The organism is Paraburkholderia sp. BR10954, assembly GCF_040965775.1.
In the GTDB taxonomy this organism is placed as follows: domain Bacteria; phylum Pseudomonadota; class Gammaproteobacteria; order Burkholderiales; family Burkholderiaceae; genus Paraburkholderia; species Paraburkholderia youngii.
This window is the reverse complement of sequence record NZ_JBFRCK010000037.1, coordinates 1-55,924: the sequence shown is the minus strand read 5'-3', so window position 1 is coordinate 55,924 and position 55,924 is coordinate 1. Positions and strand designations below refer to the sequence as shown.

The 55,924-nt window shown below is 63.4% G+C and carries 54 protein-coding genes and 1 pseudogene (1 of these 55 cut by a window edge); 30 read left to right on the top strand and 25 right to left on the bottom strand.

Features of this window, described 5'->3' with window-relative positions:
• Positions 1-78: the beginning of a hypothetical protein gene (locus tag AB4Y34_RS34285; RefSeq protein WP_176106799.1), read on the bottom strand. It extends 210 nt beyond the left edge of the window; 78 of the gene's 288 nt are visible here — the first part of the coding sequence; its start codon is at positions 76-78; its stop codon lies off the left edge, out of view.
• A gap of 451 nt (positions 79-529) precedes the next feature.
• Between AB4Y34_RS34285 and AB4Y34_RS34280 the strand changes: the two genes are divergently transcribed.
• Together AB4Y34_RS34280 and AB4Y34_RS34275 are read left to right on the top strand one after the other, a co-directional pair.
• A complete protein-coding gene (locus AB4Y34_RS34280) occupies positions 530-1,051 on the top strand; it encodes a lecithin retinol acyltransferase family protein (RefSeq protein ID WP_176382873.1) in 522 nt (173 codons plus the stop codon).
• 40 nt (positions 1,052-1,091) lie between these two features.
• The gene (locus tag AB4Y34_RS34275; protein WP_176382871.1) at positions 1,092-1,343 is read left to right on the top strand and encodes a hypothetical protein; all 252 of its coding nucleotides are present in this window, start codon (positions 1,092-1,094) and stop codon (positions 1,341-1,343) included.
• 4 nt (positions 1,344-1,347) lie between these two features.
• Here the strand turns inward: AB4Y34_RS34275 and AB4Y34_RS34270 are convergent, their stop codons facing one another.
• Positions 1,348-2,226, bottom strand: a complete 879-nt coding sequence (locus tag AB4Y34_RS34270; protein WP_368718559.1) for a LysR family transcriptional regulator — start codon at positions 2,224-2,226, stop codon at positions 1,348-1,350.
• Positions 2,227-2,565: 339 nt separating this feature from the next.
• On the opposite strand from AB4Y34_RS34270, the gene AB4Y34_RS34265 reads away from it, so the two are divergent.
• Positions 2,566-3,057, top strand: a complete 492-nt coding sequence (locus AB4Y34_RS34265) for a DUF4126 domain-containing protein (protein WP_176382866.1) — start codon at positions 2,566-2,568, stop codon at positions 3,055-3,057.
• Between the two features lie 75 nt (positions 3,058-3,132).
• Here the strand turns inward: AB4Y34_RS34265 and tehA are convergent, their stop codons facing one another.
• The 3 genes from tehA to AB4Y34_RS34250 form a co-directional block, all read right to left on the bottom strand.
• Positions 3,133-4,158 carry a dicarboxylate transporter/tellurite-resistance protein TehA gene (gene tehA, locus AB4Y34_RS34260; protein ID WP_176382864.1) on the bottom strand — a complete coding sequence of 342 codons (1,026 nt, stop codon included), beginning with the start codon at positions 4,156-4,158 and terminating at the stop codon, positions 3,133-3,135.
• Positions 4,159-4,336: 178 nt separating this feature from the next.
• Positions 4,337-4,687 (bottom strand): response regulator, encoded by a 351-nt coding sequence (locus tag AB4Y34_RS34255; RefSeq protein WP_176106793.1) that lies wholly within the window; start codon positions 4,685-4,687, stop codon positions 4,337-4,339.
• A 5-nt stretch (positions 4,688-4,692) separates the two neighbouring features.
• Positions 4,693-6,213, bottom strand: a complete 1,521-nt coding sequence (locus AB4Y34_RS34250; protein ID WP_368718558.1) for an RAD55 family ATPase — start codon at positions 6,211-6,213, stop codon at positions 4,693-4,695.
• Positions 6,214-6,428: 215 nt separating this feature from the next.
• On the opposite strand from AB4Y34_RS34250, the gene AB4Y34_RS34245 reads away from it, so the two are divergent.
• On the top strand, positions 6,429-7,475 hold the full coding sequence (locus AB4Y34_RS34245; RefSeq protein WP_176382863.1) for a phytoene/squalene synthase family protein: 1,047 nt from the start codon (positions 6,429-6,431) through the stop codon (positions 7,473-7,475).
• 103 nt (positions 7,476-7,578) lie between these two features.
• Positions 7,579-7,827, top strand: coding sequence for a hypothetical protein (locus AB4Y34_RS34240; protein WP_176106790.1), 249 nt, complete (start codon positions 7,579-7,581; stop codon positions 7,825-7,827).
• Between the two features lie 195 nt (positions 7,828-8,022).
• Here AB4Y34_RS34240 and AB4Y34_RS34235 read toward each other — a convergent pair whose 3' ends face one another.
• The 8 genes from AB4Y34_RS34235 to AB4Y34_RS34200 form a co-directional block, all read right to left on the bottom strand.
• Positions 8,023-8,337 (bottom strand): DUF4148 domain-containing protein, encoded by a 315-nt coding sequence (locus AB4Y34_RS34235; protein WP_176366282.1) that lies wholly within the window; start codon positions 8,335-8,337, stop codon positions 8,023-8,025.
• A gap of 199 nt (positions 8,338-8,536) precedes the next feature.
• Positions 8,537-10,093 (bottom strand): alkaline phosphatase family protein, encoded by a 1,557-nt coding sequence (locus AB4Y34_RS34230; protein ID WP_368718557.1) that lies wholly within the window; start codon positions 10,091-10,093, stop codon positions 8,537-8,539.
• Between the two features lie 151 nt (positions 10,094-10,244).
• Complete coding sequence (locus tag AB4Y34_RS34225; RefSeq protein ID WP_368595861.1) at positions 10,245-10,937, bottom strand: hypothetical protein; 693 nt, start codon at positions 10,935-10,937, stop codon at positions 10,245-10,247.
• Positions 10,937-11,419, bottom strand: coding sequence for a glycoside hydrolase family 108 protein (locus AB4Y34_RS34220; RefSeq protein ID WP_013092495.1), 483 nt, complete (start codon positions 11,417-11,419; stop codon positions 10,937-10,939). The genes AB4Y34_RS34225 and AB4Y34_RS34220 overlap by 1 nt, the downstream gene beginning before the upstream one ends.
• A 53-nt stretch (positions 11,420-11,472) precedes the next feature.
• Positions 11,473-12,948 carry a tetratricopeptide repeat protein gene (locus tag AB4Y34_RS34215; RefSeq protein WP_368718556.1) on the bottom strand — a complete coding sequence of 492 codons (1,476 nt, stop codon included), beginning with the start codon at positions 12,946-12,948 and terminating at the stop codon, positions 11,473-11,475.
• A 285-nt stretch (positions 12,949-13,233) separates the two neighbouring features.
• The gene (locus tag AB4Y34_RS34210; protein WP_368718555.1) at positions 13,234-14,097 is read right to left on the bottom strand and encodes an ABC transporter permease; all 864 of its coding nucleotides are present in this window, start codon (positions 14,095-14,097) and stop codon (positions 13,234-13,236) included.
• Between the two features lie 16 nt (positions 14,098-14,113).
• Entirely contained in the window at positions 14,114-14,908 is a 795-nt protein-coding gene (locus AB4Y34_RS34205; RefSeq protein ID WP_176382860.1) for an ABC transporter ATP-binding protein, read from the bottom strand.
• 39 nt (positions 14,909-14,947) lie between these two features.
• Positions 14,948-15,967: an ABC transporter substrate-binding protein gene (locus AB4Y34_RS34200; RefSeq protein ID WP_368718554.1), complete on the bottom strand. Its 1,020-nt coding sequence runs from the start codon at positions 15,965-15,967 to the stop codon at positions 14,948-14,950.
• A gap of 217 nt (positions 15,968-16,184) precedes the next feature.
• Here AB4Y34_RS34200 and AB4Y34_RS34195 point away from each other — a divergent pair, with 217 nt between their 5' ends.
• The 5 genes from AB4Y34_RS34195 (at position 16,185) to AB4Y34_RS34175 (ending at position 21,577) form a co-directional block, all read left to right on the top strand.
• Positions 16,185-16,862 carry a response regulator gene (locus AB4Y34_RS34195; RefSeq protein ID WP_013092490.1) on the top strand — a complete coding sequence of 226 codons (678 nt, stop codon included), beginning with the start codon at positions 16,185-16,187 and terminating at the stop codon, positions 16,860-16,862.
• A 2-nt stretch (positions 16,863-16,864) separates the two neighbouring features.
• Positions 16,865-18,250: a sensor histidine kinase gene (locus AB4Y34_RS34190; RefSeq protein ID WP_176125845.1), complete on the top strand. Its 1,386-nt coding sequence runs from the start codon at positions 16,865-16,867 to the stop codon at positions 18,248-18,250.
• Positions 18,251-18,376: 126 nt separating this feature from the next.
• Complete coding sequence (locus tag AB4Y34_RS34185; protein ID WP_368718553.1) at positions 18,377-19,417, top strand: ABC transporter substrate-binding protein; 1,041 nt, start codon at positions 18,377-18,379, stop codon at positions 19,415-19,417.
• 50 nt (positions 19,418-19,467) lie between these two features.
• Entirely contained in the window at positions 19,468-20,850 is a 1,383-nt protein-coding gene (locus AB4Y34_RS34180) for a sensor histidine kinase (RefSeq protein ID WP_368718552.1), read from the top strand.
• Between the two features lie 31 nt (positions 20,851-20,881).
• Positions 20,882-21,577, top strand: a complete 696-nt coding sequence (locus tag AB4Y34_RS34175; RefSeq protein WP_176382854.1) for a response regulator transcription factor — start codon at positions 20,882-20,884, stop codon at positions 21,575-21,577.
• 80 nt (positions 21,578-21,657) lie between these two features.
• Here AB4Y34_RS34175 and AB4Y34_RS34170 read toward each other — a convergent pair whose 3' ends face one another.
• Entirely contained in the window at positions 21,658-22,497 is an 840-nt protein-coding gene (locus tag AB4Y34_RS34170; protein WP_368718551.1) for a DNA-binding transcriptional regulator, read from the bottom strand.
• A 220-nt stretch (positions 22,498-22,717) separates the two neighbouring features.
• On the opposite strand from AB4Y34_RS34170, the gene AB4Y34_RS34165 reads away from it, so the two are divergent.
• From AB4Y34_RS34165 to AB4Y34_RS34125, 9 genes and pseudogenes are all read left to right on the top strand, one after another.
• The gene (locus AB4Y34_RS34165; protein WP_368718550.1) at positions 22,718-24,580 is read left to right on the top strand and encodes a bifunctional 3-(3-hydroxy-phenyl)propionate/3-hydroxycinnamic acid hydroxylase; all 1,863 of its coding nucleotides are present in this window, start codon (positions 22,718-22,720) and stop codon (positions 24,578-24,580) included.
• A 1-nt stretch (position 24,581) separates the two neighbouring features.
• On the top strand, positions 24,582-25,532 hold the full coding sequence (locus AB4Y34_RS34160; protein ID WP_368718549.1) for a 3-carboxyethylcatechol 2,3-dioxygenase: 951 nt from the start codon (positions 24,582-24,584) through the stop codon (positions 25,530-25,532).
• Between the two features lie 18 nt (positions 25,533-25,550).
• The gene (locus AB4Y34_RS34155) at positions 25,551-26,360 is read left to right on the top strand and encodes a 2-keto-4-pentenoate hydratase (RefSeq protein WP_176382848.1); all 810 of its coding nucleotides are present in this window, start codon (positions 25,551-25,553) and stop codon (positions 26,358-26,360) included.
• Between the two features lie 35 nt (positions 26,361-26,395).
• A complete protein-coding gene (locus AB4Y34_RS34150; protein WP_368718548.1) occupies positions 26,396-27,346 on the top strand; it encodes an acetaldehyde dehydrogenase (acetylating) in 951 nt (316 codons plus the stop codon).
• Positions 27,347-27,368: 22 nt separating this feature from the next.
• The gene (dmpG, locus tag AB4Y34_RS34145; protein WP_368718547.1) at positions 27,369-28,394 is read left to right on the top strand and encodes a 4-hydroxy-2-oxovalerate aldolase; all 1,026 of its coding nucleotides are present in this window, start codon (positions 27,369-27,371) and stop codon (positions 28,392-28,394) included.
• Positions 28,395-28,495: 101 nt separating this feature from the next.
• Entirely contained in the window at positions 28,496-29,758 is a 1,263-nt protein-coding gene (gene mhpT / locus AB4Y34_RS34140; RefSeq protein WP_368718569.1) for a 3-(3-hydroxy-phenyl)propionate transporter MhpT, read from the top strand.
• Between the two features lie 81 nt (positions 29,759-29,839).
• Entirely contained in the window at positions 29,840-30,724 is an 885-nt protein-coding gene (locus AB4Y34_RS34135) for an alpha/beta fold hydrolase (protein WP_176385675.1), read from the top strand.
• A 114-nt stretch (positions 30,725-30,838) separates the two neighbouring features.
• Positions 30,839-30,970: pseudogene (locus tag AB4Y34_RS34130) on the top strand (type II toxin-antitoxin system ChpB family toxin); the annotation flags it as partial.
• A gap of 576 nt (positions 30,971-31,546) precedes the next feature.
• Positions 31,547-33,775, top strand: coding sequence for an NADP-dependent isocitrate dehydrogenase (locus tag AB4Y34_RS34125; protein ID WP_176366273.1), 2,229 nt, complete (start codon positions 31,547-31,549; stop codon positions 33,773-33,775).
• 188 nt (positions 33,776-33,963) lie between these two features.
• Here AB4Y34_RS34125 and AB4Y34_RS34120 read toward each other — a convergent pair whose 3' ends face one another.
• Together AB4Y34_RS34120 and AB4Y34_RS34115 are read right to left on the bottom strand one after the other, a co-directional pair.
• Entirely contained in the window at positions 33,964-34,191 is a 228-nt protein-coding gene (locus AB4Y34_RS34120; protein WP_013092475.1) for a hypothetical protein, read from the bottom strand.
• A gap of 359 nt (positions 34,192-34,550) precedes the next feature.
• Positions 34,551-35,447: a LysR family transcriptional regulator gene (locus AB4Y34_RS34115; RefSeq protein WP_368718546.1), complete on the bottom strand. Its 897-nt coding sequence runs from the start codon at positions 35,445-35,447 to the stop codon at positions 34,551-34,553.
• Positions 35,448-35,545: 98 nt separating this feature from the next.
• On the opposite strand from AB4Y34_RS34115, the gene AB4Y34_RS34110 reads away from it, so the two are divergent.
• From AB4Y34_RS34110 to AB4Y34_RS34100, 3 genes are read left to right on the top strand one after another with little or no spacing between them, the layout of a single operon-like run.
• Complete coding sequence (locus AB4Y34_RS34110) at positions 35,546-36,850, top strand: CitMHS family transporter (protein WP_176385681.1); 1,305 nt, start codon at positions 35,546-35,548, stop codon at positions 36,848-36,850.
• 25 nt (positions 36,851-36,875) lie between these two features.
• Positions 36,876-38,234, top strand: coding sequence for an acyclic terpene utilization AtuA family protein (locus AB4Y34_RS34105; protein WP_368718545.1), 1,359 nt, complete (start codon positions 36,876-36,878; stop codon positions 38,232-38,234).
• 1 nt (position 38,235) lies between these two features.
• On the top strand, positions 38,236-38,541 hold the full coding sequence (locus AB4Y34_RS34100; RefSeq protein ID WP_176106766.1) for a hypothetical protein: 306 nt from the start codon (positions 38,236-38,238) through the stop codon (positions 38,539-38,541).
• A 60-nt stretch (positions 38,542-38,601) separates the two neighbouring features.
• Here the strand turns inward: AB4Y34_RS34100 and AB4Y34_RS34095 are convergent, their stop codons facing one another.
• On the bottom strand, positions 38,602-39,312 hold the full coding sequence (locus AB4Y34_RS34095) for a FadR/GntR family transcriptional regulator (RefSeq protein ID WP_176126372.1): 711 nt from the start codon (positions 39,310-39,312) through the stop codon (positions 38,602-38,604).
• Positions 39,313-39,727: 415 nt separating this feature from the next.
• On the opposite strand from AB4Y34_RS34095, the gene AB4Y34_RS34090 reads away from it, so the two are divergent.
• The 4 genes from AB4Y34_RS34090 to AB4Y34_RS34075 all read left to right on the top strand — a co-directional run bounded on the left by AB4Y34_RS34090 (position 39,728) and on the right by AB4Y34_RS34075 (position 44,090).
• Positions 39,728-41,059 carry an MFS transporter gene (locus AB4Y34_RS34090; protein ID WP_368718544.1) on the top strand — a complete coding sequence of 444 codons (1,332 nt, stop codon included), beginning with the start codon at positions 39,728-39,730 and terminating at the stop codon, positions 41,057-41,059.
• Positions 41,060-41,189: 130 nt separating this feature from the next.
• Entirely contained in the window at positions 41,190-42,539 is a 1,350-nt protein-coding gene (gene gudD, locus AB4Y34_RS34085; RefSeq protein ID WP_176385687.1) for a glucarate dehydratase, read from the top strand.
• A gap of 397 nt (positions 42,540-42,936) precedes the next feature.
• Positions 42,937-43,449, top strand: coding sequence for a hypothetical protein (locus tag AB4Y34_RS34080; RefSeq protein WP_368718543.1), 513 nt, complete (start codon positions 42,937-42,939; stop codon positions 43,447-43,449).
• Positions 43,446-44,090, top strand: coding sequence for a peptidylprolyl isomerase (locus tag AB4Y34_RS34075; RefSeq protein WP_368718542.1), 645 nt, complete (start codon positions 43,446-43,448; stop codon positions 44,088-44,090). The genes AB4Y34_RS34080 and AB4Y34_RS34075 overlap by 4 nt, the downstream gene beginning before the upstream one ends.
• A gap of 142 nt (positions 44,091-44,232) precedes the next feature.
• Here AB4Y34_RS34075 and AB4Y34_RS34070 read toward each other — a convergent pair whose 3' ends face one another.
• Positions 44,233-45,741: an MFS transporter gene (locus tag AB4Y34_RS34070; RefSeq protein ID WP_368718568.1), complete on the bottom strand. Its 1,509-nt coding sequence runs from the start codon at positions 45,739-45,741 to the stop codon at positions 44,233-44,235.
• A 302-nt stretch (positions 45,742-46,043) separates the two neighbouring features.
• Between AB4Y34_RS34070 and AB4Y34_RS34065 the strand changes: the two genes are divergently transcribed.
• From AB4Y34_RS34065 to AB4Y34_RS34050, 4 genes are all read left to right on the top strand, one after another.
• Positions 46,044-47,222: a porin gene (locus AB4Y34_RS34065; RefSeq protein WP_368718541.1), complete on the top strand. Its 1,179-nt coding sequence runs from the start codon at positions 46,044-46,046 to the stop codon at positions 47,220-47,222.
• 540 nt (positions 47,223-47,762) lie between these two features.
• The gene (locus tag AB4Y34_RS34060) at positions 47,763-48,470 is read left to right on the top strand and encodes a dienelactone hydrolase family protein (protein WP_176384093.1); all 708 of its coding nucleotides are present in this window, start codon (positions 47,763-47,765) and stop codon (positions 48,468-48,470) included.
• 8 nt (positions 48,471-48,478) lie between these two features.
• Complete coding sequence (locus AB4Y34_RS34055; protein WP_368718540.1) at positions 48,479-48,631, top strand: hypothetical protein; 153 nt, start codon at positions 48,479-48,481, stop codon at positions 48,629-48,631.
• Between the two features lie 368 nt (positions 48,632-48,999).
• Complete coding sequence (locus AB4Y34_RS34050) at positions 49,000-49,701, top strand: GntR family transcriptional regulator (RefSeq protein ID WP_176125414.1); 702 nt, start codon at positions 49,000-49,002, stop codon at positions 49,699-49,701.
• 104 nt (positions 49,702-49,805) lie between these two features.
• On the opposite strand, the gene AB4Y34_RS34045 is transcribed toward AB4Y34_RS34050, so the two are convergent.
• The 7 genes from AB4Y34_RS34045 to AB4Y34_RS34015 all read right to left on the bottom strand — a co-directional run bounded on the left by AB4Y34_RS34045 (position 49,806) and on the right by AB4Y34_RS34015 (position 55,539).
• Positions 49,806-50,351 (bottom strand): flavin reductase family protein, encoded by a 546-nt coding sequence (locus AB4Y34_RS34045; RefSeq protein ID WP_368718539.1) that lies wholly within the window; start codon positions 50,349-50,351, stop codon positions 49,806-49,808.
• A gap of 99 nt (positions 50,352-50,450) precedes the next feature.
• Positions 50,451-51,122, bottom strand: a complete 672-nt coding sequence (locus AB4Y34_RS34040; protein WP_368718538.1) for a 4-carboxy-4-hydroxy-2-oxoadipate aldolase/oxaloacetate decarboxylase — start codon at positions 51,120-51,122, stop codon at positions 50,451-50,453.
• Positions 51,119-51,796, bottom strand: coding sequence for an RraA family protein (locus AB4Y34_RS34035; protein ID WP_176384087.1), 678 nt, complete (start codon positions 51,794-51,796; stop codon positions 51,119-51,121). The genes AB4Y34_RS34040 and AB4Y34_RS34035 overlap by 4 nt, the downstream gene beginning before the upstream one ends.
• Positions 51,797-51,798: 2 nt before the next feature.
• Positions 51,799-52,461, bottom strand: a complete 663-nt coding sequence (locus tag AB4Y34_RS34030; protein ID WP_176125417.1) for an RraA family protein — start codon at positions 52,459-52,461, stop codon at positions 51,799-51,801.
• A gap of 14 nt (positions 52,462-52,475) precedes the next feature.
• The gene (locus AB4Y34_RS34025; protein WP_176384083.1) at positions 52,476-53,480 is read right to left on the bottom strand and encodes a protocatechuate 3,4-dioxygenase; all 1,005 of its coding nucleotides are present in this window, start codon (positions 53,478-53,480) and stop codon (positions 52,476-52,478) included.
• A 27-nt stretch (positions 53,481-53,507) separates the two neighbouring features.
• Positions 53,508-54,521: an amidohydrolase family protein gene (locus tag AB4Y34_RS34020; protein WP_368718537.1), complete on the bottom strand. Its 1,014-nt coding sequence runs from the start codon at positions 54,519-54,521 to the stop codon at positions 53,508-53,510.
• A 58-nt stretch (positions 54,522-54,579) separates the two neighbouring features.
• Positions 54,580-55,539: a 2Fe-2S iron-sulfur cluster-binding protein gene (locus AB4Y34_RS34015; protein WP_368718567.1), complete on the bottom strand. Its 960-nt coding sequence runs from the start codon at positions 55,537-55,539 to the stop codon at positions 54,580-54,582.
• Between the last annotated feature and the right edge of the window lie 385 nt (positions 55,540-55,924).

Below are 55,924 nucleotides of genomic sequence, written 5' to 3'. Positions count from 1 at the left end.
GCCACCGCGAATCGCCGCCATCGCTTTGCGATCGAGCGCGAGGTTCAGCGAGAGGTCGTTCAATTTGATGCAGGACATATCGTTCTCCGGTTGGCCGCGTGTGCAATGTGCGCGGCTGAATGGACCCTGCACCCAATGGTGCAAAGGCCATGCCAATCGGGGGCGGATTAGGCGCGAAGCTCGCAACGCTTTGACTGGCGTGCGTTTCGCGGCTCTACCTCGAAACACGGCCGACGCAATCGGTCGGTTCGTGGCCAACAAGCCCGCCTTCGAACAGGTGTAGGACCCAACACATTCAGGCGGGTCCTCTTACGTTTTCCGTTCACCTGAAGCAGCGCGCGACACGGCTCGCAAATGAGCGTCGGGCGCCAACAGATCAGCGCGATTGCTGTTGGTCTAGTACTGACATCTGCCTCTTCAGAAAACCGCTCGATCGGCCGTCAAGCCCGTAAACACGGGCTTTCCGGCAACTGGCCCGGATGATGCAAAAGCTGTCGCAACACTGTTGGAAATGCGAACGAGGCCAGCCATGAACACCCAAACGCTCGATACCCGCGACGACGAACAGCAATCCGCAGCCGCTCGTGACACCACATCATCGACGATCGATCTGCCGATCGGCGCGCATCTGGTTACGCAACGCAATGGCTACGAACATCACGGCATCTATGTCGGCAACGGCCGCGTCGTGCACTACTCGGGCTTTGCGGGTTCCGCGCATCGCGGCCCGGTCGAGGAAGTCGAACTAGCGCGCTTCGCCGCTGGCCATTCGATGTCGGTTCGGGCGACGCCGAGCGCGATCTACGTCGGTGCCGAAGCAGTGAGCCGCGCGCGCTCCCGCCTCGGCGAAAACCGCTATCGCCTGCTGACCAACAACTGCGAACACTTCTGCGCGTGGTGCCTGCTCGGCGAAAGCCGCAGCGATCAGGTGGATTGCTGCCTGCGCCATCCGAGCACGGGCGTGCGCGCACTGCTGTGCCTCGTGAAGGCGTTTGTCGAGAGCGGGGCGAGGAACGATCACCGCGCGGCGCAACTCGCGCAATTCGCATGAACGCAGCGCGCCGGGAACGGGGCGATTCGAGGAGAACATCATGGTTGCCGCGGAAAAGAGCTTGCACTGGGCCGTCGACAAATGGCTCGCGCCCACGCCGTCGACGCCCGCGCGCGTCGTGCGGTTCTGCCATCGCGCGTCGCAACAGCAACGCTATGTATGCGTGCAGGCGTTGAAGCCGGAAGGATTGCTGTCGATCTTCTTCTTCCGCCACGGCGACGGTTCGTGGAACGTGTTCCCGCCGCAAGCCGAGCGGCCCGCGATGAACGGGTACGGCCGTACGGCCGCGTAGCAACTCAGGCGTGACCCGCGGTGGCCGCTTCCCTGGCGAGCCACTGACTGAACAGCAACATCGCCGGCGTCATGGGCTTGCCCTTCAGGCAGGTCAGCCAGTAGCTGCCCGCCTTCACCTCGACGTCGAACGGGCGCACCAGACGCCCGGTATTGATCTCCCGTTCGAACATCAACGCAGGCGCGAGCGCGATGCCCGCGCATTGTATCGCCGCCTCCACCATCAGCCGCGACGAATCGAACACCGGCCCGCGCACCGGCCGCGGCGCGATGCCCGCGGCCGCGAACCAGTTCATCCAGTCGTCCATCCGGTACGAGCGCAGCAGCGTTTCATTGGCGAGATCGTCGGGCCGCGTGAGGCGCGTGGCGATCTCGGGCGTGCAGAGCAGCGCGAGCGGCGCGTCGAGCAGCTTGGTGGCGAGCGAGCCGGGCCAGGTGCCGTCGCCGAAACGGATCGCGAAATCGAGGCCTTCGGTCGCGAGATCGACGAGGTTGTTATTGGTCAGGAGCCGCAGTTCGACGAACGGATGCGCGTCGCGAAACGACTTCAGGCGCGGCATCAGCCAGCCGACCGCGAACGTGCCGACCACACCCACCGTCAGCACCTCGTGGAAATGCCCGCCGTCGAACTGCTTGAGCACCGCCTCGATACGATCGAACGCGTCGGACAGCACCGGCCGCAGCGCGAGCCCTTCGTCGGTCATCGCGAGGCCGCGCGGCAAACGCTTGAATAGCGCGGTGCCGAGCCGCTCCTCCAGCGAGCGGACCTGCTGGCTGACCGCGGCCTGGGTCACGTTCAGCTCTTGCGCGGCGCGCGTGAAGCTCAGATGCCGCGCGGACGATTCGAACGCGCGCAGCGCGTTCAGCGGGAGATACGGTCTCATGGTGCAGATACAAGATTTTCTTGTGAGTGGGCTAACTTATCACCATCAGCCCGCTTCACCGACTCCCTGGCTGTTATTCGCCAGTCGAATTGTGCGACACTAGGGCCACATCGACGGGGGCAATCGCAGGCCCGGCGCCGCGCGAGGCGCGCGGCGGCGAGTCGGCAATCAAGGGCCGGCAATTGTGAGCAACGGTGAATGGCCGCCGCGGATTGCCTCGATGTAGGTAGTGAGAAGTTGACTGTCCAGATGGAATGCTCGACATGTCCTGCCGACGTTCGTCCAGGTAAGCCGTCGGCTCGTGCAACCTTGCATCAGTGCCCTCGATCGGAGTCCGCTATGTCCGTGTATGTTCTGGCCTTGCTCATCGGCGTCGTCGCCGGCCTTCGCGCGATGATCGCCCCCACCGCCGTCAGCTGGGCAACGCGCCTGGGATGGCTGCCGCTGCAAGGCACGTCGCTCGCGTTCCTCGGCGCCGCGGCCACGCCATATATCTTCACCGTGCTGGCGGTCATCGAACTGATCACGGATCAATTGCCCGAAACGCCGAGCCGCAAGGTGCCGCTGCAGTTCGGCGCGCGCGTCGTGCTCGGTGCGCTGAGCGGCGCTGCGATCAGCGGCGCGCATGGGGGCCTCGCGGGCGGCGCGATCGTCGGGGTGCTGGGCGCGGTGGTCGGTGCGGTAGGCGCGGTGATCGGCACGCTCGGCGGCGCGAAAGTGCGCAGTTCGCTCGCGAGCATGTTCGGACGCGATGCGCCTGCGGCGCTGATCGAGGACGTGGTGGCGATCGTCGCGGCCGCGTTGATCGTCGTGTCGATGCACGGCTTCTGATACGAACGCAAACACAAACGCGAACGCGGCGGCACGCTTTGCGCGTCGCCGCCGCGTTCGGTCGCTGCCTGCCGCTTATTGAACCCGGGCGCTTCGCGCGGCTGTCGCGACTTGCTTGACCGGCGCGGTCGCCGCCGTCGAACCCGCCGCCACCGGCGGAATCAGCTTGCCTTGCACGAGCAGCTGAAGCGTCTTCACCACCAGAATCGCGATGATCGCGTTCGCCACCACGAATAGAACCGGCGCCGCGAATTCGATTGGACCCGTTGCGCCGCGTTCGACGAGACGCAGCGCCATCGTCGGCAATGCCGCTACGCCGAAGCTAAACGCCCAGTAGCCGGGCACGAACGCCTGTTGGCGAATCCACGGCAGCAAACGCAGCAGCAACAGCGCTTGAAACAGGCCGTAGCCGAGCAGCGCGAAGGCGAACAGATCGGGCATGCCGCTCGTGAGGCTCAGATACGCGACACCCCCGACGACCGGCGGCGCGAGCTGCACGCCGAGGGTCGGGCGCAGCGCTTCGGGCAGCGGTTCATGCACGGCGGCGCGATGCAGGATCATCGATTCGAGCGCGAGCCACGCCAGCACGCCGCCGCCGAAAAACAGCTCGCCCAGTTGATGGAAGCCGAATGCGGCCGAGCTCGCCGCGGCGACGAAACCCGCTCCGACCGTCGGCAGATAGATCGCCGGCGTGGTCAGTTCGGGCTTGCGGCCGCCTTGCCACAGCCGGCCATGTAGATAGACCCCGAGCCCAAGCTGCGCGAGCGCCGCGATGCCGTATAGCGTCAGCGCGATGATGTGCGCGTACGGCTGCAGCAGTTGCGCGGCGAGCAGCGTCGAGATCGGCGCGAGCGCGACGAACGACGACTGCACCGGGTGGTCCAGTTCGGCGCGCGAGTCGGCGGTCTGCGCGAACCACTTGTGCGCGTACGCGAACAGAATCACGACCCAGACAGCGAGCGCCGCGACCGTCACTACGCTGCCCGCGACGGCCGGCAAATGCCACAGGCGGATTGCCACGCGCCACAGGTTGGCAAGCGCCAACGAGCCCACCGCGATACTGAAGAAGCCAGCGGGAACCGCACCACGATTGCTGTTCATGACGACCTCCGAAAGTTGCGTCGCGCTGCGGGTTGCTGTCGATGCGCGATCGATGGCGTACTGTAAAAGGCCGCGGAGAATCGCAGAACGCTGCAAACGCTCGACAAATGGCGCGAGCGTCTCAAGCTGTGCTTTTAGCGGGAAAAAGAGGCAGAGAAGGCCGGGAGGGAGCCCAGCGTCAACCGCCCATGCGCACCAGCATCGCCAGCAGCTGGTCGAACGACAGCGGCTTGCGCGCGTACGCGATGTGCGGATTGGGCTGCACCGGAATGTCCGATGCGGCACTGCACAGGATGATCGGAATATCGCGCAGCTCCGGGTCCTCGTACAGCGCCGCGCACAGCTGGAGGCCCGACATGACCGGCATCATGCAATCGGACACGATGATGCCGGGCCGGCTCGAGCGGACCAGTTCGAGCGCGACGGCGCCGTTCGACGCGGTCCGCACCGCATAGCCGTGTCGTTCCAGCAGCAGCCGCCACACCGTGAGGATGTCGAACTCGTCGTCCACCACCAGAATGGTTTTCATGGCGGCTAGGTTTTTCGCCGCGATTGCAGCGTGGCCGACAGGCCCGGCGTCGATTGGATGCCGGCGGCGCCGGGCGAGCCCTCGATCACGTCGAGTCCTTGCGACGAAATCGACAGTTCGCGCAGTGAGGTGTCGTGCGCGCTTTCGCGTTGCTTGACCACCGAAATCATGCGCCGCAGTCCTCCTTCGGTCTCGGCGTAGCGCAGCAGCACGAGGTTCTCGGTCAGCGCCGACACGCGCACGGCCTTCGCGTGGCTCGGCTCGCTGTACAGCGGCAGCTCTTCGGTGACGAGCGTCGTGACGGCCGCTTCGCGCAACTGATGCAGCAGTGCATTGAGGAACAGGCCGAAGCGCTCGGTGCGCAACGCCGAATCGCGAAAGCCCTCGACGCCGTCGATCACGATGCGCGTCGCGCCGATCTGCTTCACGGTGGCGAGCGCTTTCGCCGCGATTTCGTCGATGGCGAGTTCGATCGCCGGCTGCCAAAGCACGACCAGACGGCCGTCCTGCCACGCATCGGCAAGCGGGATCGACACCGCTTCGGCTTTGCCGATCAGGCGCTGCGGCCCCTCGTAGAAGCCGAGATACACGCATCGTTCGCTGCGTGCGAGGCCGGCCGCGAGGAACTGCAGGCACAGCAGCGTCTTGCCGACGCCGGACGGGCCGATCAGCGTGGTCGTCGAGCCTTGCGCGAAGCCGCCGCCGAGCAGATTGTCCAGATGCGGCAAGCCGAAGCCGAGCCGTGCTTTCAGATCGACGGGGCCCGGTTGCTGCGCGCACTGCGCTTCGAGGCGCGGGAACATCAGCAGCCCGCTGCCGGCGATGCGGAAGAAGTGCTTGCCCATCCGATGATCGCGCGCACGCATCTTGTGCACTTCGATTTCGCGCGCGCGGCGCATGCCGTCGTGATAGCGGTTCAGCTCGATCAGACCATCCACCAGCGTGTGCTCGGGATGCGGCTCGTTGCCCGACAGCGGCGCGAGCAGCAGCGTCGTGCAGTCCATCGCGGCGACCAGCGCGTTCAGCTCGTGGATGAACTTCGACAGCGACAGCTCGGTTTCGCTGAATTCGCGCGCGCTGCGAAAGCCGTCGACGATCATCAGGCTCGGCCGGTGGTCGTAGATGCTCGACGCGATCAGCTTCAGGAAACCGTCGAGGCCGTCCTGCATCAGCTCGTGATAGCCGGACACGAACAGCATCTGCTGCGCGACCGCGGTTTCGTCGAAGAAGCTCAGGCCTTTCAGGTGACCGAGCAGTTTGTCGTGCGATTCGGCGATCAGCGTCATGTACAGCACTTTCTCGCCTTGCCGTACCCGATGAAAGCCGATCTGGCTGGACAGGATCGTCTTGCCGGCGCCAGCCATGCCCTCCAAAAGATAGACGCCGCCGCTTACCAGACCGCCGCCGAGGATTTCGTCGAAACCGGGCACGCCCGTTTCGACATTGCGTCGGGCCGCGTCAGGCCGCGCCGCGTCAGGCCGGGCCGCGTCAGACAGGCGGGAGGTGTTCGATGCTTCGGTAGTCATGGTTGAAGTGTCTTTCAAAGTGCAAGCGACGGCCTGGTCGTGACCGTCCTCTAGTTAACCCCGTCGTGGCAGCAATCCCCGTTCCCGCTCGCGATTAGCGATATCGCACGGCGCGGCAGCCCGTTGCAGGCGACATGACGGAGAGCGCGTATACAATTCGGCAGCGCCTGATCCCCGCGGGCTTTCACCCGCCTATTTGCCAACCAGTCCAACTCATGCCGAATTCGACCCGGGCCTTTCTTCTCGGTCCGCTCCTGAAAGGCGTTTCACGCTCCTTCTATCTGACGCTGCGCGTGCTGCCCATCGGCATGCGCGATCCGATCGGCCTTGCATATTTGCTCGCGCGCGCCGCCGATACCATCGCCGACACCTCGCTGATCGCGCCGGGCCAACGCCTCCAATTGCTGCTTGCGTTGCGCAATCAGGTCAATGGCGTGGCCGCCGATAGTGCGCCGTTCCAGCGCATCGCCGCCGAAGTCGCGGGTCAGCAGACGCAGTCGGATGAAAAGCTGCTGCTCGAATCGTTGAACCCCGCGCTCGACGTGCTCGCGCAACTGAGCGAGTCCGACCGCCACGCGGTGCGCGCGATCGTCACGACGCTGACCGAAGGCATGGAATTCGATTTGCGCACGTTCCCCGACGAACGCTCCGGCCAGATCGCGGCGCTGCGCGAATACGGCGAACTCGATCGCTATACGTATCTGGTCGCGGGCTGCGTCGGCGAGTTCTGGACCACGATGACTTACGCGCACATGCCGGGCACGCTGAAGGAGCAGCCCGACACGATGAAGCAGCGCGGCGTGCGTTTCGGCAAGGCATTGCAGATGACCAACGTGCTGCGCGATTGCGGAAAAGACTTGCGCATCGGCCGCTGCTATCTGCCACAGAGCATGCTCGAGCGCCACGCTCTAAGCGCGCGCGATCTGCTGCAACCGGCCAATTCGATGCACGCGCGGCCGCTGCTCGTCCAACTACTGCGCAAGACGCTCGATCATTTCCGCGCGGCGCTCGACTATACGCTTGCGATTCCGGCGAGCGCGGTGCGCTTGCGGCTCGCCTGCCTGTGGCCGATCCTGATCGGCCTCGACACTTTGCTGCTGCTCGCGGATAACGATGCGTGGCTCGATCCGGCGAAAGTGTCGAAGGTGACGCGCGGTGACGTCTATCGGATCATCGCGTCGTCGCTGCTGCTGGTGCCATCGAATGCCTTGGTGCGCAATGCGATCGTTAGCCGCATCGCGCGGATCGAGGCTCGGCTGTAGGCATAAACGATTTATTCTGGATCATTGAAACGTCAACAATCGGGAAAGCCCTAGGCCACTGCATTCGCGCTTCGCGTTAGTCTTTTCGAAAAGGAGACGAACCATGCGACAAGCGTTCAATATTGCGTTGGTGCTTTTGCTTGGCTATTTGATGGCGGATCGGGCGTTGATGCGTGCGCAGGCGGGCGAGGTCGGCACGATTACGTGTCACCAGGGCGCGGCGCTCGTTAAATCGGACGCGTTGAAAAAGGGCTTTGGTGACGCTGGCGCGAGCGCGCAGAGCGAGAGCTTCCTGTCGAGTTGCCTCGTGACCGGGCGTGGCCAGGTCGGCGATCTGATCGCGCGCGAGTGAGCGCCGGCAGCTGAGGATTCGTCACGGCGCACGCATAGCGCCGCGAAAAAGCGCCCAGACCGTGAAGGCCCGGGCGAAGTCATCGGGAGCCCGATGACGGAGGTAACACATATGAACTGGCCCGCGCTCGGAGCTACCCGAGCAGCGGGCCAGTTCATTTGAATCGGGGTGCGCGTCGCAAGGACGCGCCATCGCTTACTGACCGAAGTAGACCGACTTCGGGCCACTCATCGGAGCCGCACGGCTCGTTTGGGTCGTACCGCTCACCACACCACCGAAGCCGGTAGCGGCTTGGCCGCCGCCGTTTTGCGCGTCGACGCGGGCTTGCGCAGCCTGGATGTCAGCCGGGTAGTGCGGGTCGGCGTGACCAGGTTGATAGCCGGCCTTTTCCAGTTGGACCAGCTCGGCGCGCACTTGAGCGCGGGTCACGGGCTGGTTGGCTTGTGCGAAAGCAGCGACCGGAGCGGCGACAGCGACGGCGATGACAACAGCTTGAATCAGCGATTTCATGATACTTACCTCCAGTTCAGGATTTTTGTCTTGCTGCGAACGTGCTTGTTCGTAGTCAGTGATTGCATTGTAATTTGGTGAACTTGGCGGAGTAAGTCGTGATGCGGCTAATGTTTGTTGCGAAAGTTGATATAAAAGCGCGGAACTTTTCAGGGTTAACGCGTAGATGTTCTCTGCGCGGCCGGCGCAATGCGGAGTGCTACTTCTCCGACACCGGACTGACGGCCGAGGGTGTTGCCGGTGCCGGTGCCGGCGCGTCGTTTCGCGCGATGCCCGGCGTCGCGGCATGCACCGATTGCCGCAAGCGCGTGAACGCCTGGCTCGTGCGCGCATCACGCTGGTCGCGTGCGTCGTAGAAGTCCTTGCTGAGCCACTGGCCGAGACTCGTCATCAGCGAGCCCAATGCGCTCTTGAAGCGCACCCACGCATTGCCGGTGCGCGCCAGTTGTGCGGCCCCCTCGACCGCCTCCGCGGCGAGCCGGTCCAGTTCCGCGTGCAGAAAGTCGGCGAAGTGATGCAGGCCTTGCTGATTGCCATTCGACGATTTGCGCTCCAGTTCGACGTGCTCGGCAATCAGCGATTGATTGGGCACGCGAATGAACGGCGGCGTATCCGCGCGCGCGACGCCGTCACGGCGAATCGCCACGCCGAGGTTCGCGGATGCCGCGGTGCGCTCGCCGAGCGGTGGCATTTGCCACTTGTCGCACAGGTATTTCAACAGGCTGCAATGATCGAATCGTTCGTTGCATACGCCGGCTTCGCACCACGGTGACACGAGGATCGCGGGAACGCGTACGCCGAGTCGTTTGAAATCGAAGCTCGTGGTGTGGCCGTCGGGTGCGACTGCGTCGGCCGGCGGCGATACGTGGTCGTAGAAGCCGCCGTGTTCATCGTAGAGGACCACCAATAACGTGCGCTCCCATAGCGCCTGATTCGAGCGCAGCGCATTGTAGGTGTCCGCGATCAGCTTCTCCGCCTTCATGATGTTGTGCGGCGGATGATCGTCGTTCTGCGCTTCGCCGAAGTACTTCGGCTCGATCAGCACGAATTGCGGGAATTGGCTGGCGGGTCCCGCTGCGTCCTCGAAGAACTTGTCGAAAGAGCGGTAATTCGCGAGGTTTTCCGCGCGTCGCTGGTTCTTCAACAGCAGTGACGCGGGGAAGTCATAGAAATAGACGCTCCATGTTTTGCGCGCGGCGTTCAAGCGATCGAAAATCGTGTCCTGATCCTGCTCGGTGTACCAGCGTGGATTGAGTCCGTCGAGCCCCGAAGGCATGTCAATCTCGCCTTTCGACGTACCCGTCAGCGCGAAAAAGCGGTTCGGCCACGTCGGCCCCGGCAATGAACAGAACCACCGGTCACACACGGTGAATTGCGAACCGAGCGTATGCAGCGCGGGCAGAAAGCCGAGCGGGTAATAGCCCATCACGTCTTGCCGCGCGACGAGGCTGCTCTTCGGGTAGTCGTTGACGAACGAACGCACGAAGCCGCTGTTGTCGGCGGCGATCTGATCCATCACGGCCTTGTGCTCGTGATTCGGATCGTGCTTCATCTGCCGCTCGCGCGTCGCACGCGGATAGAAGGTATTGCCTTGACCGTCGGCGTTCGATTTGCCGGCCGCGTTGCGCACCCCGTCCAGTTTGTCGTGCACGGCGTCGAGGCAGCCGAGCATCTGGTCGAACGAGTGATTCTCCATCAGCAGCAGCACGACGTGTTCGATCGGATCGTTCTGCGCGTTCGGCTTGACCTCACTCATCTTGATCGCTCCACTCGGGACGGGATGGATTTCGCGCTTGCCAACTTAGCGCAAAACGCGTGCTGGCGAAAGAGCTCTGCTTTGAAACGGACCTGCACGCGACGCTCGGCGTATCTCGTCGCGTGCATGATTCGCTCAACCTGGCATGGATTCAACTGCCGCCAGAGAAGATCGGACCTTGCCCGCCCGGCGCGAACGACGGGAAGGGGTCGCCGGACGGCGCGACCGCCGCCGGTGCATGCGCTCCCGGCTGCGACGCCGGTTCGCGCAACGTCAACGCGCTATCGGCCGTGATCGGTACACTCGGCTTCGCGAGCAGCTCGGTCTTGCGCATCGAGCCGACCGACGTGCCGAAGTAATAGCCGATGATGCTGATCCACGCGGTTCCCAACGCGCCGACGATCACGTTGACGAGATCCTTGTTGGTGCCCGGCAGAGGCTGAAACGCCATCAGCAGCAGAATGCCGAAGAAGCCGGTGGTGACGGCCATCGCGAGCACCTTCGGGACCCAGTCGCGATTGGCGACACCCATCGCGCGTGCATTCGCGGTATGGCTCGTGGCGATGCGGGCCATCTCGGCGTCGTGCGCGAGGCTCGACTGCGCGGCCGTCACCATCAACTGTTGCAGTTGCAGCGAGTTAGCGCTCTCGGCCTGGCGAAGTTTTTCGAGTGCGCCGGGGTCGTTCAACGCGGGTTCCACGAAGGCCGGGTCGCTCGGCGTGCCGAGCGCGTGCGAGATGATCGCGGCGGCGGCGGTCACGCCGAGGCCGACCGGACCACCCACGAGCCCGGCGAGAAGCGGGGCGGTGCTGCTGATGTTCGTCGCTACTTTAGACCAGTCCATCATGCTGCTCCCAGGAGAAGATTGGCTGCCATCCGTTCGGTCCAGCCGCGGCTGAAACTCGGCCACGAATGCAGATTGCGCAGGTACCGCAGACGATACGCGGCGAAGCGCATCACGAACTTCATCGGGTCGGCGTTCTTGACCGCATCGAGCGTGTCGGGGCCGAACTTGCCGTCTTCTTTCGCGCCGGACGCTTTCTGCATCCACAGCACGACGAGGCCGCCGTTGTAGTTCGCATCGAAAATCTGAAAGGCCACGCGCGGATCGAGTTCGTCGAGATGCAACGGGTCCCAGTACCTGCGCTTGGCGATCTGATGAGCGGTTTCGAGCGGCAGGTCTTTCATCGCGCCGTTATAGCCCTCGCTGCGCGCGACGCGCGCCGTCACACCCCACATCGTTTCGCCGCCCGGATCGGCCGGATTGAAGCTGTACCCGCCTTCGTTTCCGATCAAGGCTTTGAATGCATCTTCGAAGCTGTCCATCGAACTGTCTCCTGTTCGGCTGTGTTGCCAACTCAAATGGCGATGCGCGCGGCTCAGGCCGCTCGCATCGCCTGTCCTGCGGCGTCGCGTACCGTGTCGAGCGAGGCCCGCAGCGGGTACGACGTCATCGGATTCGAAACGGGCGTGACGCGCTGGTCAGGCCTCGATGTCCGGGTGTCGGCTTCGTCGGGCGATGCGTCCGTCGAGAGCGCCAGCTCGCGTTCGCGCGCCGACAGCGTGGCGGCGTCGAGCTGCAATGCCTGTGCGTACTTGCGCGCGGCCTCGCGCAGAGCGCCTTTGTGTTCCAGCGCGCGGCCCCATTCCGCATAGGACGGCGCGAGATCGGGCCGCAACGCGACGGCGCGCGAGAGCTTTTCGATTGCTTCGTCGTAGTGGCCGGTCTTGACGAGCGCCTCGGCCCAGTCGTGCAGCGTGTCGACGGATTCCGGGTTCATCTCGGCGGCCCGTCTGAATGCGTCGAGCGCTTCGCGGTCGTGCCGGTTCGTATGCAACAGCACATCGCCGAGCAGCCGCAGGTTTTCAGCGGTGCGCGACGTTTCGTTCGCGCCGGTCCGCAGTTCCTCGAGCGCATCGTCGATGCGGTTCTGCTGTTCGAGCGCGATGCCGAGACTCGCGCGCAGCACGGCCGAGTCTTTGTACTGGGTCAATGCTTCGCGGATCTGCTGCTCGGCTTCTTTCGAGCGCTGCTGACTGTCGAGCAACCACGCCTTGCCCGCGACCGCCCATTGGGCCTGTTCGGACGAGGGCAGCGCGAGGACTTCGTCGTAGATTCCGACGATCTCGCGATAGTCGCATTGCGCGAGCGAACATTTGGTCTTCTGCACCTGGGTGAACAGATGACTGGCGAGGATGTTGGGTTCGGCGAGGCGCATCGCCGTGGTTGCGATGTCGTGCACGAACTTTTCGAGGTCGCGCCCTTCGAACGGCACCGTGCTTTCGCGGCCGTTGAACGGGCCGTGTTCTATCTGCACATGTGCGACATACGAATCCGCGCTGTTGTTCGTCTTCGTGATGCCGACGTGCACGGCGACATCTTCGCGCTGGAGCAGGCCTTTGATGAAGCGCACCGTCGTCGCATACGACATCTCCTGACCCGGGATCTGGATGTCCTGCTGCGCGTCGTTGCTGGTCATCGTGTCGTGCGGAATCGATTCGGCGTCTCGCCCGATCTCCTTCATCGCCGACATGATCCGCTCGGCGACAAAGTTCGATGTGTAGCCGCGCTCGGTCAACGCTTGCGGCGTCTCCACCGGCGGCACCAGCAATTGACGCGTGAGCACGCCGCGCGCGACGAGGCAGATCGAACCGATCGTCAGCAAGATGACCAGCCACGGCAACACATATGGCCAGAGCCGCTTCGGCCCGCGGCCGATCACACTGGCGGTATGCAAGCCGAACAGCACGAATCCGCTGGAATGACGACGATGGCGGCGATTCGCGGCGTTGGCGCGTATGACCGTACCGCTGAACCCGTTCATCGACCGACGTTGACCCTGTGCACTCGACATGACCCACCTCGCTTCGATCGGCGACCGATGTTGGCGACCGCCCGACTTGCGCGGTGGGTACGCATCGAACGTGCCATGCCGCACGGGACGGGCTAGCAGGCCGCTGTTGGCTTGCGGTGAGGGGATTGAAAGCAGGAAGTGTTGCGGCCCGGCCAACGTATCGGGAAAAACAGTTCGCCGGCGGAAGACAGAATGCGGGCTGGCAAATAAAAATGCCGCTCAGTCCGGAAGACTGAGCGGCATCGGTGAAGCGAACTACTGTTTGAGGACTTGCGCTGCGGCGGCTTAAACCGAACTCGGCCGCCACTTCAACAATCGATGCTCCACCGCTGTCAACAGGTAGTCGGCGGCAAGCGCGACCACCGCCAGCACGATCATCGCCGCGAACACGCCGCTCGCATTGAACGCGCCCTGCGCGGTGGAGATCAGCAAACCGATACCCTGCTTCGAGCCGAGAAATTCGCCGACCACCGCGCCGACCAGCGCGAAGCCGAAGCTCACGTGCAGGCTCGCGAGAATCCAGCTCAGTGCCGACGGAATCACGACCGAGGTCGTCACCTGGCGGCGCGACGCGCCGAGGATCTGCGCATTCGCGATCATGTAGCGGTCCGCTTCGCGCACGCCCTGGAACGCGTTGGCGAACACCACGAAGAACACCATCACGACCGCGAGCGCGACTTTCGATGCCATGCCGAGCCCGAGCGCGATCACGAACACCGAGCCGAGCACGACACGCGGAATCGAGTTGGCGATCTTGATGTAGAGGCTGAACACGTCGGAGAGCAGCTTGTTGCGGCCGAGCACGATGCCGCAGACGATGCCCGCGACCGAACCGATGATGAAGCCGAGGCCTGTCTCTTCGAGCGTGACCCACACCTGCGTGAGCAGCGGACCTTGCGACGTGCCGTTCACGAACCAGTCGACGATCTGTTCGAAGATCGCGCTCGGCATCGAGAAGAAGAACGGGTCGATCCACTTCAGGCGCGCGGACAGTTCCCAGCCGCCGAGCACGACCACGAGCACCAGAATGCGCAGCGAAACCACCAGAACCTGGCGCTGGCGGATCTTCTTCTGCGCGATACGCTCGACGTGAGCGAGCGACGCGGCGTCGATGCCCGAGGGCATCATCTGTTGAGAGGGTGTAGACATGTTTGCCGTTCCTTGATTAACCGATCTGCACTTCTTCGCGCAGGTCATGCCAGATATCGCGCGAAATTTCGATGAAACGTGAGTCGTAGCGGATCTCCGACGTGACACGCGGTCGCGGCAGATCGATTTCGTAGACTTTCTTCAGCGTGGCGGGGCGCGCGGTCAGCACGAACACGCGGTCGGCGAGCGCAATCGCTTCCTCGAGGTCGTGCGTGACGAACACGACCGAGCCGACGCCGCCCCACAATTGCAGCAGCTCGTCCTGCATCAACGTGCGCGTCTGCATGTCGAGCGCCGAGAACGGCTCGTCCATCAGCAGGATTTCCGGCTTGTTGATGAAGGTCTGCGCAAGCGCGACGCGCTTGCGCATGCCGCCGGACAGTTGATGCGGATAGTGCTTGCCGAACTTGTCGAGGCCCACGCGGCGCAGCCATTCGTTTGCTTCGTCGTAGGCGGCCGATTTCGAACGGCCGCGATAGAGCGGACCCGCCGCGACATTGTCGAGCACCGAGCGCCACGGAAACACCGCATCGGCCTGGAACACGAAGCCGATGCGCGGATCGATGCCGTCCACTGGCGCGCCCATCACGCGCACTTCGCCGGTGGTCGGCTTCAGCAAGCCGGTGATCATGCTGAGCGTGGTGGACTTGCCGCAGCCGGTCGGGCCGACCACCGCGACGAATTCGCCGCGTGCCACCGACATGCTGAAGTCGCGCAGCGCGATCGTGGCCTTGCCGTCCGGGGAAATGAAACGGCACGACACGTTGCGCATTTCGATCGCTGGCGTCTCGCGTGACATAGTTTGATTCATCGGCGGGTGCCTCGCAGTTCTGTGAATATGAAAGAAGCGTTACTTAGACGCGGTCTTGACCGGCGCCGACAGGAAGTCGTTGGTGTAGGTCTTGGCGAGGTCGATATGCTTGCCCTTCACCGACGGATTGAATGCGGACAGCACCTTCAGCACCGTGTCCGGGCCGTCGGCGGGCATCTTGCCGTCCTTCGTGAACATCGGCAGCGACGCCTTCAGGGCGCCCACGTACAGGTCCTTGTTGTTGCCGTAGTAGTCCTTCGGCATCTGCGCGGCGATGTCCTCGGCGCTATGCGTCGCGATGAAGTTCAGCGTCTTCGCGAACGCGTGCGACAGCTTCGCCGCGTCGTCCTTGTGCGATTCGGCCCACGCGCGCTGCACGTAGAAGCTCGACGCGGGGTAGGTGCCGCCGAGCGCGGCGCGCGTGCCTTCCACGGTGCGCATATCGACCAGCACCTTCGCGTCGCCGGTCTTCAGCAGTTGCGAGACGGTCGGCTCCGTGGTCATGCCGGCGTCGATGCGGCTTTGCTTGATGGCGGCGATGAAGCTGTTGTCCGCGCCGACCGGCAACATCGTGTATTGCGTCGACGCCACACCGGCGCGCTGCGCGAGGTACTGCGTGAGGAAGCTCGTCGACGAACCGAGGCCGGTCACGCCGAGCGTCTTGCCTTTGACGTCGGCCATGCTCTTCAGCGAATCGGCCGCCTTCGTCGAGACCATTTCGACTTCGCCCGGGACCTGGCCGAAGACGACGAGCGCCTGCACTTCCTTGCCCTTGCTTTGCAGGTCGATCGTGTGATCGTAGAAGCCGACCACGCCTTGCACCGCGCCCGCGAGCAGTTCGTTCTCCGCATCGACACCGGCCGGCTGCGACAGGATTTCGACGTCGAGGCCTTCGTCCTTGAAGTAGCCGAGCTGCTCGGTGAGCTTGGCCGGCAGATAGATGATCTTGGTGGCGCCGCCGACCATGATCGTGATCTTGTCGGCGTGAGCGGCGGCCGAAGCGGCGGCAAGGGCGAAAGCAACTCCTGACACAACGGCAAGCTGGCGCAAGGTACGCATGAAGCAGTCTCCTTAGGTGGGTCGCCGCGATCGAGGCGCGGCGCTTTCTGGGTGAATGGCAGCGATTATAGAAACGCGAAACCTTCTGCCAGCTTTCGGGGTTTGGCGCAAAACATGGGTGTTAACCCGACGATGCGCCGACGACGCGCCACACTCCACGCGCGCAGCCCCCTTGTTTTAAGGCACAATCGACGACCTGACTTTTGCCGTACCTGCCATGAAGCTGCTGCTGATCGAAGACAACCCCACGCTTGCGCACTGGCTCGCGAAGATGCTGGAGCAAGAAGCCTTCGCGCTCGACGCCGTGCAGGACGGCGACGAAGCCGACCGCCTGCTGCGCACCAATCACTACGACGTGATCCTGCTCGACCTGAACCTGCCGAAGCTGTCGGGCAAGAACGTGCTGCGCCGGCTGCGTCAGCGCGGCGACGCGACGCCGGTGCTGATCCTGACCGCGAGCGGCTCGATCGACGAGAAGGTGGAACTGCTCGGCGCCGGCGCCGACGACTACCTGGTGAAGCCGTTCGAAGTGCGTGAGCTGATCGCGCGCATCAAGGTGGCGATCCGGCGGCAGTCGCCGTCCAAAGCGAGCGAGGTGGTGTGCGGCGACCTGTCGTTCGACATCGACACACGCCAGTTCACGCTGAAAGGCGCGCCGCTGAACGTGACGCCGCGCGAGCGTTCGGTGCTCGAAGCGCTGATCCTGCGCCTCGGCAAGACGGTGACGAAGCCCGCGCTGGTCGATGCGATCTTCACGCTCGCGGACGAGCCGAGCGAAGACGCGGTCGAGATCTACATTTCGCGTTTGCGCAAGAAGCTCGATGGCAGCTCGGCCGCGATCGTCACGCTGCGCGGGCTCGGCTATCTGCTGCGCAAGCGGGAAGACGACCAGTAACGATGTCCAATAGCCTGCGCATCCGTCTGCTGTGGTGGCTGCTCGTGCCGCTCGCGCTCTACGTGTTCGTGACCGGTAAGACCGAGTACGACAACGCGCGGCACACCGCGAATCTGGTGCAGGACAACCAGCTGGTCGCGTCGGCGCGGATGATCGCGGGCGAGGTCGAATGGAGCGACGGTTTTCTGCGGGTCGATGTGCCGCCCGCCGCCCTCGAGATTTTCGCGTCGCCATATCGCGACCAGGTGTTCTACAGCGTGCGTGTCGACGATGGGCGGCTGCTCGCGGGTACGCCTGATTTCCCGCCGCGTCCGCTGCGCGCGCCCGACGTGCCGGATTCGTACTACACCGAGTTGCACGGCCAGCAGGTGCGCGCGGTCGACATCGTGCGGTTCATGTACGACAACGGCGCGACGCGCCCCGTGCGCGTGACGGTCGGCAAGACCGTGCGCTCGCGCGACGCGATGACTCAACAACTGTGGCGGCCGCAACTCGTGCGCCAGCTCGAAATGATCGCGCTGGCGGTCGCACTCGTTTGCATCGGGCTCACGTTCGAGTTGCGCCCATTGATGAAGGTGAAAGACGAGGTAGCCGACCGCGATCCGATGCAGCTCGAGCCGATCCGCGTCGAGCGTCTGCATTCGGAACTGCGGCCTATCGTCGATGCGATCAATCAGTGCATCGCGCGGCTCGGCGTGCAGGTGGCGGCGCAGCGGCGCTTCATCGCGGATGCCGCGCATCAGTTGCGCACGCCGCTCACGCTGCTCGGCACGCAACTGCAGTTCGCGCGGCAGCAGGAAGGCCTGAATCCCGCGCTCGACGAAGCGCTTGCCGCGATGCATCGAAGCAATCGTTCGATGGTCGGTCTCACCAACAAGCTGCTGCTGCTCGCGCAGGCCGAGGCCGCCGACAACTCGCAACTCGCGATGGAACGCGTCGATCTGGTACCCCTCGCAATGGAAGTCGTCGAAGATCTCGGGCTGCTCGCGCAGGCGCGTGAAATCGATCTGGGCGCGGAATTGCACGGCGCGGCGCCGGTGCTCGGACATCGCGGCATGTTGCAGGCGCTGATCGCGAATCTCGCCGAGAACGCGATTCGCTATACGGGCAGTGGTGGCCACGTGACGGTCGCCGTGAGCGCGGATACCGAGGCCAATACGGTGACGGTCAGCGTGACCGACAACGGCCCCGGCATTCCGGCCGAGGCGCGCAGCCGCGTGTTCGAGCCGTTCTTTCGCGCGTCGACGGATACGGAAGGCACGGGCCTCGGTCTGGCGATCGTGCGCGAAATCGCGGACGCGCATCACGGCGAGATCGTGCTGAAGGCGGGCGAGGGCGGCAAGGGCGTGGATATCGCGGTGACGTTTCCGCGCGCGACGCCGAAGTGATCGGGACAAACCCGAGGTTCGCGCAACAAATACAGCACTGAAAGCATCGGGAAGGGTTCGGCCCTTCAGAATCACGGGCAGGCGACCCGCGCGGCGCCTGGAGCAAGATAACGGAGACACCCGCAAATGAAGCTTTCCCCGACGCGTCTTTCGCGCGCGGCCTATGCCGTCGTGGCGGCGTCGCTCGCATGGTGCGCGCTCGCGAGCGTGGCGACACCTGCGCAAGCGGCCGAGCCGGAGAAACTCGCGATCATGGTGGGCGGCACCAACAAGCTCATCTATCTGCCGGCGCGTCTTGCCGAACAGCTCGGCTATTTCAAGGCGGAAGGGCTCGACGTCGAACTGCTGTCGCAGCCGACTGGAATAGAGGGCGAGAATGAAATGCTCGCCGGCGCGGTGCAGGGCGTGGTCGGCTTTTACGATCACACGATCGATCTGCAGACACGCGGCAAGGAAGTGAAGACGATCGTCGTGTTCAGCCAGGTGCCGGGCGAAGTGCAACTGGTCGCGGCGAAGTCGGCCGCTTCGATCCGCAGTATGGCGGACGTGCGCGGCAAGACGCTCGGCGTCACCGGGCTCGGTTCCTCGACGAGTTTTCTGACGCAATACCTCGCACAGCGCGCGGGCGTGCCGTCCACGCAATACACGCTGCTGCCGGTCGGCGCGGACAGCAGTTTCATCGCGGCGATGCGGGAAGGACGCATTCACGCGGGTATGACGACCGAGCCGACCGTCACTCAGCTATTGAAGGCGGGCGACGCCAAAGTACTCGTCGATATGCGCAACGTCGACGGCACGCGCGCCGCGCTCGGCGGCATGTATCCGGCGTCGAGCCTCTACGTGCAAAGCACGTGGCTCGACGCGCATCACGACGAAGCCGCGAAACTCGCGCGCGCATTCGTCAGGACACTGCGCTATATGCATACCCACAGCGCGGAACAGATCGCCGCGCGGATGCCAAAAGAAGACATCGGCAACGACAAGGCACTGTATATCAGCGCGTTGCAGGCTTCGCTGCCGATGTACACCGTCGACGGCAAGATGCCCGCCGACGGTCCGCAGACGGTGCTGAAGGTACTGTCGAGTTTCAATCCGGCGGTGAAGGGGCGGTATATCGATCTGTCGCGCACCTTCACCAACCAGTTCGTCTCTGACGTGAAGCCTTGAAAGCGGGCTGACCGCGTGGGTCGCATCGAGCACAAGAGGATCGGCACATCGTGTTTTCAGGCAGTTTGCGCGGACGCTTGTTGTGGTGGCTGCTGTTGCCGCTGGCGGCATTCGTCTCCATTTCAGTCGTCATTTCATACCGGTTCGCGCAGAACACCGCGGACCTGGTGCAAGACAATGCGCTGCTGTCGTCGATGCGGATCATCGGCGAGGATATCGACTGGGACAACGGTTCGGTGTCGATCCAGATTCCGCCGGCCGCGCTGGAACTCTTCGAATCGCCGGAACAGGACTCGGTTTTCTATCGCGTCGAGGCGAGCGGCCATCGTCTGCTCGCGGGCATCCCCGAGTTGCCGCTGCCGCCGCATGTGAGCGACAAGCCCGCGCTTTATTCCACCCGTTTCGCCGACGGCCGCGCGGCGCGCGCGGTCGCCTACGCGCGGCAGCTTTACGACTCGGGACACACCGAGGAAGTGATCGTCGCCGTCGCGAAGACGGAGGGCTCGCGCGACGCGATGGTGTGGCGTCTGCTGCGGCCGCAATTGTCCGGCGAAGTTCTGACGCTGGTGCTGGCGATGGTGTTCGTCTACCTCGGCCTGACCTTCGAACTGCTGCCGCTGATGAAGGTGAAGGACGACGTTGCCGATCGCAATGCGTCGCAGCTCGAACCGATTCGCGTCGCGCGTCTGCACGTCGAGCTGAGGCCGATCGTCGAGGCGATCAACCAGTGCATCGCGCGAATGGGCCAGCAGGCCGCGACGCAGCGTCAATTCATCTCCGATGCAGCGCATCAGTTGCGCACGCCGCTCGCGCTGCTGGCCGCGCAGATCCAGTTCGCGCGGCAACGCGATAGCCGCGACGCTCCGCTCGACGAAGCGCTCGCGGGCATGCACAAGAGCAGCCGCAAGCTGACCACGCTGACCAACAAGCTGTTGCTGCTCGCGCAGGCCGAGTCGGCTGCGCCGCTGAACGTGCCGGAGCGGATCGATCTGAGCGCGTTGATCGCGGGCGTGCTCGAGGAACTGATCGCGTTTGCGCAGTCGCGAGAGATCGATCTGGGCGCGGAGCTGGAAGACGGCCTGTACGTGACCGGTGACGAAGCATTGACCGCGGCCCTCGTGACCAATCTGGTCGACAACGCGCTGCGCTATACGCAGGCGGGCGGGCGCGTCACGGTGCAGACGCAGCGACGCGACGGCATGGCGATCGTGCGCGTAATCGACAACGGACCCGGCATCAAGGCCGATGCGCGCGAGCGCGTGTTCGAGCGCTTCTATCGTGCGTCGAGCCATACGGAAGGGACGGGTCTCGGCTTGCCGATCGTGCGCGAGATTGCGCATCGCCAGGGCGGCAGCGTGACGCTCGAATCGAACGCAGGCGGCGCGGGCCTCGTTGCGACGGTCGAGATGCGCTTATGGCTCGGCGCAACCTGACGTCGCGCGACTCACCAATGAGAGGACAACGATGAAACTGCTGCTCGTGGAAGACGACGCGGACCTCGCGCGCTGGGTGATGAACCTGATGCAAGTCGAGCAATTCGCGATCGACTGGGCGCAAAACGGCGAATGCGCGGAGACGCTGCTCGGTCTGCAATGCTATGACGCGGTGCTGCTCGATCTGCGCCTACCTGGCATGAGCGGCAAGGAGGTGCTCGCGAGGTTGCGCCGCAAGCGCGACAACGTGCCGGTGCTGATGCTGACCGCGAATGGCTCGACCGACGACAAGGTGGCCTGCTTTTCGGCCGGTGCGGACGACTATGTGGTCAAGCCCTTCGATGCGCGCGAACTGGTGGCGCGCATCAAGGCGCTGATTCGCCGTCAGGCCGCGGGAGACAGAGGGCAGTCGACCGAATGCGGCAATCTGCGTTATCTGTTCGATTCCCGCGAATTCGTGCTGCGGGACCAACGCCTGTCGTTGCGCCGCCGCGAACACGCGATCCTCGAAGCGTTGATACTGAAGCAGGGCAAGACCGTCTCCAAAGCCACGCTGATGGACAAGATCTTCACGCTCGACGAAGAGCCGAGCGCCGACGCGATCGATATCTATATTCACCGGCTGCGCAAGCACCTCGCGGCATCGACCGCGAAGATCATGACCTTGCGCGGACTCGGCTATATCTTGCGCGAAGAAGAACCGCACGAGGCATTTGCGTCTGCCTGAGATGACCGCACGATAGGAGCGCGTTTGCACGCGGTTCCGAGGTGCCAGCTGACGATTTTGATAAGGTTTCGCGAGCGGCCTCACGAGTTGCGCTCGCGCCCCGTACGCGTGTTACCCGCTCCGCTCTTCGCGCTGCTCTGCGCCGCGAGTTCCTCGACCATCTCACGCGCAGCCGTCTGCAACTCGGGCACATAGCGCCGCTTCGCTTCCGCAAGCGACACCGCGCGCGACAGAAACACCACGTTCAAGCTCGCGAGCACTCGTTCCTCGAACACGATCGCGACGGCGACCGCGCCGATCTTCCCCTGGTCCGCCCAGTCGCCGTGATTCGAACCGAACCCATCCGCGCGCACGCGTCTCACGAGACTGTGGATCAACGCGTCGTTCGACGCGAGCGCCTTCTGCTCCTCGCCGCCCGCGCCCGCGCGCAGCAGATCGAGAATGTCCTCGCGCTCTTCATCGGGGCACATCGCGAAGTACGCGCGGCCCGCCGCGGTCAGCAGCATCGGCAAACGGCGGCCGACCATCGCGCGATGAAACGACAGCGTACTGAAGCGGTGCGTGGTCTCGCGGATGATCATCGCGTCGCCGTCGGGCGTGGTCAGATCGGACGGCCACGCAACACGTTGCAGCAGACGCCCCATGACCGGCGGCGCGATGGTCGCGATGCGTTCGTCGTCCGTGAAGCCTTCGCTCAGCGCGCGCACTTTCAGCGTGAGCCGGAAGCTGTCGTCCGACGCGCTGCGCCGCACGAAGCCTTCTTCCATCAACGTCTCCAGAAGCCGCCGCGCGGTGGTGCGATGCAGGCCGGTCAGCTCGCTGATCTGCTGGCTCGTCGCGCGGCCGCTGTCCATCGAGTTGAGTGCTTGCAGCACCTGCAAGCCGCGCGACAGACCTCGCACATTCGTGTATTTGGTCACTTAAAAACCTCAATTAAATCAGCTATGTGCATTCTATGCACATTTTCCAGATTTTGTTGAGCGGGCAGGTGGCCGGTCCTAGACTGCCAACAAATCAACGATTTCATGGAGACGCGAGCGGTTGCCCGCAGGCGATTTTCGCCGTGGCCAGCGCTGGTTCCCGCCGCCGCGCTCCGTGAATAGCTCGACCCGGTCACTCCGGTCGACATACGGAGACAACATGCCCCAACCGCTCGACCCGGTGGCCGCGCAAGGCCACAGCGGAGCCGTCACCACCGACGTCGCGATCATCGGCGCCGGCCCGGTCGGTTTGATGATCGCCAACTATCTCGGCCTGCAGGGCGTACGCGTCGTGCTGATCGAAAAGCTCGAGAAGATCATCGACTATCCGCGCGCAATTGGCCTCGACGACGAAGCACTGCGCGTGTTCCAGTCCGTCGGCCTCGCCGATGCGTTGCTGCCGCACACGACTCCCGATCACTGGATGCGCTTCGTCACCCGCAACGGTCACTGCTTCGCATCGATCGAACCGCGCACCGACGAATTCGGCTGGTCGCGCCGCAACGCGTTCATTCAGCCGCTGGCCGATCGCGTGCTGTACGACGGCCTGCAACGCTTCCCGCACGTCGAGGTGCTGTTCGGCCACACCGTCAACTCGTTCACGCAGGACGGCGGCGGCGTCACGATCGAAGCGGAACACGCGCAGAGCGGCCGCCGCACGATCCGCGCGTCGTACATGGTCGGCGCGGACGGCGGCAACAGCTTCGTGCGCCGCACGCTCGACGTGCCGTTTGAGGGCCGCACGAAACCGAATCAGTGGATCGTCGTCGATGTGCGCAACGACCCGATCGGCTCGCCGCACGTGTACATGCACTGCGATCCACGACGCCCGTATGTGTCGGCCGCGCTGCCGCACGGCATTCGCCGCTTCGAATTCATGGTGATGCCCGGTGAGACCGAGGAAGAGCTGTCGAAGCCGGAGAACATGGCCGCGCTGATCCGCAAGGTCGTCGCCGAGCCGGACAAGGTCGACTACATCCGCAAGCGCGTCTATACGCACAACGCGCGCCTTGCGAGCAGCTTTCGCGTGAACCGCGTGCTGCTCGCCGGCGACGCCGCGCACATCATGCCGGTATGGCAGGGCCAGGGCTACAACAGCGGCATTCGCGACGCTAGCAACCTCGGCTGGAAACTCGCGATGGTGGTCAAGGGAGTCGCCGGCGATGCGCTGCTCGATACCTATACCGCCGAGCGCCGTTCGCATGCGCGCTCGATGATCCACCTCTCCGAAGTGGCGGGCGACATTTTCGCGCCGACGAGCCGCTTCGGCATCAAGTTCCGCGACGCGTTCGTGCGTACGTTCAACTGGTTTCCGGCGGTCAAGCGCTACTTCGTCGAAATGCGTTTCAAGCCGATGCCGCGCTATGAAAGCGGCGTCGTGTTGCTCGCGCACACGCCGCGCAAGCGTGGCTGGCTCGCGCGCGTGCTCGAACGCTCGGGCCATTCCGCGCCGGGCCGCCTGCTCGGTCTGATGAGCGAGAAGCGCGAGTCGCGGCTCGGCCGTCTCGTGTATGGACGCGACCCGCATTGTCATTCGCCGGTCGGCCGCATGTTCATTCAGCCGCGCGTGCGTACGGCGAGCGGCGAGATCGTGCGACTCGACGATGTGCTCGGCAACCGCTTCGCGATCGTCGGCTGGGGCGCGGAACCGACCTTCGGTTTGTCGGAGGAAGCGCGCGCGATCTGGCAGCGGCTCGGCGGCTGCTTCGTGGTCGCGAAGCCGGATACGCAACTGTCTTTTCATGGCGACGTGCCCGAAGACGTGATCGCGATCGGCGATGTGAACACGCGGCTGAAGGACTGGTTCACGCGAGTGCCGGAGTCGGTCGTGCTGTTGCGTCCGGATCGGTTCGTCGCGGGCATGGGCTCGCCGCAGCAGGTGTCGCAACTGGTCGTCGAACTCGCGCGGAAGCTGCAACTCGACGCGGCAACGCGTGCGGATGTGGCGAATGCCGGCAACGGAGCGGCGTTCGCGCGCGACGCCGTTGCCACTCTCGCAACCGCTGCAACCGCCGGAGCCTGATATGCCGATGCTGCTCGAATGCCTATCGCACACGCCGTTGCACGGCTATTACGATCCCGCGCCCGAAGTCGTCGCCGAAGTCGAGCGTGTGCATGCGGCGGCGCGTGCGCGCGTCGTCGAGTTCGATCCCCAACTGGTCGTCGTGTTCGCGCCCGATCATTACAACGGTTTCTTCTATGACGTGATGCCGCCGTTCTGCATCGGCGCATCGGCGAGCGCGATCGGCGACTTCAAGAGCCTCGCGGGTCCGCTGAACGTGCCCGCCGATACGGCGCTCGAACTGGTCGAAGCGGTGCTCGCGAGCGACGTCGACGTCGCGGTCTCCTACCGCATGCAGGTCGATCACGGTTGCGCGCAAGCGCTGGAGATTCTCACCGGCGGACTCGATCGATATCCGGTCGTGCCGGTGTTCATCAATTCGGTGGCCGCGCCGATGGCTTCATGCCGCCGCGCGCGTCTGCTCGGCGATGCGTTGGGCCGCGCGCTCGCACGCTCGAATCAGCGCGTGCTCGTGATCGGCTCGGGCGGCATCTCGCATGAGCCGCCGGTGCCGGAACTCGCGGGCGCGAGCGAGGAAGTCGCCGAGCGTCTGATCGCGGGCCGCAATCCGTCGGCCGAGTCGCGCGCGGCGCGGCAGGCACGCACGATTGCGGCGGCGCGCGCGTTCACGGCGGGCGACAGCCATCTGCATCCGCTCAATCCCGAATGGGATCGGGCGTTCCTGAAGCTGCTCGAAGACGGCGAGCTCACCGCGCTCGACGGCCTGACCAACAACGCAATCACGCGCGATGGCGGCAAGTCCGCGCACGAAATCCGCACGTGGATCGCCGCGTTCGGCGCGCTGAACGCGAGCGGCCCGTATCGCGCGTCGCTCGATTACTACCGTCCGATCCCCGAATGGATCGCGGGCTTCGGCGCGATGCACGCGCGACCCGTGACTGCCCACGTTTAACCGAATCTGGAATCCGCTATGAACACTCAAAGCAACATCGACGCGTTGGCCCTGCGCCTGCGCGAATCGGAACGTACGCGCGTGACCATCGCGCCGCTGCGCGACGACGCGCGTTTCGTCGAACTGCCGAACCCGGCCGACGCCGAGCAGCTCGCGTACGCGGTGCAGCAGGCCAACGTGGCCGCGCGCGTCGCGGCGGGCGAGCGCATCGTCGGCCGGAAGATCGGACTCACGTCGCCGGCGGTGCAGCGTCAACTCGGTGTCGATCAACCTGACTTCGGCGCGCTGTTCGCATCGATGGCGTATGGCGACAGCCAGCCGATTCCGCTCGGCGAGCTGATCCAGCCGAAGGTCGAGGCGGAGATCGCGCTCGTGCTCGAACACGATCTGCTGCACGAGCGCCACACGTATGCCGATCTGATGCGCGCAACCGCGTATGCGGTCGCGGCGATCGAAGTGGTGGACAGTCGCATCGAGGGCTGGAACATCCGCTTCGTCGATACGGTCGCGGACAACGCGTCGAGCGCGCGCTTCGTGCTCGGCAGCCGCCCGGTGCTGCTGCGCGATGTCGATCTCGCGGCCTGCGCGATGACGCTGTCGAACGATGCCGAAGTCCTGTCGCGCGGCAATGGCGCCGCGTGTCTCGGCAATCCGCTGAATGCCGCTGCCTGGCTCGCGGATCGGATGGTCCGGCTCGGCACGCCGCTGCGTGCCGGCGACGTGCTGATGACCGGCGCTTTGGGCCCGATGGTCGCGGTCGGGCAGCCGGGCACCTTCAGCGCGCAGATCGACGGTCTCGGCAGCGTCCGCGCGACCTTTTCCGCATAAAGCAAGCACTCGCAAGCACTCGATTGGGAACTCATATGGCAAGCGAAAAGCTCAAGGCCGCGATCATCGGCTCGGGCAATATCGGCACGGATCTGATGATCAAGATCCTGCGTCACGGCAAGCATCTCGAAGTCGCGGCGATGGTCGGCATCGATCCGAACTCGGACGGCCTCGCGCGCGCCGCGCGGCTTGGCGTCGCGACCACGCATGAAGGCGTCGAAGGTCTGACGCGTCTGCCCGTGTTCAATGACATCGACTTCGTGTTCGACGCGACCTCGGCCGGCGCACACGTGAAGAACGACGCGCTATTGCGAAAGCTGAAACCTTCGATTCGCGTGATCGATCTGACGCCGGCCGCGATCGGGCCGTACTGCGTGCCGGTCGTCAATCTCGACGCGCATATCGGCGCGCCCAACGTGAACATGGTGACCTGCGGCGGACAAGCGACCATTCCGATGGTCGCGGCCGTGTCGCGCGTCGCTAAGGTGCATTACGCGGAGATCGTCGCGTCGATCAGCAGCAAGTCGGCCGGTCCCGGCACGCGCGCGAATATCGATGAATTCACCGAGACCACGTCGAAGGCGATCGAAGCGGTCGGCGGCGCGGCGAAAGGCAAGGCGATCATCGTGCTCAATCCGGCCGAGCCGCCGGTGATGATGCGCGATACCGTCTATACGCTGTCGGACCTCGCAGATCGCGCGAAGGTCGAGGCTTCGATCGAGCAGATGGCCGCCGCGGTGCAGGCGTACGTGCCCGGCTATCGCCTGAAGCAGAAGGTGCAGTTCGACGAAATTCCCGCTAACGCGCCACTCAACATTCCGGGCCTCGGCCGCTTCAGCGGCCTGAAGACGTCGGTCTTCATCGAGGTCGAAGGCGCCGCGCACTACCTTCCCGCCTATGCCGGCAATCTCGACATCATGACTTCGGCCGCGCTCGCGACCGCCGAGCGCATGGCGCAGGCGCTCGTGCAGGCATCAGAGGCATAAGAGGCTTAAGGAGACTTCCCGCATGGACAAGAAACTGTATATCTCCGACGTGACGCTGCGCGACGGCAGCCACGCCATCCGTCACCAGTACTCGATCCAGAACGTGCAGGACATCGCGCGCGCATTGGACCGCGCGAAAGTGGACAGCATCGAAGTCGCGCACGGCGACGGCCTGCAAGGTTCGAGCTTCAACTACGGCTTCGGCGCGCATAGCGACCTCGAATGGATCGAAGCGGTCGCGGATGTCGTCGAGCACGCGCAGATCGCGACGCTGCTGCTGCCCGGCATCGGCACGATTCACGACCTGAAGGCTGCGTACAACGCGGGCGCGCGCGTGGTGCGCGTGGCGACCCACTGCACGGAAGCGGACATTTCGAAGCAGCACATCGAATACGCGCGCGAACTCGGCATGGACACCGTCGGCTTCCTGATGATGAGCCACATGACTACGCCGGAGAACCTCGCCATCGAAGCGAAGAAGATGGAGAGCTACGGCGCGACCTGCATTTACGTGGTCGATTCGGGCGGCGCGCTGACGATGAACGATGTGCGCGACCGCTTCCGCGCGGTGAAGGCCGTGCTGAAACCCGAAACGCAGACGGGCATGCACGCGCACCACAACCTGTCGCTCGGCGTGGCGAATTCGATCGTCGCGGTCGAAGAAGGCTGCGATCGCATCGATGCATCGCTCGCGGGCATGGGCGCGGGCGCGGGCAACGCGCCGCTCGAAGTGTTCATCGCGGCAGCGGAGCGCATGGGCTGGAATCACGGCACCGACCTCTACACGCTGATGGACGCCGCCGACGACATCGTGCGTCCGCTGCAGGACCGGCCGGTGCGCGTGGACCGCGAAACGCTCGCGCTCGGCTATGCGGGCGTGTATTCGAGCTTCCTGCGTCATTCGGAAGTGGCCGCGAAGAAATACGGCCTGAAGACCGTCGACATTCTGGTCGAGCTGGGCAAGCGCCGCATGGTCGGCGGCCAGGAAGACATGATCGTCGATGTCGCACTGGATCTGAAGCGCGGATCCTACGCAGTGGCCTCATGACCCAGACGCTGCGCGGCGGCGCCGCATGCCGCGCGCGCAGCGTTCATTTCATCCAGCAAGGTCGCCGCAAGAGCGACGCTGATTCAACATTGGAGACATTCATGCGGCAGTCAATACAAGCAACCCAAACAACGCAGTCGACGAAACCTCTTGCCAGCGGCGCGCTGACGATCGGGCTCTGCCTGATCGTCGCGCTGCTCGAAGGCGTCGACCTGCAATCGACCGGCCTCGCTGCACCGCGCATGGCGCGCGAATTTCATCTCGCGGTCGCGCAGCTGGGCTGGGCGTTCAGCATCGGCGCATTCGGGCTGCTGCCCGGAGCCGCGATCGGCGGACGTCTCGCCGACCGGCTCGGGCGCAAGCGCGTGCTGATGTGGTCGGTCGCGCTGTTCGGCCTCTTCTCGCTCGCGACCGCGCAGGTATGGGATCTGAACAGCCTGCTCGCCGCGCGCTTTCTGACCGGCCTCGGTCTTGGTGCGGCGATGCCGAATCTGATCGCGCTGTGCTCGGAAGCGGCGCCGCCGCATCAGCGCAACACCGCGGTCGGCGCGATGTATTGCGGCATGCCGTTCGGCGCGGCGCTTGCGGCGGTGGTGGGCATCGTCAGCCCGGGCGATGAGAGCTGGCGGCATATCTTCTACGTCGGCGGGTTCGGGCCATTGCTGGTGCTGCCGCTGCTTGCGCTGTTCATGCGCGAGTCGGCGCAGTTCGTCGCGGCGCGTGCAACCACGGGCGCGCGGCACGATGCAGCCGCGAGCGTGACGCGCGCGCTGTGGCAGGAAGGGCGCGCGGGCACGACGATCGCGTTGTGGATCAGCTACCTCGGCACGCTGATCGTGCTGTATTTCCTGATCAACTGGCTGCCGTCGCTGGTTTTGACGCGCGGTCTGACGCGCGTGCAGTCGGGTGTCGTGCAGATGATGTTCAACATCGGCGGCGGCATCGGCGCGATCGTGATCGCCGGCATGATGGACCGGATGGGCCGGCGCCGCACGGTCGCGGGCATGTATGTCGGCATCGTCGTTGCGCTTGGCGCGTTGCTGAGCGCGCATGGCGGCGCGTCGATGGCGTGGGGCGGTCTGCTCGCGGGGCTGTTCCTGGTCGGCGGCCAGTCGGTGCTGTATGCGCTGGCGAGCAGCCTGTACCCGACCGAAGTGCGTGGCACCGGCGTCGGCGCGGCCGTGGCGGTGGGCCGTCTCGGCTCGATCCTCGGACCGTTGATCGCGGGGCAACTTCTCGCAATCGGTCAGGGCGCGAGCGTGCTGCTCGGCGCGAGCATTCCGCTGATCGCGGTTGCCGCGATCGGCGCGTGGCTCGTCGTGAATCGCTCGACACTTCGATACACCGCGGTGGCCGCGCAGTAGTTTTGCGGCCTGAAATATGGAGCGGGTTCGCCGTCGGCGGCGGCCCGCAGTCACTCAACTCGTGAAACACAGGAATTCGACATGAGCAATACCAACACGCAAGCAGTGGCGATCAGTGAAGAAGCGACCAGCAAATTCGTCCGGATCACTGAAGATGGCCGCGAGGTGCAGCTGCACTACAACGACGTGGGGCAGGGCGCGGACACGGTCGTGATGCTGCACGGCTCGGGACCGGGTGCGACCGGCTGGGCCAACTTCAATCGCAACGTCGAGCCGCTCGTCGCGGCGGGCTATCGCGTGATCCTGATGGACTGCCTCGGGTGGGGCAAGAGCGACCCGATCGTCTGCAAGGGTTCGCGCGCGGAACTCAACGCGCGGTGCCTGAAGGCGTTGCTCGATGCGCTCGATATCGAGCGCGCGCATATCATCGGCAACTCGATGGGTGGGCATAGCGCGGTCGCGTTCGCGCTCGCTGAACCGCAGCGCGTCGGCAAGCTCGTGCTGATGGGCGGCGGCACCGGCGGCCCGAGCCCGTTCGTGCCGATGCCGACCGAAGGCATCAAGCTGCTGCAGGGGCTGTACCGCAACCCGACCATCGAAAACCTGCAGCGCATGATGAGCGTCTTCGTGTTCGACACGAAGGCGTTGACCGAGGACCTGATGCAGGCGCGTCTCGCGAATATGCTGGCACGGCGCGACCATCTCGAGAACTTCGTCGCGAGCCTCGCCGCGAATCCGAAACAGTTCAACGACTATGGGCCGCGCCTCGGCGAAGTGGCCGCGCCGACGCTCGTGATCTGGGGCCGCGACGATCGCTTCGTGCCGATGGACGTCGGGCTGCGGCTCGTCGCCGGGATGCCGAACGCCGATCTGCATGTGTTCGGCCGCTGCGGGCATTGGGCGCAGTGGGAGCATGCGGACAAGTTCAACCGGATGGTGGTTGAGTTCCTCGGACGCGAGGGGTAAGGCGGGTTGTTATTGCGAGCGACTGGCGCGCCGTTGCGGCGGCGGGCTGGTTGCTTCTTTTTGCCCATTTCCCGGCGATCTTACGGCTCCGCGTGTAGAGTCAATGTAGATACCCTCTCGGGTTCAGGAACGGAAACTCAGGGGGGCGCGCTGATGAACATGGTGCGCACTCTGGGCCTGGAGGCACGCGCCGCACGCAAAGTCGAGCGCGCTCCGGCCGAGGTGGTCGAGGACGATTCGACCTGAACCCGCGCGCGGCGAGTGACGCAACCACTCCGCTGCCAGCATCCGACTCGTACTGTTTCGCGTGCGAGCATCCCCGTCCGCGCCTCCCCCGCTTCCCCCGCTTCCCCCATCTAACCGTCGACTCCCGCACCACCGGATGCGGATCTGTCCACTCTGCTGTGGAGGCTCGCGCGCCGTCGGTCGACGAAGCCGGGAGGGGACGTCGTGGCGCGCGTAGCGCAGGCCTGGTTGGCTGGCGGCGGCTGAAGCGCGCGGGACTTGCGGCTCCTCAATGCGATCCATTCGCATTTAGCCAAAAATAATATGCCGCAAGTCATCTATAAGATATCTGTCTTAAGACCGGGGCAATCGGCCGCAAACCCTTGCCAGCCGGGGCTCGACCCTTTTCGGTAGGGTCTCGCGACCTGTTTGTTTACCCACATTTAGTGGAAAACGCGCATATACTCTCGGTCGTATCGCAAAACGAAGGTCGCGGGGTTGCGTCGTGCCGAACCGGCGCCGTCGCCATCGCGCCGCGATTTGGGCTGGCCTCGACTGCCAACGCTCTGTCTATCACTTCCTAGCAAAGCATTAATCATGTCCACACCGCCGAAGATCATCTACACCCTGACCGACGAAGCGCCCGCACTGGCGACGTACTCGCTGCTGCCGATCGTCAAGGCGTTCACGCGCTCGTCCGACGTGCTCGTCGAAACGCGTGACATCTCGCTCGCCGGCCGGATCATTGCCGCATTTCCCGACTACCTGAGCGCGGAACAGAAGGCTTCCGACGATCTGGCGGAGCTCGGTGGACTCACCACGCGCCCGGAAGCGAACATCATCAAGCTGCCGAACATCAGCGCGTCGGTGCCGCAGCTGAAGGCCGCGATCGCCGAGCTGCGCGACCAGGGCTACAAGCTGCCGTCGTACCCGGACGTCGCGACGACCGACGCCGAGAAGGACGTCAAGGCCCGTTACGACAAGATCAAGGGCAGCGCGGTGAACCCGGTGCTGCGCGAAGGCAACTCGGACCGCCGCGCGCCGCTGTCGGTCAAGAACTATGCGCGCAAGCATCCGCACAAGATGGGCGCGTGGAGCGCGGACTCGAAGTCGCACGTCTCGCACATGAGCGGTGGCGATTTCTACGGCAGCGAGAAGTCGGCGCTGATCGCGCAAGCCGGTAGCGTCAAGATCGAGCTGGCCGCCGCGGACGGCACGACCACGGTCCTGAAGGCGAAAACGCCGGTGCTGGCAGGCGAAATCATCGACGCGTCGGTGCTGAGCAAGAACGCGCTGCGCAGCTTCATCGAAGCGCAGATCGCCGACGCGAAGGCGAACGGCGTGCTGTTCTCGGTGCACCTGAAGGCCACGATGATGAAGGTCTCGGACCCGATCATCTTCGGCCACGTCGTGTCGGTGTTCTACAAGGACGTGCTCGCGAAGCACGCGGAAGCGCTCGCTAAGGTCGGCTTCAACCCGAACAACGGTATCGGCGACCTGTACGCACGTCTGAAGGATCTGCCGGCTGAAACGGCAGCGGCGATCGAAGCCGACATCAAGGCGCAGTACGAACAGCGTCCGCCGCTCGCGATGGTCAACTCGGATAAGGGCATCACGAGCCTGCACGTGCCGAGCGACGTGATCGTCGACGCCTCGATGCCGGCGATGATCCGCGAGTCGGGCAAGATGTGGGGCGCCGACGGCGCGCTGCACGACGCGAAGGCGGTGATTCCGGACCGTTGCTACGCCGGTGTGTACCAGGCTGTGATCGAAGACTGCAAGAAGCACGGCGCGTTCGATCCGGTCACGATGGGCACGGTGCCGAACGTCGGCCTGATGGCGCAAGCCGCAGAGGAATACGGTTCACACGACAAGACGTTCCAGATCCCGGCGAACGGCGTGGTCCGCGTGACCGACGAAGCCGGCGCGGTGCTGCTGGAGCAGCCGGTCGAGGAAGGCGACATCTTCCGTATGTGCCAGACCAAGGACGCGCCGATCCGCGACTGGGTCAAGCTCGCGGTGAACCGCGCCCGCGCAACCAACACGCCGGCCGTGTTCTGGCTCGACCCGGTGCGCGCGCACGATGCGCAGATCATCAAGAAGGTCGAACAGTACCTGAAGGATCACGACACCAACGGTCTCGACATCCGCGTGATGACGCCGGTCGACGCGACGAAGTTCTCGGTCGAGCGCATCCGCGCCGGCAAGGACACGATCTCGGTCACCGGCAACGTGCTGCGCGACTACCTGACCGACCTGTTCCCGATCATGGAACTGGGCACCAGCGCGAAGATGCTGTCGATCGTTCCGCTGATGGCCGGTGGCGGCATGTTCGAAACCGGCGCGGGCGGTTCGGCGCCGAAGCACGTGCAGCAGCTGGTCGAAGAAGGCTTCCTGCGCTGGGATTCGCTCGGTGAATTCCTGGCGCTGGCCGCATCGCTCGAACATCTGAGCACCGCGTATCACAACCCGAAGGCGCAGGTTCTCGCGAAGACGCTCGATCAGGCGACCGGCAAGTTCCTCGACAACGACAAGTCGCCGGCGCGCAAGGTCGGCGGCATCGACAATCGCGGCAGCCACTTCTACCTCGCGATGTACTGGGCCGAAGCACTGGCCGCGCAAACCGACGACGCGGCGCTGCAAGCGCAATTCGCGGGCGTCGCGAAGGCGATGGCCGACAACGAGGCGAAGATCGTCGCGGAACTCGGCGCGGCGCAGGGCAAGCCGGTCGATATCGGCGGCTACTACCGTCCGAACGTCGAGCTGACCAGCAAGGCGATGCGCCCGAGCGCGACGCTGAACGCGATCGTCGATTCGGTGGCTTGACGCCGTACGGGCCGCTGATGCGGTAAGCGTCGCGGCCGCAGCTACGCGGGCCCGAAAAGCCACGCGGTAAGCGCGCAGCGCAACCGCGCACAAAGCCGCAAACAGGACCGCAAATACGACAATGGCGCCTTCGGGCGCCATTGTCGTTTCTGCTTTCACTGCTACGTCGCCGTCGGTCATATCCGTCCTTATACGTGAACGATTTCCCAATCGGCGAGCTTCTCCGGAATTTCGAGTGTCGACGTGTCGAGCTCGGACAGATGCTCGCAGCTCAGGCCGCGCGCGAGGTCGTCGGCGGCCTGTTGCGGGCTCGAGAATTCTCCGAGCGTTTCGTTGCCGTAGGTGGCTTCCCAGCCGTCCTGACCCGGCAGAATGTAGAACGCTCCCTGCGTCGAACCAAAGCGAAAGCCTTTCATTTTTTGTCTCCCAGTTGCCAATAAAAAAGCCGCGATTCGTGACGGCTTCTGCGCAATCTCTGGGATTTGGGTGGCCATTTCGCGAGGCCCCTCGAATCCGACTGCGTGAAGCGCGTGCTCTTGTGAAAGAGTCTACGTCAGGGAGTCGGCTGGCAAGCGGGCGTCAAACCGTTCTTTATCTTAAAAATACTGCTGCAAAAACAATGGGTTGATCGTTTCATTTTGCGATGTGCAACGCCGCCGGACATCGTGAAATTCCCGGTTTGTGCCGCGCACCATGATTTTTTACGACGCGCGCCATCGTTTCGTATCGTGAAAATTAGGGCTCCGCGCGACGTACAAAACGATGCCATGCGGCCCTACGACGCGTCGATCCGTTCGATCAGCATCGCCACGAAGGTCTCGCTCACCGGCGGCAAGGTTCGGCCACGCTTTCTGATCAGCGCGATGCGGCGCGTGAACGCGGCTTCGTCGATCGGCCGCGCGACCAGTTCGGGCTCCGCGCGTACCTCGCGTGCCGACACCGGCAGGATCGTGATGCCGAGCCCGGCGCGCGCCATCGCGACCGCGCTCATCATGTAGGTCGGCTCGCAGGCGATGCGCGGCTCACATTGCGCGTCGGCGAACGCGCTGTCGACGACCGCACGCACGCTCGTGCCCTGCGCGGTCAGCACGAGCGGCTCGTTGGCGAGATCGGCGAGCGTGACGGGCCGGCGCCGCCGCGCGAGTGCGTGCTGCTTCGGCAACACGGCGACGAGCCGGTCGATGCCCTCATGCAGCACCTCGAGCCCGCTGTCGTTCAGCTCGCCGCCGGTCAGCCCGATATCGACTTCCTCGTTGCGCACCAGCGTGTTGACCATGCTCGCGACGACGTCGCGCACCTCGAAGCCGACGTGCGGCACGGCTTTTCTCAGCGCCTGCACCAGCTCGGGCAGCACGCTCGCCGCGAAGGTCGGCAGACAAGCGATGCGCACCGTGCCGCTCGCGCCTTCGCCGAGCGAGCGTGCATCGCGCAGCACGTGCTCCATGTCGTGCAGCGATTTCTGCAGCACGGGCAGCAGCTCGCGGCCGGTCGGCGTCAGCGCGACATTGCGGCTGTTGCGATCGAACAAGCGCAGGCCGACCGTTTCCTCGAGCCGGCGAATCTGCACCGTCAACGCCGGTTGCGACAGATGCAGCCGCGCGGCCGCGCGCGTGAAGCTGCCCGTTTGCGCGACCGCGATAAACGCCCGGATGTCCCGCAGATTCAGATCCATGATGACTTGTGATTGCTGCGATCAATTCATTTCAATTGTTTTATTGCTGCCGCGAACTTACGCTCGATCACACTAAAAAACAACCTGGAGACAAGCTCATGCTGCCATTGCTGGGGCTGGCTACCATCGTCGTGCTGCTCGGCGCGATCCTGTCCAAACGCATGTCGCCGCTCGTCGCGCTGATCGTCGTGCCGCTCGCGGCATCGCTGCTCGGCGGCTTCGGCCTGCAGACCAGCAAGTTCGTCGTCGATGGTCTGAAAAGCCTCGCGCCGGTCGTCTGCATGTTCGTATTCGCGATCCTGTACTTCGGCACGATCACCGACGCCGGCATGCTCGACCCGATCATCGAGCGTATCCTGCGCGCGGTCGGCACGCGGCCCACGCGCATCGTGATGGGCACCACGCTGCTCGCGCTGCTGATCCACCTCGACGGCTCCGGCGCCGTCTGCTTCCTCGTCACGATTCCCGCGATGCTGCCGCTTTACGATCGCCTGAAGATGGACCGGCGCGTGCTCGCCGCGGCGGTGTCGATGGCGGCCGGCATCAACTTCCTGCCGTGGACAGGGCCGATGATTCGGGCGTCTGCGTCGCTGCATCTGCCGATCTCGGCGCTATTCAATCCGCTGATTCCGGTGCAGGCGATCGGCCTCGTATTCGTGTTCTCGATGGCGTACTGGCTCGGGCGGCGCGAGGAAAAGCGCCTCGGCCTCACTGCCGCGAGCGGGTCCGTGCCGATGCCCCAACGCGAACTGACGCCAGAACAACAGGCGCTGCGCCGCCCGCAAAACTTCTGGTTCAACATCGTGTTGACGCTCGTCGTGCTGGGCACGATGGTCGTGATGGGCGAGAAGATTCCGCCGGCCGTTATGTTCATGGTGGGCCTGTGCATCGCGTTGATGGTCAACTATCCGAACGTCGACATGCAGCGCAAACGGATCGACGCGCATGCGCGCGCCGCGCTGATGATGGCCGGCATCTTGCTCGCGGCCGGCGTGTTCACCGGCGTGATGCAGGGCAGCGGCATGCTGAAGGCGATGGCGCAGGCGGCGGTCGGCTTCGTGCCGCCGGCGATGGCGAGCCATATTCCGATCGTGCTCGGCCTGCTGTCGATGCCACTCAGCATGCTGTTCGATCCCGATTCCTTTTATTTCGGCGTACTGCCGGTGATCGCGGAAGTGGCGGGCCAGCTCGGCGTGCCCGCAGTGCACGTCGGGCAGGCCGCGTTGCTCGGACAAATGACCACCGGTTTTCCGGTCAGCCCGCTCACGCCCGCGACGTTCCTCGTGGTCGGCCTGTGCGGTATCGAGCTGGCCGATCATCAAAGATTCACGTTTCCCCTGCTGTTCGGCGCGTCGGTCGTGATGACGATCGCGTGCGTCGCGCTCGGGATCTTTCCACTGTGAGCTTCATTGAACGGACGGGAGCACCATGACAGCCACTGAATCTGAACGCATCGTGCGCATCGGCGCTGGCGCGGGCTATTCGGGCGACCGCATCGAACCCGCGCTCGAACTCGCGGAACACGGCCACCTCGACTATCTCGTGTTCGAATGCCTCGCCGAACGCACGATCGCGATCGCGCAGCAGGCGCGCAGCAAGGACGCGGAGCTCGGCTACGACCCGCTGCTCGAAGCGCGCATGCGCGCGGTGCTGCCCGTCGCGGCGCGCAACGGCGTGCGTATCGTGTCGAACATGGGCGCGGCCAATCCTCGCGCGGCGGCGCGCAGGACCGCACAGATCGCGCGCGAGCTCGGTCTCGGCGCGCTGAAGATTGCCGCCGTCACCGGCGACGACGTGCTCGACGTCGTGCGTGCGGGCGACTTCCATTTCGTCGAATCGGGCGACGCGTTGGCCGCGTACGAGGACCGGTTGATATCGGCGAATGCGTATCTCGGCGCGAGCGGCATCGTCGACGCGCTGGCGGCCGGCGCGCAGATCGTGCTGACCGGGCGCGTCGCCGATCCGTCGCTGTTCGTCGCGCCGCTGGTCCACGAATTCGGCTGGCGCATGGACGACTGGCCGATGCTCGGCCAGGCGACGGTAATCGGCCATCTGCTCGAATGCGCAGGGCAGATCACCGGCGGCTATTTCGCAGACCCCGGCTTCAAGGACGTGCCGAATCTCGCGCGGCTCGGCTTTCCGATCGCCGAAGTCGCGCGGGACGGTTCGGTGGTGATCACGAAGCTCGCGCAAAGTGGCGGGCTCGTGACCGAGGCGACGTGCAAGGAGCAGTTGCTGTACGAGATTCACGATCCGCGTCGTTATCCGCAGCCCGACGTGGTGGCCGATTTCTCGCAGGTGCGCGTCGAGCAGCAAGCCCCGGACCGTGTGCGCGTCACCGGCGGTGGCGGCACGGAGCGCACCGCGACGCTGAAAGTGTCGGTTGCGTATTTCGACGGCTATATCGGCGAAGGGCAGATTTCGTACGGCGGACCGGGCGCGCTTGCGCGGGCACGGCTCGCTCTCGATATCGTGCGCGAACGGCTCGCGCTGACCGGTGTAGAGACGCGTGAACTGCGCTTCGATCTGATCGGCGTGAACGCACTGCACGGCGACACGGTGGCGGCTGGTCATGGCGAGCCGTACGAAGCGCGCGCGCGGGTGGCGGGGCGCACGGCATCGCTCGCGGAGGCGGTGCGCATCGGCAACGAGGTCGAGACGCTGTACACGAACGGACCGGCGGGCGGTGGCGGAGTGACGAAGGGGGCGCGCGAGGTGGTCGCCGTGCAATCGGTGCTGCTGCCGCGCGAGCATGCGACGCCGGCTTTCTCGCTAGTGGAGGCTTGAGATGAAACTACGTGAACTGGCTCATTCGCGCACCGGCGACAAGGGCAATACGCTCAACATCTCGGTGATCTGCTACGACGCGCGGCATTACGAGCGGTTGCGCGATGTGTTGACGCCCGAGCGCGTCAACGCTCATCTGCGTGAGGTGGTGCGCGGTGACGTGGTGCGTCATGAGTTGCCGGGCCTTGCGGCGTTCAACTTCGTGCTCGGCGATGCGCTCGGCGGCGGCGTTACGCGTTCGCTCGCGCTCGATGCGCATGGCAAATCGCTGAGCTCGGCGTTGATGGATCTGGACGTGGGGGAATGAGCGGATGCTGCTGGCGGCGTGTCGTATTGCGGGGCGATCGGTCATCAGCCCCGCATGCGATCACACGCCAGCCTTCGTCAAGTCATGCGCGCGGCGCAGACGCTCGCGGCTGTTGCTCAGATGCATGCGCATCGCGGCGCGCGCGTCGTCGGCGTCCTGACGCTCGATCGCGCGATAGATCATCAAGTGCTCGCCGAGCACGCTACGCAGCACCTCGATATGGTCGAGCTCCGCGATCTCGGCCGAACCGAGCCGCGTGCGCGGGCTGACCGAGCGCCCGAGCTGGCTCAGCACGTCGAAGAAGTAGCGGTTGCCGCTCGCGCGTGCGATCTGCAGATGGAACTCGATGTCGTGTGCGAGCGTGTCGGTGCTACCGCGCTCGAGTTCCGACTCGAAGCGATCGAGTGCGATGCGAATCTGCTTCAGGTTCTGCTCGGTACGCCGCGACGCCGCGAGCGCGGCCGCGGCCGCTTCGACGTCGATCCGGAACTCGATGATCGCCATCACGTCGAGCATGCTGGTGAGATCGGCGGCGGGAAGCTGCATCGGCTTTTCCGCGGCGGGCGTGAGCACGAACGTGCCGATGCCGTGGCGCGTCTCGACGATCCTCGCTGCCTGCAGACGCGAAATCGCCTCGCGGACCACGGAGCGGCTCACGGACAACTGCTTCATCATCGCGACTTCGGTGGGGATGCGATCGCCCGGCCTCAGCGCCCCGCGGCGAATTTCATCGGAAAGGGTGGCCACCACCTTTTCAGTTAGGCTGCTCATTTTTGTGGCTGGTTGACTGATCCAACAAAGTATCGCACAGGACTGTACTCGATTCTGCCGGGTTCGGCGGCATCGGCGCGGGCTATTTTTTCCGTGCGGACGCGCGATGGAGGGAAGATCAGGCGGACATCGGCGCAAACGCATGGGGTGCTGCTAGCGAGCCGCCAATTAATGACATCGGACGTCTTATCTAGTGGGACCTAAGAAGTGGGCTATAGCCTCTGAAAACTTGAATCCGCTATTATTTCAGGGGAGTTGATCGATACACGCAGGGTAAACACCCAACTAGATTTGAGAAAAATAACGCGGTAGACTGTCGTCAGACAACATATCAGACCTACTGGCGCGTCTCGCACTCACCTGTTGCGTCGCGCTGCATTCCACCAGGCCACATGGCCGACAGGGGAGACAAATCTTGACATCAGTTCTGACTGCCGCGCTCGACCCGCTGGAATCAGCGGTCGCGAAGGTGAAGCGCAACGTGTTGCCGCTTTTCCTGATCATGTTCATCGCGAACTATATCGACCGCGTGAACATCGGCTTCGTCAACGCGCACATCAAGACCGATCTCGGCATCGGCGCGGCAGCCTACGGTCTCGGCAGCGGGCTGTTCTTCATCGGCTACGCGCTGTTCGAAGTGCCGTCGAACGTGCTGATGCAGAAGTTCGGCGCGCGCGCGTGGCTCACGCGGATCATGGGCACGTGGGGGCTGGTGGCGGCCGCGATGGCGTTCGTGTGGAACGATACGTCGTTTTACGTGCTGCGGTTCCTGCTCGGCGTCGCCGAGGCGGGCTTCTTTCCCGGCGTCGTCTTCTACTTTACGCAGTGGCTGCCGCAAAAAGAACGCGGCAAGGCGATGGCGATCTTTCTGTCCGGCTCGGCGCTCGCGTCGGTGCTTTCCGGCCCGATCACCGGCTCGCTGCTGTCGATTCGCGGCCTCGGCCTGCAAGGCTGGCAGTGGATGTTCCTGATCGAAGGCGGGTTCTCGATCGTGCTGTGCATCGTCAGCTGGTTGCTGCTGAAGTCGCACATCCGCGACGCGCACTGGCTCACCGGCGAAGAACAGCGCGTGCTCGAACACTCGATCGCGGCCGAACAGGCCGAGCGCGAAGCGCAGGGCGGCGCGCATCTGCCGACGATGAAGCTGCTGAAGGACCCGCAGATCGCGCTGTTCTGCTTCCTGTACTTCGCGATCCAGCTGACGATCTACGCGGCCACTTTCTGGCTGCCCACGATCATCCGCAAGATGGGCGGCCTGTCCGATTTCGAGGTCGGCATGTTCAACGCGATTCCGTGGCTGATCGCGATGGTCGCGATGTATGGCTTCGCGGTCGTATCGGCGAAGTGGCGTCATCAGCAGGGCTGGCTCGCGGTCGCGCTCGTCATCGCGGCGATCGGCCTGTTCGCGTCGACATCGGGCAACCCGGTCTTCTCGTTCGTTGCGATCTGCTTCTCGGCGATCGGCTTCAAGGCGGCGTCGTCGCTGTTCTGGCCGATTCCGCAGGGCTACCTCGATGCGCGCGTCGCGGCCGGCGTGCTCGCGCTGATCAACTCGCTCGGCAACCTCGGCGGCTTCTTCGCGCCCGCTACCTTCGGCTATCTGCAGCAGCACACGGGGTCGATCACGGGCGGCTTGTACGGCCTCGGCGTCGCGTCGCTGCTCGCGGCTGCGGCCGGCTTCCTGACGCGCAACAAGCCCGGCAATCGCGAGCCGGCGCCCGAGTCGTTGCGCGGCAACGCGCATTGACTACACTGACGGCTCGTATGCGGCCGTCAGTTCTTCTGTATTCGAGTTTTCATCCGGTCCGGTCGAACGCGCACGCAGCGCGCGGCGGCTTCCGCCGGCCGGCTTACTTCATCACACAGGTGCTTTTCCCATGTCCACCAAACCTACCGAATCGAACGCCACGCCGGTCGTCACCGAGCTGCGCGTCGTGCCCGTCGCTGGCCGCGACAGCATGCTGATGAATCTGAGCGGCGCGCATGGTCCGTTCTTCACGCGCAACGTCGTGATCCTGCGCGACAGCGCGGGCCATACCGGTGTCGGCGAAGTGCCGGGCGGCGAGAACATCCGCAAGACGATCGACGACGCGCGGCCGTTCGTGGTCGGTCAGTCGATCGGCAATCTGCAAGCGATCCTGAACAAGGTGCGCACGCAGTTCGCCGATCGCGACGCAGGCGGTCGCGGTCTGCAGACCTTCGACCTGCGCACGACGATTCACGCGGTGACCGCGCTCGAAGCCGCGCTACTGGACCTGCTCGGCCAGCATCTCGGCGTACCGGTCGCGGCGCTGCTCGGCGAAGGCCAGCAGCGCGACGAGGTGGAAATGCTCGGCTACCTGTTCTATATCGGCGATCGCAACAAGACCGATCTGCCGTACGCGAACAACGCCGGCGCGCGTGATGACTGGGAGCGCGTGCGCACCGAACAAGCGCTGACGCCGGAAACGGTCGTGCGTCTCGCCGAAGCCGCGAAGGCGCGCTACGGCTTCAACGACTTCAAGCTGAAGGGCGGCGTGCTGCAAGGCGACGCGGAAATCGAGGCGGTCACGGCGCTGGCCGAGCGCTTCCCCGAAGCGCGCGTGACGCTCGACCCGAACGGCGCGTGGTCGCTCGCCGAAGCGGTGCGCCTGTGCCGTGACAAGCACGACGTGCTCGCCTACGCGGAAGATCCGTGCGGCGCGGAGAATGGCTATTCGGGCCGCGAAGTGATGGCCGAGTTCCGCCGCGCGACCGGACTGCCGACGGCGACCAACATGATCGCGACCGACTGGCGTCAGATGGGTCACGCCATCCAACTGCAATCGGTGGACATTCCGCTCGCCGATCCGCATTTCTGGACCATGCAGGGCTCGGTGCGCGTCGCGCAGATGTGCAACGACTGGGGCCTCACGTGGGGCTCGCATTCGAACAACCACTTCGACATTTCGCTCGCGATGTTCACGCACGTCGCGGCCGCGGCGCCGGGCAAGATCACCGCGATCGATACGCACTGGATCTGGCAGGACGGTCAGTTCCTGACGCGCGATCCGTTGCAGATCGTCGGCGGCAAGGTCAAGGTGCCGCAGAAGCCGGGCCTCGGCATCGAGCTCGATATGGACGAACTCGAGAAGGCGCACGCGCTGTATCAGCAGCACGGCCTCGGCGCGCGCGACGACGGCGTTGCCATGCAATATCTGATTCCGAACTGGAAGTTCGATAACAAGCGTCCGTGTCTCGTGCGTTAAAGAGGATTTAACTCAATCGAAAGCCTGGCGGGCTGCACGAAAGGTGTGCTCCGCCAGGCTTTTTTGTTTTCCGGCCGTCGCCATCCTCGCTCGCCGCTCACTACTCATCAGACGTCCGTGTATATCTATTAAGTCATTGTTTTTATTGCTATCACGTAAACCATCGTCGTCTGATGACGATTAAATCATTACGATGGTTTCACTGGAAAGCGGATCGTGTCCATGTTGAGGTGAACGTCGGGAACGAGAGGTTTCCAGCCAGGCCTACATGTCTTTTTAGATTCGGGCCTTGGAGCAGCAGCAAGCGGAAAACTGGCAATAAATCGAATCGCAGTCCTTCACATTAAAACGACCGATGCGCGTCTCGCATTTGTGCATATAACAATTGAGGAAAGACATGTCTGTGAAATTCACTCAGAGGAGAACAGCCGCTGCCGCAAGTGTTGTATTCATTCTGGCGGCGTGCGGTGGCAGCGATAGTCCGAACACAACGGCGGCTTCAACGCCAGCCCCACCGCAGACATCCACCATGCCATGGATGAATACGTCACTGTCTCCCGAAGCACGCGCGGCACTGCTTGTCCCCGCCATGGCGCTTGCCGATAAGGAAGAGCAATTGGCCGGTTCGAATCCCGGCATCCTGCCTGAATTGCCGCAGTGCTACGGTGCGCGGCACATTCTCGGCCTGACGAAGTACGCTATTCCGACGTTGCGCATCACCAATGGGCCCGTGGGTATCGGCCAGAACGACTGCGTTTCTCCGTCCGTTTCGGGCTTCGCCGCCTATACGGATTCCAGCTCCGCCAAGGCGACCGCTCTGCCTTCAGCCATCGCGATGGCGGCTTCGTTCGATCCTTCCGTAGCATCGGGCAGGCGCATGCGCAAGGATTTTCCGATTCCCCACAATTGACCGACCATGTCCGGGACGAGCTGATCCGCCGCGAAGTACTGTTCCAGCAGGCGCAGAAAAGTGGCTTCGACCGCGACCCGGAAGTCGCGGCACGCGCCGAGGCCGCGCGGCAAAAGACTCTCGCGCAGGCGCAGGCGACGTGGGAGATCGAGATCGTGAGAGCGTACATGCAGGACTTTCTGAAAAAGAACCCTGTCAGTGACGATCAATTGAAGGCGATCTACAACGACATGAAAGCAAAAGGCGGAAGCACGCAATATAAAGTCCGCCATATCCTCGTCAAGGATGAAGGCCACGCAAAAGACATCATTGCGAAGCTGAACAAGGGTGCGTCATTCGGCGACCTCGCAAAGGAATCGATCGATGCCGACACTCGATACAACGGCGGAGATCTGGGCTGGACAACTTCCAGCAAAATGGTCAAACCGTTTGCTGACGCGGTTTCGCATTTGCACAAGGGCGAATACACGCGCACGCCGGTCAAGACTGGATACGGTTTTCATGTGATCGAAGTCGATGACGCTCGCCCCTTGCAGGTTCCGTCGTTCGAAGACATGAAGCCGATGCTGTACCAGCAGGCACAAGCGGAACTCGTCGACAGGATGGTGAAGAATCTTAGAGCGAAAGCCACCATTCAGTAAGCGGCCAAGTCACGTTCGTCATCCTTGGGATGCGATTGAGAGCCTGATGTGACGGCGTCGGGTCTCTTCGTCCAGCCCGTTTGCTCCCCGGCCTTTCATCCGGATCGGGGAGCTTTTTTATTTGCCGCTCTTATTCGCGCACTCAGCTCTTGCGAAACACCACGTGCGAAATCCGTTGCACCAGCAGCGCGGCCGCGAGCGATGCCACCGCCGTCAGCCACACGCCCATATGAATCGACTGCACGAGGGCATCGCGCGCGCTATCGATCAGCGCGAGCGTATCGAGTCCCGACGACTTCATGTCCGCGATCAGCCGCGTGCGCGACGCATCGTCGATCAAAATGCGCAGATCGACGAAACGCGGCCGCCATTGCGATGAGGCCGGCTCGCCGAGCACGCTCATCGTGCGCGTGACGACGTCGCGATAGTGATGCTGCACGACTGTCGCGACGATGCTGGTGCCGAGCATGCCGCCGACCATGCGGGTCGATTGCAGCAGTGCGGTCGTGATGCCGAAGCGCTCGCGTCCGGCGATCTCCTGGCCGAACACGTTCAGATTGTTCAGGATGAAACCGAGGCCGATGCCGACCGCGCCCATCGGAAGCACGATGCGCAAGCGCGGGGTGTCCGGATTCGCGAACGCGAGCGCGATCGACGCGAACATCAGCAGCCCGAAACCGATCGTCAGAATGCGCGTGGGCTTTTTCATGTGAATCACGATGCGCGTGTTCAGCAGACTGCCGAGCGCGATGCACGCGGCGATCGGCGTCGCGAGCAAGCCGGCCTGCTGCGGCGACAGACCGAAGCCGCCTTGCAGCAGCAAAGGCGCGAAGAAGATCAGCGAGAACATCACGAAGCCGGACAGCATGCCGAGCATGAATAGCGTGACGAGCTGCGCGTCCTTGAACAGATCGAGCGGAATGATCGGGTGCGTGGCTCGCTTTTCGCACTTGAAGAGCGCGACAGCACCGATGGTCACGCACGCACCGAGCACGAGATTGCCCACCGTGAGGCCACTCTTCGGCACTGCTTCGATGAACGCCTGCAAACCGCCGAGCACGCACGCGACGAGCCCAGCGCCGAGCCAGTCGATCTTGACTTCGCCGTCCTGCGGCCGTCGGAAGTTCGGCAGATGGATCCAGACGAAATAGAGCGCGGCCGCGCCGACCGGCAGATTGATGAGAAACGTCGAGCGCCAGCCGAGGTGCTCACTCATCCAGCCGCCGAGCGACGGACCCGTCGCCGTGCCGATGCCGTAGGTCGCGGCCAGCACGACCTGCCAGCGCACGCGGGTGCGCGGGTCGGGGAACAGATCGGGAATCGATGCGAACGCAGTGCCGACCATCATGCCGCCGCCGACGCCTTGCAGGCCGCGCGCGATCGCGAGAAACAGCATGCTGTTGGCGAGGCCGCACAACACCGACGCGACCGTGAACGTGATCACCGCGGCAATCACGAAGCGCTTGCGGCCGAAGTAGTCGCCGAGCCGCCCGAACACCGGCACCGTGACGACCGACGCGAGCAGGTACGCGCTCGCGATCCACGCGAAGTATTCGAAGCCGTGCAGCTCGGCGACGATCGACGGCAACGCGGTGCTGACGACGGTCTGGTCCAGCGCGACCAGCATATTGACAAGGCCGATGCCGAGCATCGCGTAAAGCGCGTGGCGAAAGGGCAGGGCGGGGGCGGCGGGAACTGCGGCGGAACTGGCGGCGGGGGCGGTGGAATTCACGGATCGGGCAGAAGGCGGTTCGGGGTGGACGCTGCGCGGCGGACGGTCAGGCACCCAGCGATTGTACGCAAGTTGTCTGACGTCTTGAGGATTATACGGGTTTCCCCTAGTCGAAACCATTCGTCGCGCGAAAAACCCGCTGCGACCTACGCTGCCGCGCGCATGCATCCATCGTTCGGGTGTGCGAGCGTACTGGACGGCCCGCATGGTCTCGTCCGAACGTGGTAAGTTCGCTCGCGGAATATCCGATCGATGTATTTGAGGAGGAACTCATCCTGCGTCACGTCATGGCTTGCCTGCTGAACACGGTCCGCGAAGCCTTGACGATCAGCGTCGGCGTGGCAGCGGCCTGGTTAGGTGGCGCGCTGCTGCTCTACGCGCAAGGCGCGGGCGCCGTCACCGACATCGATACCGGCACCGGCGCCGCTTCCGCTTCGGGAACCAACGCCGGCTTCGTCTCGCTGTATGGCGTGATCGACACGAGCGTCGAAATCACCGACCCCGGGTCGGGCTGGGTCGCGCGTATGGACTCCGGCGCATATCGCGGTTCGCGCGTCGGGCTGCATGGCGCGGAGCCGCTCGGCGGCGGCAACGCGATCGTGTTCACGCTCGAAAACGGCTTCGGCTCGACCGACGGCAGCCTGCAGGTGCCCGGCTCGATCTTCAATCGCCAGGCATGGATCGGCGCGAGCGGCGGCTGGGGCGAACTGCGCTTCGGCCGCCAGTATTCGCCAATCTATATTCCGTTCAAGGGCGATCTCGACGCGTTCGGCGCCGGCACGATCGCTTCGGGGCTCAACAACCTGTCGAAGATCACCCCATACGCGAACAATGCGGTTGCGTATCTGTCGCCGCGCATCGCCGGCTTTAGCGCGACGCTGATGATGGCGATGCGCGATCCGTCCGAGAAGGACGGCAACGGTATCGACGGCTATTACGTGACCGCGTCGTATCGGTTCGACCAGTTGCATCTGCTGTACGCGCGCCAGCAGACCCACGGTGCCGGGGCACTGCGCGCGAATCTCGGCGGCGCGAACTACGCCTTCGGCAAGCTGCGCGTGTGGCTGTCCTTTTTCAATGGCGATGGCGGCGCGCCGGTCTATCACGGCGCGGGCGGCTCGCTATCGGCGCAGTACAGCTTTTCGAACAACGCGCGTGCGTCGCTCGGCTATGCGCACGTGCGCGACTACACGACGCCTGGCGGCAGCGCCGACCAGTTGAGCGCGGCATTCGAATACAGCATGTCGCCGACGCTGCTGCTGTACTTCAGCGCCGCGTATCTCGCGAATCACGACGACTCGAGCTTCACGCTGCGCGGCGTCAACGTCACGGGACTGCCGGTCGCCTATCCGGGTGCGCCGGTGGCGGGTGTTCAATTCGGTGTGATCGAGCGGTTCTAGCGCGGATCGCAATATGTGATTAATTGGTATGTGTCGAATGCAATTTTGATGTGACTGCCAATTGACGAGAGTGTCGGGCGAGTCGGAATTGCAAAAGCGTCGCGAATAAAAAAAAGCCGACACAGTGTGTCGGCCTAAAGATTCTGGCATCCGAGGATGATGGCCAGAACCTGAGAGACATGGACCCGCAAAGCAACGCCAGTGCGGTATTTCGGGCGCTGCGATGCGCATCGACCTGCGTCGTACTTTAACGTTAGCTTTCAGCACGAGGCGATTGAGAGCGCGTTCCGCCGATTGCTCTTCCTTCGAATGTCGATCCAGAAAGCATGGCGTGGAGTATAGCGTCGTCAATCGCCTTTGTGGAAACGCACTTCGGCAAATTGGTTAATGCACTTTTCCTGATGTTCAACATCGTATGGTTGGATTTACATAATGCGCAGATTCAACGGGAGCACGCCCGTGCGGTGACACGGTTCCGATAGAACAGGAAACGGGGTAGTAGCGCTATGCTAGCGGTTTCGTCTACTCGAGGAGCGACCGATGACCCAACACGCAGGTTCGATGATCACGTTCAACCGTCCCGACGGCAAGCAGCTACAGGGCTATCTCGCGAAGCCGGAAAAAACCGCCGGCGCGCCCGCAATCGTCGTGATCCAGGAATGGTGGGGCTTGAACGACCAGATTCGCGGCGTCGCCGATCGCCTTGCGAAAGCCGGCTACTTTGCGCTCGTGCCCGATCTGTATCGCGGCAAGTCGACGGTCGAAGAGGACGAGGCGAACCATCTGATGAGCGGCCTCGATTTCGGCGATGCCGCAACGCAGGATGTGCGCGGCGCGGTCCAGTATCTGCAGCAGCACGCTGCGAAGGTCGGCGTGACCGGCTATTGCATGGGTGGCGCGCTGACGTTGCTCGCGCTGTGCAACGTGCCCGAACTGGCGGCCGGCGTCGTCTGGTATGGCTTCCCGCCGCTCGACTATATCGACGCGTCGAAGATCAAGGTTCCGGTGATGGGCCACTGGGGTCAGCAGGACGAGTTCTTCGCCGCCGACACCGTCGACGCGCTCGAAAAGAAACTCACCGACGCGAAGGTCGACATCGAGTTTCATCGTTATCTGGCGCGTCACGCGTTCGCGAACGAAACGGCGGTTGGGTCGGGCCGCATTGCGAAGACGCAATACGATCCGGTCTGGGCGCAACAAGCGTGGGATCGTACGCTGACGTTCTTCGGCCGCACGCTGTGGAAATGAGTTGGTGAATGGCGGAAGCGGACGGCCGCGCTGTTTTTTGCAGCGCGGCCGTTTTCTTATGCAGCCTTTTCCGAGTTTGCGAGGTGCGTTTCAAACCCTGCGTGTTCAATGGCGTTGCCAACATGGCGGATGTGGACTATTTGATTTTGGCGCAAACGTAGTTTTCCTTATCGGATGCGTCTCTCTCGAGAATTGCATTTGAAAGCAAAGCCAACATAAAATGCTAAACGGTATTGGAATCCTCGGTTAAGTTGTAGAGCAGCACTTAACTCGGCAGACGGTGTCCGTTCATTCCGTTGTTCTGGACTTGAAAGCATCATTCCCCCGGTCGGGAACGGGCGACATCTTCGCTGACATTGTCTGACCGGTCGAGCACCGGCACTACAGTTAAGTACCTACCTAATACCCAAGGTGAAATTCGCGAGCCCGAGGCAACACGCGGGGCGGCGAGCGTCCGGGCCAAGGGCCGGTTACGACGTGTCGTTGAGGTTGACGCTTGCGTCGGGATATTCTGGGATATAATACGAAAATGAATACGATTGCAATCCTAGGCCGAGTGACTTCCGGCGAACTTCAGGAACTGGACGGCAGTGATTTTCCGGCTCAGGTAGCGGCAGAGACACGCAAACTGATCAACCGGGGAGTGCTTGCACCCGGCTTCCAACTACGACAGTCCGATCTTGCCGAGCGCTTCGGCATTAGCCGGGTGCCCGTGCGTGAGGCGCTGAAACTGCTGGCCGCTGAAGGCATCATCGAACACGATCCGAATCGTGGGTTCTTTGTCGCCCAACTGTCGAGCGACGAGGCACGGCAACTATATCGGATGCGGCAACTGCTTGAAGCCGAATTGCTGATGACCATCGAATGGCCGACGCCCGCGCAGATGAAGCAACTCAAGGCAATGCTCGCGGATCTGGAGCATTTGCTCGGTGCGGGTAATCGCGAAGGCTGGATCGAGCAGCACCGCGCATTCCACGACATGATTTTCGATCTGTCACCGAACAAGGTGCTTAAACGCGAAGTGCTGCGATTGATGCGATTGACCGATCGCTATCGTGCATTGGCCGCAGATATCTCAGCGAACCCTGAACACCGCAATGCGAATATCGAGGCGCGGTTGGTGAAGGCTCTGCAGAGTAAGGATAAAGACTTGCTGCTCGCGACTTACGAAAAGGGCCGATCAATTGTTTTGAGCGGCTTGATGGCGGTGCTTGCGGCCAGAGAGACCTGATCGATAGAAGGGCACCCACGGTGCCCTTTTTTCATCTATAGCCGGTATCGTGCAACGTGTTTGTCGTTTGACGCCCACGCGAAGACGCCTGCCAAATTGCTAAATTAATCAGACCCCCAGTTCGAGATCCAAAGCATGTCGTGGAAATCGACGGCCTTATTGGTTTGAAATTCACCGTAAGAACCCTGTGAATACAGTAGCGGGGTCTTTGCGTCCGTATTAATGGCGGTTCCCAATACGTGGCCAAAAATTACGGCATGCGTGCCGATTTCGACGATACGTTCGACGCTACAATCGAAATTCACCATCGCCGTGGCCAACGCCGGGGCGCCGGTCCTAATGCGATTCCACGTGCCGGCCTGGAATTTTTCCTCAGGCGAGATAGGGCGAGAAAACCGTTGTGCCAATTCCTGCTCGCTGCGCGCTAGCACATTGACGACAAAATGACCGGTCGCCTGCACGTGTGCCAACGAGGAATTCGCGCGATTGATGCAGACGAGCAGGATAGGGGGCGCAGCACTCACGGAAGTCACGGCGGTTGCTGTCATACCAGAAAGTGGACCGTCAGCGTCAGAACCGGTGGTAATCAAACACACGTGCCCGGTGAGACTGCGCATGGCGCGCCTAAATTCAGATTCTTCGATGCTCAATTGCGCCCCCAGGTCATCATAATTTGGTGACACTAAAAGAAACACGGGTGGCGTCCCAAAGACGGCCGCCCGTGAGAGAGACTCGCACCTCTCAGCTGGTTACTGGTCCCAGCCGAAGATACTGAGCGTGCTTTCGCCTGCCTCGAGCCGTTTCAACTGCTGTGCTTCTGCGGCCTCACGTGCTTCCGAGGCTGCAATAGCGGTTGCGACCTGCTCGCGCGGAATGCAGACGACACCATCTTCGTCGCCGACGATCAGGTCACCTGCATTGACGGTCACGTCGTCGAGTCGGATCGGTGCGTTGATCCAGCCGCGAGCGCCAAAATCTTTTCCGGTGCCGCGGATACAAAGTCCTCGGGCGAAGACGGGGAACCCGATCTCGGAGAGCAGTCGCTGATCACGAACGCACCCGTTAATGACGAGACCTGCAAGCCCGCGAACCTTTGAGGCCGTTGACATGATCTCGCCCCAGTACCCATGCTCATAGGCTTCGCTGACCGACACGACCAGCACATCGCCCGGCTGTGCGGCGTAGATCGCCCGATGCAACCACAGGTTGTCACCACCCGGCGAATGGACGGTCACAGCAGGGCCACACACTTTGAAGCCCGGTGCCACAGGGTGGATTGCAGCCGGCAGCGCACCGATCTTTCCAGCCGCTTCATGCAGCGTGGCAGACGGCAGGTTGCCCGCCGACTTGATTAGTTCGGTATCCGGACGTTGAATGTCGAGTCGTGTCGTCTCTGCTGGGTTCAAGCGCGGACCGGTCATGCTTTGCTCCCGGTGGTGCGCGTTTGCAATTGATGGTACTTGAACTGCTTGCGCGCTTCGTCGAGGCGCATGCCCGACGCGACTGCTGCACGAATCGCTTTTTCTGCTGCGTCGATTTCTTCCGCAGCGGCGAGCACACGCTCTTCGTGTTCTTTGGGAATCGAAATAACGCCATCGGCATCACCGCGCAGCAGGTCACCCGGAGCAACACGTACGTCGCCGATGTTGACCGGCACGTTCGTGGCTTCGACTTGCACGCGATCCTTGCCAGTGCGCATCCAGTTGTCCTTGGAGAACACCGGGTAGCCGAGCGACAGGCAGAGATGGACGTCGCGGTTGATGCCGTCGATCACCGTGCCGGCGATGCCGCGACGGTGTGCGATTTCGGTCAGGATGTCGCCCCAAACGGTGGCATCGGTGCGACCGCCGTTGTCGAGAACAATCACGCTGCCGGGCGGCACGTCGTCGATGAAGTCGCCGACCGTGCCCGCGGGAGAAGCAGCCGGGCCGTAGAGGATCGTGAATGCACGACCAGCCATGCGGAAGGACGGGTCACGGGGCTTGATGCGGCTGCACTGGCCGTTGAGACCCAGACGATCGAGAGCGTCGCTTAGCGTTGCCGTTTCGAGTTTTGCTGCACGAGCGACGTTCTTGTCTTGTTCGATTTCGGACATGACTAATCCTTAAGCATGAATTCGTAGTTGCCGCCCATCACTTCGTGGATGGGGGTGCCTGCCAGTACAGCCTTCGCCATCAGGGCTTCACGGGCCACGATCGACTCGGCGGTTTCGATCACGCGTGCAACGTTGGCCGCGCTGATGAAGATCACGGCGCTGCTGTCGGCGATCACATAATCACCGGCTTCGACGGCGGTACCGAAGACCTCGACCGGAACGTTGACGCCCTTCTCGACGATGCGACCGCGGGCAGTACGGGCGGTGAACGCGTTCGCGAACACCGGCAGATCCATCTCGCGGGATTCGTCGATATCACGGACCGGGCCGTCGGCGATCACGCCAGCGATGCCGCGAACCTTGGCGCCCAACGAGAGGATGCCGCCCCACGAACCGGCTTCGACGCCCGTGCGCTGCTCGACAACGATCACGTCGTCGGCGCCGCCGAGTTCGATCGCGGTGGTGCCGAGGTGACGCGGCGGGCCCGGAGGCGGATCGCCAACACCGAGTTTCATCGTGATCACGCGACCTGCGATCCGCCTCGTGCCCGAAGCCTGCTGAACACCGCTGACGACACCGGTCAGACCGAGTTTGTCCAGCGCGTCCGAGACGGCACAGCAGTCCAATCGCCGAAGGCGGTGGACGTATTCATCTTTGCTTTTCATATCTTTGCTAATCCTTATTGCTGGTCCGGCGATTTCCAGTAGACGAAACCCATCGCGTTGCCGGTGCCGGCTTCGCTGCGATAGCACGGCACGTAATCAACCACCGTCATGTCGAAGCCGATTTCGTCCATCACGCCAGCGACCGGAATCCAGTTCTTGATTTCCGACGTGCCTGCCTGGAAGATCGCTTCATCAAGTTCGAAGACCGGCGAGAAATCATGGTTCTTCATCGCGCTCAGGACCAACTGGTCGACGCGCTCGTCGATCACGAAGTGCGTCAGACCGCCCGAGGCGATGACGGCAACGCGTGCATCCGTGTCCCACGACTGGATAGCGCGACCGATCGAGCGGCCGAACGCGTGGCAGCGGGCAACGGTCGGTTGATTCGGCGGGTAGAACGTGTTGACGAGCACCGGCACGGTCGGGATCACCTGATCCTTCATCAACTGACGGAACACGAACCCGAACGCGTGCGGCGTTTCGGTTTCCGACAGACGCTGAAGGGCTGCGACGTCGAACTGATCGTTCATCGCGGTCTTGATGATGTGCTTCGCGAGTTCGGGAACGCCGGAGTAACTCGCGGTATCCGGCATATAGCCCGGCATCGCGTGACGCACACCCGGCGGCATCGTCTGAAGTTTCTCGTGGCTGATCATGTTGTTCACGATCGTCGGGCCACACATCACGCTGAGTGCAGGGATGCAGTCGGTATCGAAGATTTCCATCTGATCGTTGCCGACGATCACAACGACGTCCGGCTTCGCTTCAGCGAGAACCCGCGCCATCTCCTCGATAGCCGCGAGACACTGGGCGTGCCTGGCTTTCCATACGTCGAGCGTGATCTGTTTCCCGAGGTTCTCGGCACGCCGATAGTCGACGAGTTCATCGAAGGACCACTCACGGGCCTCGAAGTGATGCTTACTCAGTCGGTCATCGGGTACACGAGCGCCCCAGGTTTCAGGCGGCGTCACGAGCATGGGACCGTGCGATGTCCCCATTCCCAGTACGATTTTTGCCATGGTTTCGAGTCCTGTGGGCGCCGGGAATTATTCGTAATCCGCGAGGTCGAGCTTGAAGAAGTCGCGGGCATTGCCGAAGAAGATCTTGTCCTTCTCCTCCTGCGACAGCCAGTCGAACCCCTGGATGTACGGCTTGATGTCGTCGAACGTGCGGCCCGTATCCGGATTGATCGCCGAGCCGACGCCCGGGCACTCGGCACCGAACAGGCAGCGATCGGCACCCACGGTCTTGATCAGCAGGCGCAGCGACTCTTCCGAGTAGAGCACGGTGTCGTAATACAGGTTGCGCATACCTTCGAGGAAGTTGCGGCCGGCGCGTGCCCCACCCGACTGGAAGCGACCGATCTGATATGGGATCGAGCCGCCGCCGTGCGAGATCATGACCTTCAGCTTCGGGAAGTCCTTGAACACGTTCGAGTTGACGAGGTTGAACACCGCGATGGTTTCTTCATTGATGAAGTGAACGGTGTAGGGCGAGCGAGCCGAATGTGAACCCGTAGCGTGGATGTGCGCCGGAATGTCGAGTTCGCACAGCTTCTCGTACAGCGGATACCAGTAGCGCTCACCCAGCCCCGGGGCTTCGCTGCCGCTGTTTTCGAACGGATCGGGGTTGAGCAGCACGCCCTTGAAGCCGAGTTCCTTCACGCCGCGTTCGAGTTCCGGCAACACCGTTTCGATCGGGTCACCCGCAACTTGCGGCAGGCCGCCGACGCCGATAAAGCGCTTCGGCAGCAGCTTGACTGTGCGCGAGATGATGTTGTTCGTTTCTTCGGTGAACCAGTGTACGAGTTTGCCCGGCTTCTGGCTGTGCATCATCTGGAACGGCCGCGGCGACAGCAGTTGGACGTTCGTGCCCACGCGATCGAGCATGTCGAGATGGCCGACCGGCGCCATTTCCTTCTTGTTGGCGTAGTGCAGGATCTCTTCGTCCGTCACTTCCGGCATCCTGCGACCATGCTCGCCGCGATGCGAGAGGATGTGTGCCTTGTAGACCCAGAGTTCGGCGGGCGCGCTGACGTGACCGTGGCAATCGATAATCACTTACTTGTCTCCTTGACTTAACGTGAGATGTGGGCGACGTCGTCGCCCGGTGTTCTATTTACAGATCGAGGACGAGACGGTCGCCCTTACAGCCAGAACAGCAAATGATCATCGTGTTGTTCGCAGCCTTTTCGGGCTCCGACAGAATGGCATCGCGGTGATCCGGCTGCCCTTCGAGCACGCGGACTTCACACGCGCCGCACACGCCTTCTTCACAGGAATAGGAAATGGGGATTCCCGCGTCGCGCACGACGTTGAGAATCGTCTTGCCCTGCGGGACCGTCAGGGTTTTTCCGCTCTTGCGCAATTCGATGACGAAGTTTCCATCGAGCGCGGCTTCCTGCTTCGCGGAGAAGTATTCGACGTGAACCTGTTCCTGAGGCAGCGATGCACACGCGGCTTCGAACGCCTCGAGCATCGGGCCGGGGCCGCAGCAGTAGAAGTGAGCGGTAGACGGTTCGTTCTTGACGACGTCCGCGATGTTGAGGAATGTGCCGGCCTCGACATCGACGTGAACCAGCGCGCCTTCGAAGCTTTTCAATTCCTCGGCAAAGGCCACGTCGACGCGTTCACGGCACGAGTAATAGATACGCGGCGATCGGCCGAGCTCTTTCAGACGACGGGCCATACACAGAATAGGTGTAATCCCGATGCCGCCGGCGACCAGGACGGTGTGCGCGGCATCTTCATTGAGCGGGAAGTTGTTGCGAGGTGCTTCGATCGGGATGAGATCGCCGACACGCATCGTTTCGTGCATATAGCGCGAACCGCCGCGCGACTGCGGATCGAGTTTGACGCCGACCACGTACGAACGCTGTGTCAGGCTGTTGCTGTATTCCAATAGCGAGTACTGACGGGTCAGGCCGTTCGGCAAAACGACTCCGACGTGAGCGCCCGGTTCCGCCCCGGGCAGGAGGTTGCCCTCGGGGTCTTCGAACGTGAAGGCCAGCGTGTTCCGGGCCAGATAGTTGATCGCCGTCAAACGCAGGGTCATCACTTCATTCAGTTGTTCACTCATGTCACCTCCAAAATCGTAGAACGCGGGGAACCGCGCAAACGGCGCGCAAGAATCACACATCACGCTTCCTTGTTTAAAAACCTCTGACGTCAGAATCACGGGGCACTGAAAGTTCCGTGGGCCGTTTGACGCGTAATTCTTTTTTGCATATTATTTGGCCTGACCAGAAAAAAGTCAAAGCCTCTTCGGCGCAGAGTCTGGCGGAAGCTGTAGCGACTACGTTTCTGAGGAAAACAGGCGACATCACACGGGGTATTCCCCTAGCAGGCTGTTGAAAAGCGCCCCGTCATGACGACCGAAGCTACGTTCAGGAGACTTGCGCGTGCAATTTCCCGCTGAATTACCGGTTTGCCGCGCGATCCGCGCGGGGCATGCGCACGCATGC

Excerpts from the sequence above, each read along its gene's own strand:
- AB4Y34_RS34205 (WP_176382860.1), bottom strand. The coding sequence starts at position 14,908 with ATGAATCAAACTATGTCACGCGAGACGCCAGCGATCGAAATGCGCAAC.
- AB4Y34_RS34155 (WP_176382848.1), top strand. The coding sequence starts at position 25,551 with ATGAACACTCAAAGCAACATCGACGCGTTGGCCCTGCGCCTGCGCGAA.
- AB4Y34_RS34125 (WP_176366273.1), top strand. The coding sequence starts at position 31,547 with ATGTCCACACCGCCGAAGATCATCTACACCCTGACCGACGAAGCGCCC.
- AB4Y34_RS34135 (WP_176385675.1), top strand. The coding sequence starts at position 29,840 with ATGAGCAATACCAACACGCAAGCAGTGGCGATCAGTGAAGAAGCGACC.
- AB4Y34_RS34120 (WP_013092475.1), bottom strand. The coding sequence starts at position 34,191 with ATGAAAGGCTTTCGCTTTGGTTCGACGCAGGGAGCGTTCTACATTCTG.
- AB4Y34_RS34230 (WP_368718557.1), bottom strand. The coding sequence starts at position 10,093 with ATGAGTGAGGTCAAGCCGAACGCGCAGAACGATCCGATCGAACACGTC.
- AB4Y34_RS34115 (WP_368718546.1), bottom strand. The coding sequence starts at position 35,447 with ATGGATCTGAATCTGCGGGACATCCGGGCGTTTATCGCGGTCGCGCAA.
- AB4Y34_RS34025 (WP_176384083.1), bottom strand. The coding sequence starts at position 53,480 with ATGGCAAAAATCGTACTGGGAATGGGGACATCGCACGGTCCCATGCTC.
- AB4Y34_RS34200 (WP_368718554.1), bottom strand. The coding sequence starts at position 15,967 with ATGCGTACCTTGCGCCAGCTTGCCGTTGTGTCAGGAGTTGCTTTCGCC.
- AB4Y34_RS34195 (WP_013092490.1), top strand. The coding sequence starts at position 16,185 with ATGAAGCTGCTGCTGATCGAAGACAACCCCACGCTTGCGCACTGGCTC.
- AB4Y34_RS34215 (WP_368718556.1), bottom strand. The coding sequence starts at position 12,948 with ATGTCGAGTGCACAGGGTCAACGTCGGTCGATGAACGGGTTCAGCGGT.
- AB4Y34_RS34280 (WP_176382873.1), top strand. The coding sequence starts at position 530 with ATGAACACCCAAACGCTCGATACCCGCGACGACGAACAGCAATCCGCA.
- AB4Y34_RS34185 (WP_368718553.1), top strand. The coding sequence starts at position 18,377 with ATGAAGCTTTCCCCGACGCGTCTTTCGCGCGCGGCCTATGCCGTCGTG.
- AB4Y34_RS34235 (WP_176366282.1), bottom strand. The coding sequence starts at position 8,337 with ATGAAATCGCTGATTCAAGCTGTTGTCATCGCCGTCGCTGTCGCCGCT.
- AB4Y34_RS34080 (WP_368718543.1), top strand. The coding sequence starts at position 42,937 with ATGTCTGTGAAATTCACTCAGAGGAGAACAGCCGCTGCCGCAAGTGTT.
- AB4Y34_RS34220 (WP_013092495.1), bottom strand. The coding sequence starts at position 11,419 with ATGGACAGCTTCGAAGATGCATTCAAAGCCTTGATCGGAAACGAAGGC.
- AB4Y34_RS34105 (WP_368718545.1), top strand. The coding sequence starts at position 36,876 with ATGACAGCCACTGAATCTGAACGCATCGTGCGCATCGGCGCTGGCGCG.
- dmpG (WP_368718547.1), top strand. The coding sequence starts at position 27,369 with ATGGACAAGAAACTGTATATCTCCGACGTGACGCTGCGCGACGGCAGC.
- AB4Y34_RS34030 (WP_176125417.1), bottom strand. The coding sequence starts at position 52,461 with ATGAAAAGCAAAGATGAATACGTCCACCGCCTTCGGCGATTGGACTGC.
- AB4Y34_RS34110 (WP_176385681.1), top strand. The coding sequence starts at position 35,546 with ATGCTGCCATTGCTGGGGCTGGCTACCATCGTCGTGCTGCTCGGCGCG.
- AB4Y34_RS34100 (WP_176106766.1), top strand. The coding sequence starts at position 38,236 with ATGAAACTACGTGAACTGGCTCATTCGCGCACCGGCGACAAGGGCAAT.
- AB4Y34_RS34165 (WP_368718550.1), top strand. The coding sequence starts at position 22,718 with ATGCCCCAACCGCTCGACCCGGTGGCCGCGCAAGGCCACAGCGGAGCC.
- AB4Y34_RS34160 (WP_368718549.1), top strand. The coding sequence starts at position 24,582 with ATGCCGATGCTGCTCGAATGCCTATCGCACACGCCGTTGCACGGCTAT.
- AB4Y34_RS34250 (WP_368718558.1), bottom strand. The coding sequence starts at position 6,213 with ATGACTACCGAAGCATCGAACACCTCCCGCCTGTCTGACGCGGCCCGG.
- AB4Y34_RS34015 (WP_368718567.1), bottom strand. The coding sequence starts at position 55,539 with ATGAGTGAACAACTGAATGAAGTGATGACCCTGCGTTTGACGGCGATC.
- AB4Y34_RS34040 (WP_368718538.1), bottom strand. The coding sequence starts at position 51,122 with ATGACCGGTCCGCGCTTGAACCCAGCAGAGACGACACGACTCGACATT.
- AB4Y34_RS34210 (WP_368718555.1), bottom strand. The coding sequence starts at position 14,097 with ATGTCTACACCCTCTCAACAGATGATGCCCTCGGGCATCGACGCCGCG.
- AB4Y34_RS34240 (WP_176106790.1), top strand. The coding sequence starts at position 7,579 with ATGCGACAAGCGTTCAATATTGCGTTGGTGCTTTTGCTTGGCTATTTG.
- AB4Y34_RS34060 (WP_176384093.1), top strand. The coding sequence starts at position 47,763 with ATGACCCAACACGCAGGTTCGATGATCACGTTCAACCGTCCCGACGGC.
- AB4Y34_RS34050 (WP_176125414.1), top strand. The coding sequence starts at position 49,000 with ATGAATACGATTGCAATCCTAGGCCGAGTGACTTCCGGCGAACTTCAG.
- AB4Y34_RS34270 (WP_368718559.1), bottom strand. The coding sequence starts at position 2,226 with ATGAGACCGTATCTCCCGCTGAACGCGCTGCGCGCGTTCGAATCGTCC.
- AB4Y34_RS34275 (WP_176382871.1), top strand. The coding sequence starts at position 1,092 with ATGGTTGCCGCGGAAAAGAGCTTGCACTGGGCCGTCGACAAATGGCTC.
- mhpT (WP_368718569.1), top strand. The coding sequence starts at position 28,496 with ATGCGGCAGTCAATACAAGCAACCCAAACAACGCAGTCGACGAAACCT.
- AB4Y34_RS34255 (WP_176106793.1), bottom strand. The coding sequence starts at position 4,687 with ATGAAAACCATTCTGGTGGTGGACGACGAGTTCGACATCCTCACGGTG.
- AB4Y34_RS34225 (WP_368595861.1), bottom strand. The coding sequence starts at position 10,937 with ATGGACTGGTCTAAAGTAGCGACGAACATCAGCAGCACCGCCCCGCTT.
- AB4Y34_RS34070 (WP_368718568.1), bottom strand. The coding sequence starts at position 45,741 with ATGCTCGGCATCGGCCTTGTCAATATGCTGGTCGCGCTGGACCAGACC.
- AB4Y34_RS34175 (WP_176382854.1), top strand. The coding sequence starts at position 20,882 with ATGAAACTGCTGCTCGTGGAAGACGACGCGGACCTCGCGCGCTGGGTG.
- AB4Y34_RS34150 (WP_368718548.1), top strand. The coding sequence starts at position 26,396 with ATGGCAAGCGAAAAGCTCAAGGCCGCGATCATCGGCTCGGGCAATATC.
- tehA (WP_176382864.1), bottom strand. The coding sequence starts at position 4,158 with ATGAACAGCAATCGTGGTGCGGTTCCCGCTGGCTTCTTCAGTATCGCG.
- AB4Y34_RS34095 (WP_176126372.1), bottom strand. The coding sequence starts at position 39,312 with ATGAGCAGCCTAACTGAAAAGGTGGTGGCCACCCTTTCCGATGAAATT.
- AB4Y34_RS34265 (WP_176382866.1), top strand. The coding sequence starts at position 2,566 with ATGTCCGTGTATGTTCTGGCCTTGCTCATCGGCGTCGTCGCCGGCCTT.
- gudD (WP_176385687.1), top strand. The coding sequence starts at position 41,190 with ATGTCCACCAAACCTACCGAATCGAACGCCACGCCGGTCGTCACCGAG.
- AB4Y34_RS34245 (WP_176382863.1), top strand. The coding sequence starts at position 6,429 with ATGCCGAATTCGACCCGGGCCTTTCTTCTCGGTCCGCTCCTGAAAGGC.
- AB4Y34_RS34035 (WP_176384087.1), bottom strand. The coding sequence starts at position 51,796 with ATGTCCGAAATCGAACAAGACAAGAACGTCGCTCGTGCAGCAAAACTC.
- AB4Y34_RS34190 (WP_176125845.1), top strand. The coding sequence starts at position 16,865 with ATGTCCAATAGCCTGCGCATCCGTCTGCTGTGGTGGCTGCTCGTGCCG.
- AB4Y34_RS34055 (WP_368718540.1), top strand. The coding sequence starts at position 48,479 with ATGGCGGAAGCGGACGGCCGCGCTGTTTTTTGCAGCGCGGCCGTTTTC.